Raw genomic sequence first — 57,671 nt, 5'->3', positions numbered from 1 at the left:
TCGTCTCCTATGTCTCGGCCAAGGGTGCGCTGAACGGACTCACCTCGGTACTCGCCTCCAACCTCGGCGTCCACGACATCACCGTCAACGGCGTCGCGGCGGGCTGGGCCGGACACCCGCGGCCCTGGCCAACACGAACGAGGCGTTCTTCGACGAGGCCGTGCGGCTCCAGAACGTCAAGCGTGTGCAGATGCCGACGGACGTCTCGGGCGTGGTGGCGTTCCTCGCCTCCGACGACGCGGCGTTCATCACGGGGCAGATCATCGTCACGGACGGGGGCAGCACGCGCCGCTAGGACCGTGCCGGGACACCGCCGAGACCGGCTCCCACCGATGGCTCGGCCGGCGGGCGCGAGCGCGTACCGAACTCCGGGCAGCCCGGGTTCAGGCCCGGTGGCGGGCGTCGAAGTGAGTGGAGTGGGCGGTCAGTTTGCCCAGCAGTTCGATGAGGGTGCGCTGCTCCTCCGTGCTGAGGGAGCTCGCCCACTCCCGTTCCCGCGCGTTGTGGTCCCGGAAGGCGGTGGTGATCGCCTCCAGACCGGCCCCGGTCACGGTCAGCTGGACAGCGCGCCCGTCGTACGCGGCACGCTCCTTGCTGACCAGGCCGTCCCGCTCCAGGGTGCTCACCAGCGCCGACACGGCCGCCCGGCTCATTCCGGACAGCTCCGCGACCTTCTTCGCCTCGACCGGGCCCGACAGCCAGATCGCGAACAGGACCCGGAAGCCCGGCCACGACCAGCCCCGCGGCCGGTGCACGGTCGATTCCAGGTCGTACACCAGCATGTTGGCCGCCCGGTGCAGGGTGAGCACCAGCCGCATCGCGAGCGGGTCGATGCCGGGCAGTTCCCGGCCGACCCGCTCGACGGCGTGGTCGATGAACGACCAGAAGTGCAAGTGGTCGGCGTCCGGCTGTTCCTGGTTCACATCGGGAGTGTAGGCCGGACGGCCGGACCGGCGACCGGCCTCCGCACGACCGGCGCCGCAGCCACCCACCAAGTTACCTTCGAGTAGCAGATTCCTCGCCCGAGGGGGTTCCCCGAACTCCGCACCCACGGTACCGTCCAATTAATCAAAGCTTTGATTACAAGCCTTGATCAGCATATACACCCTTCTGTCCCGGCCCGTGGCGCCCAGCTCGCGGCCCGGCCGGCTCCCAGGGAGTCCCCATGCCCGAAGCTCTCGCTCCGCCGAGTCCCGGCGCGCTGCGCGCCTGCATGTCTCGGTTCGCGACCGGCGTCACCGTCGTGACGTACGAAGGAGACGACGGCCCCCGCGGGGCCACCATGAACTCCTTCACCTCCGTGTCCGCCGATCCCGCGCTGGTACTCGTCAGCGTCGCCCGACGCGCCCGCTGCCACGACCAGCTGGTCGACAGCCCCTTCTGCGTCAACATCCTCGGCGCCGAACAGGAGCCGCTGGCCCGGCAGTTCGCCGGGGTCCAGGGCGCGGCCGAGCCCCGCTGGGCGGAGGGCGCACGCATCCCCCGCCTCGCGCATCCCCTCGCCTGGATCGAGTGCGACCCCTGGCGCTCGTACGACGGCGGCGACCACACCCTCGTCGTCGGCCGCGTCACCGCCCTCGGTCACCGCGACGGCGACGCCCTCACCTACGCCTGGAGCCGCTTCGGTACCGCGGCCGAGGCCACCGACGGCATCGAACACCTCGTCTGACCAGCCCACTGCCCTTACCGCTGACCCGCACCACGTATCAGGAGCACGAACATGGCCGCACGCACCGGCAAGGAATACCTGGAGCGCCTCGCCGCCTCCCGCCCCACCGTCCACATCCAGGGCGAGACCCTGACCGGCGGGGTCCAGGACCACCCCGCCTTCCGCAACGTGGTGCGGACGTACGCCGAGCTGTACGACCTGCAGCACAGCGACGAGCACAAGGACGTCCTCACCTACACCTCCCCCACCTCCGGTGAGCCGGTCGGTACCTCCTTCCTCACCCCCAAGACCCCGGAGGACCTGGTCAAGCGCCGCAAGGCGGTCAAGGTGTGGGCCGACCACAGCAACGGCATGCTCGGCCGCACCGGCGACTACATGAACAGCTCGCTCATGGCGCTCGCCTCGGCCGCCGACTGGTTCGCCCAGGCGAACCCGGCCTTCGGCGAGAACATCCGCCGCTACTACGAGAAGGTCCGCGAAGAGGACCTGCTGTGCACGCACACGCTGATCCCGCCGCAGGTCAACCGGTCCGTGGCCGGCACCCAGCAGGCCGGCGGCAAGCTCGCGGCCCGCATCGTGAAGGAGGATGACAACGGCGTCGTGATCCACGGCGCGCGCATGCTCGCCACCATCGCCCCGTTCGCCGACGAGATGCTCGTCTTCCCCTCGACGGTGCTGCGCGGCACCCCCGAGGACAAGCCGTACTCCTACGCCTTCGCCATCCCCAACGACACCCCCGGACTGCGCTACATCGCCCGCGAGCCCCTCGACTACGACCGCTCGCGCCACGACCACCCCCTCGGCTCCCGCTTCGAGGAATCCGACTGCGTGGTCGTCTTCGACAACGTGCATGTGCCCTTCGAGCGCTGCTTCGCCCTCGGCGACGCCGAGCTGTGCAACGGCTTCTACTCGCAGACCGCTTCCGTGGTGCACATGACCCATCAGGTCGTCACCCGCACCACCGCCAAGACCGAGTACATCCTCGGCCTGGTGACACTGCTGACCGAGGCCATCGGCATCGAGCAGTTCCAGCACGTCCAGGAGGACGTCGCCGAGATCATCGCCACCCTGGAGATGCTCCGCGCCTTCCTGCGCGCCGCCGAGGCCGACGCCGAGGTAAACGAGTACGGCGTCCTCACCCCCGCCTTCGCCCCGCTCAACGCCGCCCGCAACCTCTACCCCAAGCTCTACCAGCGCTTCCCGCAGATCCTGCGCAAGCTCGGCGCCTCCGGCCTGATGGCCACCCCGACCGAACTCGACATCAACGGCCCGGCCGCCGAGGACATCGAGGCCTACCTCCAGTCGGCCACCCTGACCGGCGCAGAGCGCGTGAAGCTGTTCCGTCTGGTCTGGGACACCTGCATCTCCGCGTTCTCCAGCCGCCAGGCCCTGTACGAGTACTACTTCTTCGGCGACCCGGTCCGCATGGCGGGCGCTTACGTGAAGTCGTACGACCGTGAGCCCTACAAGGCCAAGGTGCAGGCCTTCCTGGAGCGTTCCTGATGACGCACCCGCTCGGGAACCCACCGACGAAGATCATCGCGGTTCACCTCAACTACCCCAGCCGGGCGAAGGAACGGGGCCGGGTCCCCTCCCAGCCGTCGTACTTCCTGAAGCCGCCGTCGTCCCTGGCGGGCACGAAGGAGGCGATCGTCCGTCCCGCCGGGTGCGAACTCCTCGGATTCGAGGGGGAGATCGCCCTCGTCATCGGCTCGCGCGCGCAGCGAGTGACGCCGGAGGACGGCTGGTCGTACGTCCGCTGGGTGACGGCCGCCAACGACGCGGGTGTGTACGACCTGCGGTACGCGGACCGTGGCTCCAACCTCCGTTCCAAGGGCGCCGACGGTTTCACCCCCATCGGCCCGCGCCTGCTGGACGCCCGTGAACTGGACCCGGCCGCACTGCGGTTGCGGACCTGGGTGAACGGCGACCTGGTGCAGGACGACACCACCGACACCCTCCTGTTCCCCTTCGGGCAGCTGGTCGCCGATCTGTCGCGGCTGGTCACGCTGGAGCCGGGCGACGTGATCCTCACCGGTACGCCGGCTGGTGCCTCGGTCGTCCGGCCCGGTGACCTGGTCGAGGTGGAGGTCACCGCGGGCGAGTTGTCCACCGGGCGGCTGCGCAACCCCGTCGCGGAAGGTGACCCGCTCGCCGCCTACGGGGCCATGCCCAGGACCGACCCGGCGGAACGGGAGGCCGCCTACGGGCTCTCCTACGAGCCGGAGCCGCTGCTCGCACCGGAACTGGCGGCCGGGCTGCGCTCGGTGGCGGTGGCCACGCTGAGCGCGCAGCTGCGCTCGCGAGGTCTGCCGCACATGTCGATCGATGGCGTGCGGCCGGTGGGACCGGACGGCGCGGCGATGGTGGGCGTTGCCCACACACTGCGCTATCTGCCGCTGCGCGAGGACCTCTTCAAGCGCTACGGCACGGGGATGAACGCGCAGAAGCGGGCGATCGAGGAAGTACGCCCCGGTCATGTCCTGGTCATGGACGCCCGCCGCGACGCGACCGCGGGCACCCTCGGCGACATCCTCGCGCTCCGCGCGCACCGCCGAGGCGCGGCCGGAGTCGTCACCGACGGCGCGGTCCGCGACAGCGCCGTCGTCGCCGGTCTGGGCCTGCCCGTCTACGCGGCGGGCGCCCACCCGTCCGTCCTCGGCCGTCGGCACGTCCCCTGGGACACCGGAGTGCCCATCGCCTGCGGCGGCGCCCTGGTCCAGCCCGGGGACCTGATCGTCGGCGACGCCGACGGCGTGGTCGTCGTACCGCCCGACCTCGCCGAGGAGTTGATCGCCGCCTGCCGCGAACAGGAACGGCAGGAGCGCTTCATCACCGAGCAGGTCGCCGCCGGCGAGAGCGTCGACGGCCTGTACCCCCTGGGCCCGGCCTGGCGGGACGCCTATGAGAACTGGTGCAAGGGAGAGTCACAGTGAAGTTCCGCAGCGACCCGGCGGTCATCCGCGGGTCCATCGCCCCGGTCATCACACCGTTCACCGCGGACGGCGCCGTGGACCACGACAGTCTGCGGGCGCTGATCCGCTTCCAGCTGGACTCCGGTTCGCACGGCATCTCGCTCGGCGGTTCGACGGGCGAGCCGAGCGCGCAGAGTGTGGCGGAGCGGATCGCCGGGTTGCGTACGGCGGTCGAGGAGATCGGCGACCGCGTGCCGTTCCTGCCCGGCACGGGCTCGCACAAGCTGGACGAGACACTCGAAATCACGGCCGCCGCACAGGAGTTGGGCGCGGACGCCGCCCTCGTCATCACGCCGTACTACGCGCGCCCCACCCAGGAGGCCCTGTACCAGTGGTACGCGACGGTGGCCCGGGAGTTCCCGGACCTGCCGATCGTCGCCTACAACGTGCCCTCGCGCACGGCTGTGGACATCGCGCCGGAGACGGTGAAGCGGCTGTTCACCGACTTCGAGAACTTCGTCGGTGTGAAGGAGACGACGAAGGACTTCGAGCACTTCTCGCGGGTGCTGCACGCGTGTGGCCGTTCGCTGCTGGTGTGGTCCGGTATCGAGCTGCTGTGCCTGCCGCTGATGGCGCTGGGTGGGGCGGGGTTCGTGTCGGCGGTCGCCAACCTCGCGCCCGGCGCGGTGGCCCGCATGTACGAGCTGTGGGAGGCGGGCGAGTTCGACGCCGCCCGTGACCTGCACTACCGCCTGCACCCGCTGGTGGACCTGCTGTTCGTCGAGACCAATCCCGCCCCCGCCAAGTGGGTCCTCGCCCAACAGGGCCGCATCGCCTCGGACCACGTCCGTCCGCCGCTGACCGGGCCGACCGAGGCGGGCCTGACGAAGATCCGCGCGCTGCTCGCCGAGGGCGGCGACCTCACCGCACCGATCGGAGCCGACAAGTGACACCCGAGAACCTTCCCTCGATCATCCGGCACTGGATCGGCGGTGAACTGGTCGACTCCGTCGACGCCCGTACGTTCGACGTCTCCGACCCCGCGTCCAACACCACGTACACCCGGGCCGCCCGCGGTGCGGCCGCGGATGTCGACCGTGCCGTGGCAGCCGCCCGCTCCGCGTTCCCCGAGTGGGCCGGTCTGTCCAACCGGGCCCGCGCGAACGTTCTTTACCGCATCGCTGACGCCGTCGAGGCCCGGCACGACCGGCTGGCCGCTTTCGAGTCGTACGACTCCGGTCTGCCGATCACCCAGGCGAGGGGCCAGGCCCGGCGGGCGGCGGAGAACTTCCGCTACTTCGCCGACGTCATCGTGGCTCTCGGTGAGGAGGCGTTCCGGCAGGGCGAGGAGCAGTTCTCGTACGTCGTGCGGCAGCCGGTCGGGGTCGCCGGGCTGATCACCCCGTGGAACACCCCGTTCATGCTGGAGAGCTGGAAGCTGGCGCCCGCGCTGGCCTCCGGGTGCACGCTGATCCTCAAGCCCGCCGAGTGGACCCCGCTGTCCGCGTCGCTGTGGCCGGAGATCTTCGCCGAGGCCGGGGCCCCGGCCGGTGTGGTGAACATCGTGCACGGCATCGGGGAGGAGGCCGGGCAGGCCCTCGTCGACCACCCGGACGTACCGCTGATCTCCTTCACCGGCTCCACCGACACCGGCCGGCACATCATCCGCTCCTCCGCACAGCACCTGAAGACCACATCGATGGAGCTCGGCGGGAAGTCCCCGGTCGTCGTCTTCGCGGACGCCGACCTCGAAGCCGCCCTGGACTCGGTCGTGTTCGGGGTGTTCTCCCTCAACGGCGAGCGCTGCACCGCCGGTTCACGTGTCCTGGTCGAGCGTCCGCTGTACGAGGAGTTCACCCGCCGGCTGGCCGAGCGTGCCGCGAACGTACGCGTCGGGCTCCCCTCCGACCCGGCCACCGAGGTCGGCGCGCTGGTCCACCCCGAGCACTACGCACGCGTCCTGAACTACGTCGAGATCGGCAAGAAGGAAGCCCGGCTGGTCGCGGGCGGCGAACGGCCGGCGCACCTGACCGACGGCAACTACCTCCAGCCCACCGTCTTCGCCGACGTCGAGCGTGACGCCCGTATCTTCCAGGAGGAGATCTTCGGACCCGTCGTCGCCGTCGCCCCGTTCGACGACGAGACCGAGGCGATCGAGCTGGCCAACGCCACCCAGTTCGGTCTGGCCGCCTACATCTGGACCTCGAACCTCAAGCGCGGCCACCGCATCGCCCACGCCGTCGAGTCCGGAATGCTCTGGATCAACTCCCACAACGTCCGTGACCTGCGCACGCCCTTCGGCGGGGTCAAGGCCTCAGGCGTCGGCCGCGAAGGCGGCGCCCACAGCGTCGACTTCTACACGGAATCGAAGATCGTGCACGTCGCGCTCGGCGATGTCCACACCCCCCGTTTCGGAGCCGCCTCATGAGTACGCGTCCGCATCCCGACGCCCCCGACGTCATCCGCTCCGCCTACGCCCAGCTGGCCGTCACCGATCTCGGTGCCGCCCGCTGGTTCTGGGTCGACATGCTCGGCTTCCACGTCCAGTACGAGGACACAGACGCCCTCTACCTCCGGGGCACCGACGAGCTCACGCACCATTCGCTGGTGCTGCGCAAGGGCCCGATCGCGGCCCTCGACCACCTCGCGTACCGGGTCCGCACCCCCGACGACATCGACAAGGCGGAGAAGTTCTTCCGTCAGCTGGGCCGCCCGGTCAAGCGGCTGAAGAAGGGCGAGGGCACCCACGGCGTCGGCGACGCCGTCCGCGTCATCGACCCGCTCGGCTTCCCCGTCGAGTTCTTCCACGAGATCGACCGCGCCGAGCGCCTCATCCAGCGCTACGACCTCCGCCACGGCGCCGAGATCGCCCGCCTCGACCACTTCAACATCTGCACCCCCGACATCCCCGCCGCCTACGCCCACTACCAGTCCCTCGGCTTCGGCTGCTCGGAGACCATCGAGGGACAGAGCGAGGACGGCGAGCACGAGCTCTACGCCGCCTGGATGTACCGCAAACAGACCGTCCACGACGTCGCCTTCACCGGCGGCGCCGGACCCCGCCTGCACCACCTCGGCGTGGCCACCCACGAATCCCACCAAGTCCTGCGCGCGGCCGACATCTTCGGCGCGCTGCACAAAGAGCACCACATCGAACGAGGCCCTGGCCGCCACGGCGTCTCCAACGCCTTCTACCTGTACCTCCGAGACCCCGACGGCCACCGCGTGGAGATCTACACCTCCGACTACTACACCGGCGACCCCGACCACGAGACATACCGCTGGAACGTCCACGACGACCGCCGCCGCGACTTCTGGGGCAACGCCGTGATCCCCTCCTGGTACAAGGAGGCCACCCCCGTCCTCGACCTCGACGGGAGCCCCCAGTCCGTGTCCGACGCCGTGCTCGACGAGGCGGCCGTACAGGTCGGAGCGGACGGCCTCGGCTGATCCTTCCTCCTGTCCCCCTGCGCCCCGCCCCGGTCGGCCTTGAGCCTCCGGGGCGGGTGCGGTCATGTCGGATGGAGGTCGGTCAGGTGGTGCGGAGTGTCGCCGCGCGGCAGACCGTGCGCTGTGCGCCGAGGCCCGTGATCTCGTCGTCCATGACGTCACCGGGCTGGAGGAAGCGGCCGTAGTGTGAGCCGTTGCCTGCCGGGAAACCGGTGATGATCATGTCGCCGGGCCGGAGGGTGAGAGTGCCTCCTCGACCGTGACGTTCCGGGTCTCACGGCCGATGACCACGCCGAGTTCGAGTTCCCAGTCGTGGTCGTCTCCGCGGCCGGGAGGATCACGTCGTCGTAGGGGCCGCTGATCGCGGAGGGGACCCCGACCCAGACCATTCGAAACGTTCCGTATCGCATCAAAGGTGGCCTGACCTGTCGATCCCTTCCTGCCGCCGCTCCGGGCCCTGATCGCGTGCGGTACTTTGGGGCGCGTGGCGGTGCGAAGTGAAGCGAGTCGTAGAGCGGTCCTGGACGCGACCATGGATCTGCTGATCCGGGACGGCCGACGGGCCGTCACGGTGCAACAGCTGTCCATCGAGGCGATCGCCAAGCGCGCCAAGGTCAGCAAGGCGACGATCTACCGCTGGTGGCCCAGCAAGGCCGCGGTGGTGATCGACGCCTTCATGGACAACCACCTGGCGCAGACCCGGATCCCGGAGAAGATGCCTGTACGGGAGGCACTCCTCACGCATCTCAAGTCGCTGATCGCCCAGTACGCAGGCCCCCAGGGCCGACTGATCTCCCAGATCATCGCCGAGTGCCAGTACGACCCCGCCACGCTGCAGACGTTCCGTTCCCGGTTCTGGGACGAGCGGTACCGGGCGGTGGAGAAGCTCATGCAGCGCGGCATCGACGAAGGGGTCTTCCGCGCCGACCTCGCGCCCGCTGCCGCCACACAGCTGCTCTACTCCCCCGTCTACCTGAATCTGCTCTTCGGACTCGCCCCGCTCGACGACTCCCTCGCGGAGCAACTGGTGGACATGGGCATCCGTGGGCTCGCGCCGCTGCCGGAGACGGATTCGCCGACCGACGGATGAACCCGGGACAGATCAGACCGGCGGTGCGGTGAACAGGCCCGTGTCGGGGTCGTTGAACATCTCCCGGGTGACGAACTCGTTCATCTCGTTCGCCGTTCCCCACTGGTCGGCGGTCTCGACTTTGCCGGTGTCGAAGAGGGAGGGGTGCCAGGTGTCCTCGTCCAGGTCGGCGAACTCGGTGGTGTACTCCATGGTGTTGCCGTTGGGGTCCTTGAAGTAGGTGAAGCAGTTGTCGCCGGCCAGGTGGCGGCCGGGGCCCCAGATCTTGGGGACGTCGTCGCGCAGGAGCCGGCCGCTGCCGCGCAGGTACTCGTCGATGCCGCGCATCTCGAAGGAGGCGTGGTGCAGGGAGGCGTGGGGGCAGCGGGCGATGGCCATGCTGTGGTGCTGCGGGCTGCACCGCATGAACCACATCAGGCCGCCCATCCGGGGGTGGACGAGGGTGTCGGAGAGCCGGAAGTCCAGGTACTTCTCGTAGAAGGCGCGCATGCGTTCGGGCTCGGGTGAGTTGAGGACGACGTGGGACAGGCGAACCGGAATGTCCTCGCGTTCCTCGATCTTGCGGTGGGTGCGGGAGTCGACCTCGGTGGAGACCTCGATGGTGCGGCCCTCCAGATCGAAGAAGCGGAAGCCGTATCCGCCGCCCGGTGTCTGGAGTGTGTCCGGCTCCGCGACCAGTTTCACGTCGTCGCGGCCCAGCTTCTCGGCCAGGGCGTCGACGGTGGCGCGGTCGGGCGAGCCGAAGGCGACGAGGTCGAGGCGCTTGTCCTGCGAGCGGCGGACCCGGATGACGTACTGCTCCGGTGATCCGACGGCGGCGAAGTAGGTGACGTCACCGTCCCGGCCGGTCTCGGTCAGGCCCCACTTCTGCTCGTAGAAGGCGACCTGCTTGTCGTAGTCCGGCACGGCGATGTCGACGTGCCGGAGATGGGTGATGGGTGTGGAAGACACTAGTCACTCCGGCGGTGTGGGTGTGCTGGGGGGTGGTCAGGCTCGGGCAAGGTCCGCGTCGGCGCTCTGCCCCGGCAGGGTGCCGGCCGGGCCCCTGGGGAGAGTCGCGCGAAGGGCTTCGAGGGCCGCCGAGTCCCGGGCCGTCCCGAGGACGTAGCGGTCCGGACGGACCACGACCGCGGGGTGCGCCGACCGCGGCGAGCAGCGCCTCGGTCTCCTCCGGAGGGGTCAGTACGGCGAAGTCGCCGGCGTCACCGATCAGGGCACGCGCCCCGAGGTCCGGCCCCTCCAGCATGTCCGATCGGGCCACGATCGGGAAACGGGTGCCGACCAGCTCGTCGGGTCGCCGGCGCCGAACTTGTCGGTGGTGACGCCCAGCAGTCCGCGCACGGTGGCCTGGGCGCCGCCACAGGCGACGACCGACGTACCGGACGAGCGCCCGAACCCCACAGCGCGGGCCCGGGGCCCAGCGGCGGTCCGAGCAGAGTGGCGTCGACGGCCCCGTCACACAACGCGTCCCACCGCTCGCGCACCCCGCCCACCGGGCCATGGGAGTGCCCCTCTCCACCCGGCCACACCCTAGGCGTTCCGAAACGGAACGTCCAGGAAAAGAACCAGTTGGATTCTCGTTCGCCCTCGACCACTCACCAGTACATTCAGCATGGTGAGACGAGATACTCCGGCACCCTTCCAGGGCCTTATCTATACGAGACGATTCGTTTAATATGGACGGGCACCGATAGGTAGGCAACGATGCCCCAACGGAAGGATCGGCGCGCATGACCCTCCTACTCGACGACGCGGCCGTTCAGTCGGCCTTCGACTGGAACCTCGCGATCGCGGCGCTGCGCGAGGCGTATGCGGCGGCCGACGACGACGCCCGCTTCCCCACCCGGGTCATCGCCCGCGGCGACGGCAACTGGGTCCGGACCCTCAGCGGAGTCTCCGGCGACAGCGGGCTGATGGGCACCAAAGTCATCGCCGGGGCCATGGGACCCCGGCAGTTCTCGTACCTGATCTCGCTGTTCGACCAGTCGTCCGCCGAACTGGTCGCCCTTCTCGACGGCAACTCGATCACGGGCTACCGGACCGCGGCCACCTCGGCGCTCGCGGCCGGGGCGCTCGCCGTGCGTGGCCCCTTGGACGTCTCCGTCATCGGTTCCGGATTCGAGGCGAAGAAGCATGTGCGCGCCCTGGCCGCCGTGCGCGACCTCAAGTCCGTGCACGTCTACAGCCCGCGTGCCGAGAGCCGCGCCCGCTTCGCCGACGAACTCGGCGATCTCGGCACCTCGATCGTTCCCGCCGAGTCCCCGGAAGCGGCGATCGCCGGCACCTCACTGGTGATCTGCGCCGCCCGCTCCTACGACGAGACCCCGATCCTGCGCGGCGCATGGCTGCGGCCGGGCATGACCGTGGTCTCGATCGGTTCGACGGTGCGTGAACAGCGCGAAGTCGACACCGAGGTGATCGGGCGCGCGGACGTCGTCATCGCCGACGTCGTCGAGGAAGTCCTCCACGACACAGGCGACCTGATCGCCGCCCGGGAGGCCGGCATCGACATCAGCGACCGGATCGGCTCTCTCGCCGCCCTCGTCGGCGGCACGGTCCCGGGACGGACCAGCGCCAGCCAGCTCGTTCTGTACAAGTCCGTCGGCTCGGCGATCCAGGACCTCGCGGTCGCCGCGATGTGCGCGCGCCGCGCACAGGACTCCGGGCTCGGCGTCCAACTCCCCATCCGCATCCAGCCGGTTCACAAGTGAGTGACATAGATATGACCACCACCACCGCCGTCCGCGTCCTGGACGACCCAGCACTTCTCCGTACGGCCGCGTATGTCGGCGGGCAATGGATCGAAGAGGGCGACTCCGGTCGCTTCACCGTCGCCAACCCCGCGACCGGTGAGGCCCTCGCCGAACTGCCTTCGCTCAGCCGTCCCCAGGTCGCCGAAGCGATCGACGCGGCCGACCGTGCCCTGCCCGGCTGGCGTGCCCTGTCGGGCAAGCAGCGCGCCCAGCTCCTGCGCCGCTGGTTCGATCTCGTCACCGAACACACCGAGGACCTCGCCCGGCTGATCACCCTCGAAGAGGGCAAGCCGCTCGCCGAGGCACGGGGTGAGATGGCCTACGCCGCCTCCTTCATCGAGTGGTTCGCGGAGGAGGCCAAGCGGGTCCGCGGTGACATCTTCGCCGCCCCGGACCCCTCGCGCCGGGTCCTCGTCCTCAAGGAGCCCATCGGCGTCTGCGCCGCCATCACGCCATGGAACTTCCCCGCGGCGATGATCACGCGCAAGGCGGCACCGGCGCTCGCCGCCGGCTGCACCATGGTCGTCAAGCCCGCCGAACAGACCCCGCTCACCGCCCTGGCACTCGCCGAGCTGGCCGAGCGTGCGGGCATCCCGGCGGGCGTGTTCAACGTCGTCGTCGGCAAGGCCCGTGAGATCGGCCCCGAGCTGACGGGCAACCCCGTCGTACGCAAGGTCACCTTCACCGGATCGACGGAGGTGGGCCGTCTGCTGATCGCCCAGTCCGCCGAGACCGTGAAGAAGGTGTCGATGGAACTCGGCGGGAACGCTCCCGTCCTGGTCTTCGACGACGCCGACCTCGATGTCGCCGTGTCCGGTGTGATCGCAGCCAAGTACCGCAACACCGGTCAGGCCTGTATCAGCGCCAACCGGGTCTACGTCCAGTCCGGCATCTACGAACGCTTCGCCGAGGAACTGGCCAAGCGTGTGGGCGAGATGCCCGTCGGCGACGGTTTCGAACCCGGTGTGCTGCAGGGTCCTCTCATCGACCGGGCCGCCGTCGCCAAGGTCGAAGAACATGTGGCCGACGCGACGGGCCAGGGTGCGCGCGTCCTGTGCGGCGGGGCACGGCACGAGCGGGGCGAACTCTACTTCCAGCCGACGGTGCTGGCCGACGTCGTCCCCGGCATGGTGATCACCCGGGAGGAGACCTTCGGTCCGGTCACGCCGCTGATCCGGTTCACCGACGAGGCCGACGCCGTCCGCATGGCGAACGACACCGAGTTCGGACTCGCCGCCTACCTCTACAGCCGGGACGCGGAGCGCGTCTGGCGCGTGGCGGCGGGGATCGAAGCCGGGATGATCGGCATCAACTCCGGCCTGATCTCCAACGAGGTCGCGCCCTTCGGCGGCGTCAAGCAGTCGGGCATCGGCCGTGAGGGCTCCGTCTACGGCATCGACGAGTACCTGGAGATGAAGTACCTGTCCTGGGAGGGCGCCGGCCCGATGTGAGCCGCACCGTCCGCACCGTAGGCGACCCATGACCTGAGAGGAAAGGCACCATGCCCGCATACAGCCGCGCGGAAGCCCGTGAGTGGGCCCGCGAGAAGCTGGTCGGCGCCGTCAACTGCACCATTCCGTCGTTCACGAACGACCTCCGCGGCATCAACGAGCAAGCGATCCGCCACGACATCCGGCTGGCCAAGGAACACGGGTTCATCGGCACGCTCGGCATCTCGGAGATCAGCATCACGCTGCCCGAGTACCTGGAATTCCTCCGGATCTCCAAGGACGAGGCAGGCGACGACTTCCACCTCGTCCACCACGCGAGCTGGAACGACCTGGAGCAGAACCTGGAGGCGGTCCGCGGCGCCGAGGAGGCCGGCGCCGACCTCGTCCTGCTGGCGTACCCGCCGAACTTCTACCCGGAGTCCGAGGACGAGGTGTACGAGTACACCAAGGCCGTCTGCGACGCCACCGGCCTGGGCGTCATCCTGTTCCCGATGACGATCTGGAACTTCTCCTCCAGGATCCACCCCTCCGACATCCCGACCCGGCTGATCCGCCGTCTCATCGACGACCTTCCCAACGTGGCGGTGATCAAGGCCGAGGGCGGCTATCCGAACATCCAGAGCGCCGTCGAGTGCAACCGGCTCTTCGGGAACGAGGTCGTCATCTCGGTACCGATCGAGGGCGACCTGATCCCCCTGTCGCAGGTCATGCCGATCCAGTTGTCGGCCACCAGCGACCACGAGTACTTCGGCCCGATGATTCCCCGGGTCATGGAGCTCCTGCGCGAGGGCAAGTACGACGACGCCACGCAGATCTACTGGCAGCTGCACCCGGCACGGAAGACCAAGGCCGGCCTCTTCCAGGGCATGCACGGCGGGTCCGTCCTCAACCGGATGGCCTGGAAGTTCCAGGGCTGGCTCCAGGGCTACAACGGCGGCCCTCTGCGCCAGCCCACGATGCGCCTCCAGGACAGCCAGATGGCGGCGCTGCGCAAGGGACTGATCGACTCCGGGCTCGAACCGAGCATGGACCCCTTCCGGGAGTTCTTCATCGGACGCAACCCCGCCTGACATCCGCCGACATGCCCCGGGCCCCGGATACGAGCGTATCCGGGGCCCGGGGCATGTCCTGCGTGGACGAGAGCCGTGCGCGTCCCCCCGGCCCGCAGCCTTGTTCAGTGTGCGAAGGGTGGCCCCGAGCGCCTCTGTCGAAGCCCCTCGGTCAGGTCGTGTCAGACCCGGTCGTTGAGTCGGCGCTGCCGGCCGTAGGCCGTGACGACAACGAGCAGGGCGAGGCCGTAGAGGATGCGGTTGTCCCCCTCGTCGAAGCCCTGACCCGCGAGGATCGTCGTCAACTCGGTCAGCAGCAGCGTGCCGAGCACGGTGCGGGTGTAACTGCCGCGAGCCGTGCCGATCATCGTGCCGCCGACGACGACCGCGGCGATGCCGGAGAAGAGGTACGGGTCACCGGAGTTCGGGGTGGCACCGCTCGCGAATCCGGCGACGAGCATGCCGACGATGCCGGCGACCGCGCCGCCGATGGCGAACACGAGCACCCAGACCCGCCGGACGTCGATCATCATGAGCGTCGCCGCGCGCGGGTTGCCGCCCGCGGCGTACAACTGCCGGCCCGCCCGGGTACGCGCGAGCACGATCCCCAGCACCACCGAGACCACCGCCCACAGCACCACGACCGGAGGCACCCGCAGGCCGAAGGTCGTACCGGCCACGGAGGTCCAGTCCGACAGCACGGCGGGCGGCGCGTCGACGATGTTGCCGTCGGTGACGATGAGGATGGCGCTGATCAGGATGGAGTACATCCCCAGGGTCACGACGAGGGACTGGACACCGAAGCGCTGGCAGACCCAGCCGCTCACCGCGCCGGCCAGACCGGTCACACCGACGACGACCGCCGTGGTCGCGGCCATCGACCAGTGGTGCTTTCCGGCGAGTTGGGCCGCCGCGACGGCGCCGACCGAGATGTACCCGGCCACCGCGAGGTCCAGGCCGCCGACGAGCACGACGAGCGTCTGTCCGACCGAGGCGAGGCCCAGCAGGCTTCCCAGGACGAGCATCGACATCACCGCCGAGTGCTCGGTGAATCCGGGTACCGAGACCGCGCCCCACGCGAACACCGCGAGAACGGCCACGATCTGGAACACCGGAACGCGCTGCTGGACGGCGGCGAACGAGCGCCACAGCTCCCGGGCCCCGCCCGGTGTGTCCGGCACCTCGGGCACGACGGTGTTCGGCACGCTGCCGGTGCTGGTCATGCGGCCACCTCTCTCTTGCCGCGGGCGAGCGTCGCGCCGAGGACGACGCCGAGGACGAGCAGTACCCCGTACGCCAGTTGCACGTAGTTCGACGAGGCGCCGGTCGCGGAGAGCAGTTCCTGCAGCAGGAAGATCCCGCAGGCGCCGAGGAACGACCCCAGCACTCCCCCGGTGCCACCGGCGAGCGAGGTGCCGCCCAGGGAGACCGCGGCGAGCGCGATGAGCGCGTAGGTCGTACCGAGAGACGAGTCGGAGGACTGGATGAGCGCGGTCAGCGCGATGCCGCCCACCGAGGCGAACAGGCCCGCGAGGGCGTAGGCGCCGATACGGACGGCGGTGACGTTGACTCCGGCCGAGTAGGAGGCCGTGGCGTCGCCGCCGACGGCGTACAGATTGCGTACGAAGGCCGTGCGCCGCAGGACGAGCCACACCGCCGCCGGGGCGGCCATCGTCAGCAGCGCCCCCGGGAACCAGCCGCCCATCAGGCCGGCGAGGCCGGTCGTCCAGTTCTGACCGGGGTCTCCCGGCGTCGCGGCGATCTTCAGCGCGACCCCGATCAGCACGAACAGGGAGCCGAGCGTCGCGATGACCGGATCGAGCCGGACGACCGCTACCAGGACACCGTTGATCACACCGACCGTGAGGCCAAGAAGCAGGAGCAGCGGGATCGCCACGAACGCTCCGCCGAGACCGTGCGGTATGAGCACCGAGACGAAGACGCAGTTGACGACCGTCGCGAGCGGCCCGATCGAGAGGTCGACCCCGCCCCCGCCGAGCACCGGCGGGGTCGAGGCGATGCCGAGGATCGCGAACGGCGCGAGCGTGCCGAGCAGCGCGGGCCACTGGCCGGGGGCCAGGAACGTGGGCCGGATCACGGCGTTCGCGATGACGAGCGCGACGACGAGCACCAGTACGAAGGCGTACGGGCGTGCGCGGAGCACGGAGAGATATCTAGACATCGGTGTGGTCCTTGTGGCCGAAGTAGGCGCCGACGAGCGCCGATCTGCTGAGCGAGGAGCGGGGGAGCTCCGCGACCACGGCCGACTCGCGGAAGACGACGACGCGGTCCATGAGTTCGAGCAGCTCGTCGACCTCGCTGGAGAGCATCACGACGGCGACCCCTTCCGCGCACAGGCCCCGCAGTACGGCGTAGAGGTCGCGTTTGGCCTTGAGGTCCACGCCGCGGGTCGGGTCGTTGAGCAGCAGGACCGCCGGCTCGGAGGCGAGCCACCGCGCGATGACCACCTTCTGCTGGTTGCCGCCGCTCAGGGTCGAGATCGAGTCGCCCTGCGCACGGATCACGAGCCGCAGTCGCTCGGCGTGGCCGCGCAGCCGGGCGAGGGTGCGCCCGGGTCGCAGCACACCGGAAACGGTGTCCCGTCGCAGGGTGGGCAGGCCGAAGTTCTCCCGGATGGAGAGGTGGGGCAGCAAGGCCTCGCCGCGTCGCTCGCGCGGCACGTAGACGATGCCGCTCCGGTAGGCGTCCACCGGGCTGGTGACCCGGTGCGTCTCTTCCGACGTGACCCGGCTGACCGTTCCGGAGGAGGGCGGTACGCCGCGCAGGGCGTGCAGGAGCCGGTCCTGCCCCTGGCCTTCGAGGCCGACGAGCCCGACGATCTCGCCCGCTCGTACCGCGAAGTCGAGCGGAGCGGCCGCCGGTGCGAGCCGGACCCCCTCGGCTTCGAGCACCACCGGGCCGGGCTCCCGTACGGCTTCGGCAACGGCGGGGTGCTCGCGTGCCTCGCCCCCGGTCATCCGGTGGACGAGGTCCGGGATCGAGGACTCCGCCGCCGGTATCCGCTCGGCGACCGCCGCACCGGAGCGGAAGACCGTGATGACATCGCTGATGGTGAAGATCTCGTCCATCCGGTGCGAGATGAACAGCACGCTCGTGCCGGCGGCGGTCACCTCACGGACCACCTCGAACAGGCGGTCGCGCGAGTCGAGGTCGAGGGCCGATGTCGACTCGTCGAGGATCAGGACGCGTGGGTCCATGACGAGCGCGCGGGCGATGCAGCACAGTTGACGCTGCGACAGCGACAACGTGCCGGCGGGGACGTCGAGGTCGATCGGGACGACCGCGAGCCGGTCGAGGATCTCCCTCGCGCGCCGGCGCCGCTCGGCTCCGGGCACCGTCCGGCGGACCACTCCGTCGGCGCCGAGCCAGACGTTGTCGAGTACGGAGCGGCTCGCCACGGTGAGCACCTCCTGGAACACCGTGGCGATACCGAGTTCCCGTGCCCGCCGGGGCGAGGCGATCCGGTCGACCGGCGTGCCGTCGACCGCGAGGGTGCCGCCGTCCATGGTGTGCACCCCCGACAGGATCTTGACGAGTGTGCTCTTGCCGCTGCCGTTCTCACCGATCACCGTGTGCACCTCGCCCGGCCGCAGACGCAGCGCGCCGGAGGAGAGCGCCCGGGTGGCGCCGAACGACTTCGTGACGCCGACCGCCTCTATGCGCATGGTCTCGCCCACCGCCGGGGGCGGAGCGACCTCCGCCCCCCGGATGTGCGCCACGTGGGGTTTCCCCGTGGTCGTCATCAGGAGCTCTTCGTGAAGAACTGGGCGATGTACGACTCCGACATGAAGTCGTCGTCCTTGCCCGCCGCGTTGGCGGTGTTCGAGATGTCCCAGCCGTCCTGGTAGATCTCGTCGAGGTTGTCGTTGGTGATGTAGACCGGCTGTGTGATGACCTGGTTCACCTTCGGCCCGTCACCCGCGAGCATCTTCAGCGCGACGTTGGCGATGGAGACACCGATCGCGGCGTCCGGTGTCGAGGTCCCGAACTCCTGGTGGGTCGACGCGTTCTGGTGCGCGTAGGCGACGCTTCCGCGGGACGAGCCGATGTCGGCGAGCGGCGGCACCGGCTTGCCGAGCTGCTTGAAGGCGTTGATCACGCCGACGCCCATCGCTCCGGCCTGGAGGACGCCGTCGACGCCTGCGGGGTGGGTCGAGAGGAACTGCAGCACGGCGGCCTTCGTCGTCGCGCTGACGTATGCGCCCGTCACCTCACCGGCGACCTTGATGTCCGGGCACAGCTTGAGCACGGCCTTGAAGCCGGCCATCGCGTCCGCGTCCTGCTGAATGCCGGGGATGCCGTGCACGAGCAGGACGTCGCCCTTGCCGTCCATGGCCTGGACGACCTTGGACGCTGTCGTCGCCGCCTGGAGGAAGTTGTTCAGCCCGACGCTCACCGCTGACGGGGTCGGCGAGGAGTTCCACGCCGAGACAACCGGGATACCCGCCTTGGCGGCCGCGTCCATGACCTTGGCCGAGGGACCGGGGGCGATCGGCTGCGTGATGATCAGGTCGGGCTTGTCACCGATGAGCTGGTTGATCTGCTGGAGCTGGCCTGGCACGTCGGAGGGGGACGTCGGAGTGAGCTCCTTGGTGATGGTGACGTTCCCGCTCGCCTCAAGGGTCTTCTTGACCGCGTTGTACATCTCGGTGAGGAAGGCGTTGTTCCGCGGCGGCCAGGAGAGCGCGACCTTGTAGGGGCCGTCGTGCGACGGCTTCCAGTCCTTCCAGGCGGAGGCTTCCACCGGGTTGGTGAAGCCGTTGAAGTTCTCCACGACCGGGCTTCCGAGCGAGGCGAGGGCGCCGGAGCTGTCCTTGGGGTCGATCTTCGGAACCGACCCGCACTCGCCGGCGGCGACGTTCTTCCGCGGCTTGGTGCCCACGGCATCCTTTCCCGCGGTGCCGGAGGTACCGGCGCCGGCACAGGCCGCCAGTGAGGTCATCGCCGTGGCGAGTGCGGCGGAGGCGAGCAAGCGGCGCTGAAGGGGTCTACGGAAAGCAGCCATGTGCGTGGTCCATTCTCATTGCTCTGACATGAATCGGTGTGCTCGGTCCGAGCGGCAGACCGAGCCGACCGATGACAAAGGGGTGGGGTGTGGTTGTTGTCGCCGCGAGCCGTCTGGAGACCCTGCGGTGAGGGAGCCCGGTGACTAGGCGAGGCGCTCCAGGACGAGTGCCATGCCCTGGCCGCCGCCGACGCACATGGTCTCGACGCCGAATCGCGCGTCGAGCGTGCGCAGTCCGTTGAGCAGGGTCGTCAGGATGCGGGCGCCGGTCATGCCGAAGGGGTGGCCCAGGGCGATCGCCCCGCCGTGCACGTTGAGCCGTTCGAAGGGGACACCGAGTTCCCGGGCGGAGGCGATGACCTGTACGGCGAACGCCTCGTTCATCTCGAAGAGGTCGATGTCGCCGATGCCGAGACCGGCGCGCGCGAGGGCCTGCCGGGTGGCGTCGACGGGGCCGAGGCCCATGATCTCCGGGGACAGCCCGGACACGCCGGTGGACACGATCCGGGCGAGCGGTGTGACGCCGAGTTCGCGGGCCCTGATGTCGCTCATGATGACGACGGCCGCGGCGCCGTCGTTGAGCGGGCAGGCGTTCCCCGCGGTGACCGTGCCAGCGGGCCGGAACGCCGGCTGCAACCCGGCGAGCGCTTCGTACGTGGTGCCCGGGCGCGGACTGTCGTCCGTCGCCGCGACGGTGCCGTCCGGCAGCGTGACCGGCGTGATCTCGCGGGCGTGGAAGCCGGTGCTCACGGCCTTGGCGGTGAGCTGCTGGCTGCGCAGCGCGAACTCGTCCTGTTCCTGGCGGCTGATCCCACGGAGTGTGGCGACGTTCTCCGCGGTCTGTCCCATGCTCGCGTAGATGTCGGGCAGCAGGCCCTCCGCACGCGGGTCACTCCAGGGACGGTTGGTGCGCGCGTACTCCCCGGTGCGGGCCCGGGCCTGGGCGAAGAGCGGGTTCGTGGTGTCCTCGGCGTCGGAGCCGGCCGAGGGGAACCGGCCGTACCGGGAGACGCATTCGACGCCCGCGCTGACGAAGACATGGCCCTCCCCGGACTTGATGGCGTGGAACGCCATGCGGGTGGTCTGCAAAGAGGAGGCGCAGAACCGGGTGACGGTCGTGCCGGGGACGGTGTCGAGGCCGAGCTGGACGGCGACCCGGCGGGCGATGTTGCCACCGTGCTCGCCCTGTGGCTCCGCACATCCCAGGTGGAGATCGTCGATCCCGGCGGGGTCGAGTTCGGGCACCTGCTCCAAGGCGGCACGGACCGCGGTGGCTGCCAGGTCGTCGGGGCGCATGCCCCGCAGCGAACCCTTGAACGCGCGTCCGATCGGAGTGCGCGCCACGGCGACGACAACGGCCTCAGGCATATGAGTGGGCCTTTCTCGGCGAATGTGAGGTGAGTACCGGCGGCACTGGCTCTCGGACGCCATGTGCCTTCTACCGCCGAGCGCGCGGGGAGTGCTGACGCAGGCGGGCACAAGAACCGCTTTCAAAACGGTCCGTTTCGCGTCGACCATAGCTCCAGGGAGGACACATCGGAAGCCTTCACGCATGGATCGACCAGGTAGCGGATCCGTAACACAAGAGGTGCGCAAGTTGCCTGCACAAGTACTAGACGTTTCGTTTCGAACGCCCTAACGTGAGCGAGCCTCAGGAGGGAGGAGCACTCGACTGACGGCGCGCCTTCGCCGGATGGACCTCACGACGCGGACCAGAGCCCGGAGACGGTCAGGTCGGGCCGGACGGGAAGAGGTGGCCACGAGATTCGATGCCAAAGCATGATTTATGACGCATACTCCTCCCCCTCTCCCCCCACACACATACGGAGCTCATCCCCGTTCATGGAGTTCAGATGTCCAACGACTGTGAAGTCATCGTTGTCGGCGGCGGTCCCGTAGGCGTGCTCGCACTGGCGCTGCTGGGCCATGCCGGCCTCCGGGCCGTCGGAGTCGAGCGCGAGCCCGAGATGTGGTCGCAGGCGCGGGCCGTGCACTTCGACGGGGAGACCATGCGCTCGCTGCAGGCCATCGGCCTCGCCGAGGACGTCGCCGTCCGCTCCAAGCCGATGCGCGAGTTCCGGATGGAGAACGAGGCCGGCGAGACACTCTTCACCCAGCCCACCGGGCAGTGGGGCTCTCAGGCGTGGCACGACGAGGTCCTGTTCCACCAGCCGGAGATCGACACCCTCCTGCGCGCGGAGGTCGACCGGCTGCCCGGTGTCGAACTGCGCTGCGGGGTCACCCTGACAGGTATCGAGGAGGAGGGTGACGGCGTCCGCTGCCATGTCCGCACGCAGGACGGTACGGACGAGGTACTCACCGCTCGATGGGTCATCGCCTGTGACGGCGCCCAGTCGACAGTCCGACGCGCTCTGGGCGTGACCTGCGAGAACCTGGGCACGGACGACCCGTGGCTGGTCGTCGACGGACATCTGGGCGGCGCCGCCGCGATCAAGGGGGACATGGTCTTCCTCGGGCGCCACACCCGCCCCGCCCTGTGGGTGGACCTGCCCGGCGACCTCGTGCGCATGGAGTTCAAGCTGATGCCCGGCGACGACCGGGAGGAGATCGTCACCGACAAGGCCATCGCCCGGCTCAGCCGGGGGGTCCTCACTCCGGAGACGTTCGAGCCCGAGCGCAAGGCCATCTACACGTTCCGCGCCCGCGTGGCCACCACCTGGCGGGTCGGCAACGTGTTCCTGGCCGGTGACGCCGCCCACCAGGCACCACCGCTGTTCGGCCAGGGCCTGTGCGCCGGCCTGCGTGACGTGACCAACCTGGTCTGGAAGCTACGGCTGGTCGCGCTCGGCAAGGCGCCGGCCGACCTGCTGGACACCTACGAGTCCGAACGCAGACCGCACGCCCGATACTGGGTCGAGAAGGCCGCCACGATGGCGCACCTCGTCCAGACCACCGATCCCGAGACCGCGGCTCAGCGGGATTCCTACATCCGCGCCAACCCCGCCGCCTCGCACCCCGACGCGCCTTCGCTCGGGCCGGGGTCACATGCCGGCACCGATCCCTGCGCGGGTCGTCTGTCCGTGCAACCGGTCCTCCCCGATGGACGGCGCCTGGACGACCTGGTCGGCAGACGCTTCCTGCTCGCGGCCGACGCCGAGCTTCTCGCGAGCCTGGCCCCCTCGCTCCTGAGCCGGATCGAGGAGGACGCCGAGATCGTGGCTCTGACCGCCGGCGAGCACATCGATCAGTTGCTCGCCTCGGTCGAGGCGCCGGCCGTGGTGGTGCGCCCGGACCGCTATGTGCAGGGAACGGCACACGACACGGCGAGTCTGGTCTCCCTGCTGGAATCTCTTCCCACCTGGACTCCGGCGACCGCTCGGGCGGCTTCCCTTTCGGCGCCGCCGCAGGGCGACTGAGCGACCGGCGCGGCATGCCGGCGTGCGGGGCCGCGGCTTCGAAGCCCCGGCCCCGCCTCATGCCCGCGTCGACGACGCCTCACCATGCGCGAGAGGCCCGCCGGGACTACGTTGCGCGGCCGGCCCCGAGGGCAACGCTCCCCAGGATCGTCACGCCCCTCTCCGGGCAGGTCGCGATCCCCTGGATCCCCAACTCGACCAACCGTTCCGCCAACTCGTCGTCGAGAGGACCGAGGGCGAACAGCAGATGCAGATACACCGGGGCGTAGAACAGTTGCGCGGCGCGTCCCGGATCGATGTCCGAGCGGAAGACGCCCTCCTCGATGCCACGCTGCATGAGTTTCTCGACGGCCGCGCACCGGTCGTTCCAGAACCGGGAACGGAAGTCGGCCAGGGCCGCGGGATCGTACTGGCATTCGGCGATGATCTGGGAGATCAACTTGCCCTGAGGGCCGGCGTATCGACCGATCAGCGCCTTCAGATGGGCCAGGAGAGCATCGCGGACGGGCAGCTTCTCCGAGATGCGGACGTGCGCCAGGTGGTTCTCCATGAAGGCGTCGATCACCACGGCCAACTTGCTGGGCCACCAGCGGTAGATCGTCGCCTTGCTGACCCCCGCCCGTACGGCGATCGCCTCGACGGTCAGTTTCTGCACCGTGATGGCCCGTCTGCCGTCGCGGACCAAGAGGTCCATGGTCGCGTCGATGATCGCCTTACGACTCGATTCGCTTCGTACTGCCACAGGCAGAATTTACTGCACTCGAACGACATCCTCCTAGCCCAAGAAGGGGTCAGTGGCGTCCACAAATCAGCTATACGATTCGAAACGTCTCGATTCAGGCAGAGTCATGGATCACACCATCACCGGTCCGGCTTGCCATTCGTGGCCTGCCGGACGATCGTGAAAGGTGCTCTTCCGCTGGGCGAGAAGATCAGGAACGCCACCATGGACCGTTGCGGCGAACCGCCCGACCGACCCACACACCCACGGGACGAAGCACGCACCGACGCCTCCGTCACCATCGCCGTGCAGGACGCCGGCGGGCGTGTGGCTTACTGGACCCGCGACGCCCAGAGGCTTCTCGGCCACACCCCCGAGGAGATCGTCGGCAAGCCCCTGACCGATCTCCTCTCCCTCGACGGCCGGACCTTCCGGCACCGCGACGGACGACTGCTGGGCATCCGGGTCCAGGTGTCCCCGCTGCTGGACGCTGAGCGAGGGGCCGCCTCCCTCGTCACCGCCGTGCCGACCTCGGCGGGGCGGACGCCACCGGACGACACGCTGATCCAATGGATGTTCGAGCAGCATCCCCGGGTCCTGGCCGTCTACGACACCGACGCGCGGGCGGTCAGGGCGAACAAGGCGGCTGCGCGGGTGGCCGGTTTCTCGGACGACCACGTCCGAGGGCGACGCATCACCGAATTCCTCCAGGGGCCAGGATTCAACGAGGTCGAGCGACTGATCCTGCGGGTGGGCAGGACCGGCGTGCCCGAATCCGCCGAGCATGTCGTGGCGCTGCCGCGAGAGAACAGGGCACATGCCTGGGCCGTGGACATGTTTCCGTTGCGGGACGGGGACGACCGGGTGCGGGCGGTGGGTCTGACGGCGGAGGACTACTCCGCCGAGTACAACAGCCGCCGGCGGCTCGCCCTGATGAGCAAGGCCAGGACCCGCATCGGCATGACCCTCGATCCGGTCGGCACCGCGCGGGAACTCGCCGACGTCGTGGTTCCCCGCTTCGCGGACTTCATCGGCATCGACGTTCACGACGTCGTTCTTCAGGGTTCGCTGCCTCCCCGAGGGTCGGCCGCCGAGCCCGCGCGGCTGCGTCGGGCAGCGCAGCGTGGCTCCCGCCCGCTCCCGCCCGACGCGCTGCGCGATGCGAACGACGTACACACCCCTCCCCGTTCGTCCCCGATCGCGCGCTGCCTGGCCGGTGGCGGAGCGGAACTCCGGGATCTCACGGATCCGGACATCGTCCGATGGCTGAGGGAGGACCCCCTCCACGCCGCGCACGTCGACGCCTTCGGGGCGCACTCCATGATCGCTGCACCCATCCGTGCCCATGGCGTGGTTCTCGGTGCGGTCCTTCTCTTCCGCTACGCGACCTCACCCGACCCCTTCGGCCCGGAGGACCTGATCATCACCGAGGACCTGGTGGCCAGGGCCGCCGTGTGCCTGGACAATGCCCGCCGCTTCGTCCACGAGCGCGGCACCGCACTGGCGCTGCAGCGCTCGCTGCTCCCCAGCAGGCCCACGGTCCATCCGACCGTGGAGACGGCTTCGCGTTATGTTCCCGCCCACGGCGGTGCGAGCACCGGCGGCGACTGGTTCGACGTGATCCCCCTGCCGGGAGCACGGATCGGACTTGTCGTCGGTGATGTCGTGGGCCACGGCATCAGTGCTTCGGCCACCATGGGCCGGCTCCGTATGGCGGTACGCACGCTCGCCGACATCGACCTGCCGCCCGAGGAACTCCTGACCCACCTCGACGACATCGTGACCCACTCCGAGTCCGCACAGAGCGAGGACGCGGACATCCCGGGTGAGATCGGCGCCACCTGCCTCTACGCCGTCTACAACCCGGTCTCCAGAACCTGCGCGCTGGCCCGCGCAGGCCATCCGGCCCCGATCCTGGTCCATCCGGACGGCACGACGCAGGTGGTCGACCTGCCCGCCGGGCCTCCGCTGGGGCTGGGCAGCCTACCCTTCGAGGCCACCGAGGTGACGCTTCCGGAGGGCAGCCTGCTGGCACTGTTCACCGACGGCCTGTACGCGAGCCGGGACCGCGACATCGACGAAGGCATGCTCGCCCTGCGTCAGGCTCTCGCCAGGCCCGCGCCCTCACTCACCGAACTGTGTGACGGTGTCGTGGACACACTGCGCCCGTCCGCCGACACCGACGACGTCGCCCTGCTGCTGATACGTGCCCGAGGCCTCGGCCGGGACAGGCTGGCCTCCTGGAAGCTCCCCAGCGATCCCGCGATCGTGGCGGAGTCACGCAGACGCATTCGTGACCGTCTCACCGCGTGGGAGCTGGAGGACGCCGCGTTCATCACGGAGCTCGTCGTCAGCGAGTTGGTCACCAACGCCATCCGTCACGCCACCGGTCCGATCCAACTACGCCTGATCAAGGATCAGACCCTCACGTGCGAGGTCTCCGACGGCAGCACCATCAGTCCCCATCTGCGCCGGGCCCGCCTGAGCGACGAAGGGGGACGCGGACTGCTGCTCGTCGCCCAGCTCAGCGAACGGTGGGGCACGCGCTACACCCCTGCGGGAAAGACCATCTGGGCTGAGCAACTCATCAGCCCGGACTCGGCTGCGTAGGCTCAGGGCCGTCCACGTCGGGCTGTCGCCCCAGAGACGGGGACCTCACAGTCTCTCGCCGGAGGCACGGTCCGTGTTCCACACGGTCGACAGGCGCCTGGAGCAACCCGCGCCGAAACCACAGTCATCGGCTGCTCTCTAAAGGGTGTTGCACAAGGCCGTGTTCGGGCAGGTCAGGGCCCGTGATCGCGGACTTCTGGTCATGATGCGAGCGTGAGGTCGTGCATGTGGGCGACGGCCTGGAAACTTTGAGCCTGTCAAGGATCTGATGAGTCCGAGATGTCAACTGAGTCTTGAGACCTCACAGATCACAGTGGCCATGGCCCACCCTGGCCCTGCAAACGGGCTGAGTGGGCCGAACTGCTTCGTGAAGATCCGCCGACCCGGCTGCTCCCCCTCCGGAAGCAGTTGGGTCGGCGGAGCCGGTCGGTCTACGTGTCGGAGATGTCGAGCTTGCTCACCAGGATGGCCGAGGTGTCGTGCTCCCAGACGATGAAGTACTTGCCGGGCGCGTACTCATCGCCCATCGGGTACGTGTCCCAGCCGGCGCCGGTACCGGCCGGCGTCGGGTCGGTGGGGCCGGCGGGGTCGGCGAACAGCTTGCTGCTCGACCAGGCCGCGCCACCGGGGTTCTTGGTCCGGTAGTTCAGGGCCTGCCGGATCGGGTTCGAGTCGGTGTTGTAGATGGTCAGATACCGGCCGGTGCTGTCCTTGGTGAAGTAGCTCTTGGAGTCGTTGTTGGGCACGTTGTAGTCCAGGCCGAGGTTGCTCCAGGACTCGCCACCGTTCGTGCTGGTGGCCGTCAACGCGAACGTCGGTGACGTGCCGTCAGGGGGACTGCTGCGTGCAACCATGAGCAGCTTGGTCGGGTCGTCCTGCGAGATGACCAACTGCGGCTCGCCGGGCAGGTGGTCGGTCGGGTTGGGTGCGGCGGTGCCGGCCGTCCAGTCCTGGAGGTTGTCCGAGTACAGCGCCCCGACCTTCCGGCCCGTCCACCAGGCCGGCATGACATATCTCTTTTTGTCGGCCATCCAGACCGGGCGCCCGGCTAGGGCGAGGTTCCCGTGGTCGGCGAGCGGCAGATTGACGGTGAAGTCGTGCCAGGTGTGCCCCCCGTCGGTGCTCTCCTTGGCGACGATGGCGTCGATCGGCAGGCCTCTGCGGTTCGCGGGCGAGGTTCTGCCCATGTACGCGAGGATGCGGTCACCCGTCTTGTAGAGCTCGACGTAGTGCCAGGAGTGCTCGCTGGTCTCCTGCGCCAGCGTCTGCGGACGACTCCAGGTCGCGCCGCCGTCGGTGGTGTACGAGTACCGGATGTACCCGTGGTCGACGACCGGTCCCGAGGTGTCGGTGATCACCGTGGCAGTGGTGCCTTCCCGCCACACCACGACCGCGTCGTTCGCGCTGGTGCTGATGATGTCGGGGGTGCGGGGCCCGTCTCCCTCGGTCGCCGTGTTCTGGTAGGCGACCTTCGGGACCGAGATGGTCGCGGCGGATGCGCGGTCCGGGGCGATGAGCAGGGTCACGAGCAGCGCGGCGACGAGACCGAGGAGACCTGCCAGGAGGGCCGGCCGGGGCTGTCGCGAGAACCGTTGTTCCGTTACCAGAGCCATTGCTGATCCTTGTTCGTGCCGCAGGTCCACTGAGCGGGCTTGACTCCGTTGGCCGTTTCGGTGCTGAGGACGGCCAGGCAGAACTTGCTGTTGGCATTCGTCAGCCGGTCGATGGAGTCGTGTGCCCAGACCTGCTCGCCGCCGTTACCGCCGCCGCAGGTCGACTGGACGGAGACGGCCCCCTGCACCTTGCTGTTGCTCGCCACGGCGAGACATCTTCCGCTCGCCAGGTTCTTCACCTGGTAGCCGCCCGTCACGGGGATGAGCGCCCAGTACTGGGTCTCGCTCGTGCTGCACGTCCACTGGATCAGCTCGGCGCCTTCGACGTCCGTGTAGGGGCCCGGCACGGCGAGGCACTTTCCGGTGCCCTGGTTGTAGAGCCGGGCGTAGACGGGGTCCGCGGCGGCCTCGGCGGTGACCGCCGCGGCCGTGGTGGTCGTGGTGGCGCTGGTGGTCTGTGCCGCCGTCGCCGTGCCGGTGAGCGAGGAACCGGTCAGGACAGGCGCGGTCAGCAGGGCGACGGCCGCCATGGCGAGGGGAATCCGAAAGGGTCTACCCATGGAGGAGTTCTCTCGAGTCGGGTGAAACGTACGTGCTCATCACGGCACCAGAATGCGCAGTGGGTCCTGAGGCTGTCGTTACCACCGGGTCCACAGAGTATTTGACGCTGCGTCTACTCGCCCTCCACCCGCCGCGCGTCTGCCGTCCGCCGTCCGCCGCGGTCCGGCCCGCCGCGGCGCTCGAAGCGCCAGGCGGACAGCACCGGCTCGATCAACTCCCAGCGGGCATCGGTCAGATCACTCGGGTACGGGCGTCGCGCAGGCATGCTTCCGGCGTACCGCTCCGGACCAAGTGCGCCCAGGCGCACATCAGTGACGGCGGAAGCACGCAGAAGAACCGGGCGTCGCGGGATGAGACAGGAACAAGCCTCATCCCGCACCACCCGTCAGCCCATCCGATTCACAGGCCCCAATCGCACCCGCTGCCTCGCCCGCACCACAAACCCACAATCCCACGCTCCGGGAACCGGCTTGTATAAGAGCCATACGGATGGCAATGACCTCTCAGAACCCGTATTCGAACCCTTCTCACGGGGCTGCTGAAGCTGGATGAGGCTAGTGCCCCGTGGGCGACGGCTCATGTGCCACGTGTGGTGCCCGAGTGGGGGCGGCCTGCTTGACGAGGCGCCATGGAGATCGGCGTGCTCCGGACCGCCCGCTCGCCGGTACCGATCGAGGGCACGCTCGCCACGCGGGCCCGCACGTTGCGAGTTACCTACCTCGTGGGCCTGTTCAGATATGGATCGGCCTGTTCAGATGCAGATAACGATCTTTCCTCGGGTGCGTCCGCGCTCGGCGTGCGCGTGGGCGTCGGCGATCCGCTCCAGGGGGTAGGCCTGATCGATACGGGGTGTGTAGCGGCCTTGCCCGCCCAGTTCCGCCGCCGCGGACAGGAGAGTGGAGTCGTTCACCGCGTTGACCACATGCGTGCCCAGGCGCTGCCCGCCCGCGTGGTCGGCGACCGTCGCAACGCGCTTCGGGTCGCCCGCGATCGCGACGAGGTCGTCCAGGGAGCCGGAGCCCGCGGTGTCGAGCACGATGTCGACGCCGTGCGGAGCGAGGGTGGCGAGGCGCTGTGCGAGGCCGGGGCCGTAGGTGGTGGGAACGGCGCCGAGAGAGGTGAGGAACTCGTGGTTGCGTTCGCTGGCTGTCCCGATCACGGTGGCAGCACCTTGTGCCACGGCGATCTCGACCGCCGCGCTGCCCACGCCTCCGGCGGCGCCCTCGACGAGGAGGGTGCGCCCCGCGAGGGGGCCGAGCGCGTTCAGTCCACCTATCGCGGTCACGGACGCGAGACCGGCGCCCGCGGCCTGCTCGTCGTTCCACGTGGCGGGGGTGTGCGCCCAGGCCGAGAGGACGAGCAGCTCCGCGGTCGCACCGGTGACACCGCCCAGCCCGAAGACCCGGTCGCCGATGCTCACCCCCTGTACCCCGTCGCCGATCTCGTCGACCACACCGGCGCCGTCGCGCCCGGGTATGTCGGGCAGATCCAGGGGGAAGATCTGGTGCAGGGCGCCGGAGCGCAGCTTCCAGTCGATGGGATTGACGCTGGCCGCCGCGACGCGGACACGAATCTCACCGGGTCCGGGGTGGGGGTCGGGGGCCTGCTCGATCACCAGGCTCTCCGCTCCGCCGTATTCGTGGAACCGGGCTGCGCGCATAATGGTCTGCCTCACTTTGACGGGCCGGAATGACGTGTTCTTCCGACGCTCGTCACTCTAGAACCTGACGTTGACGTGAGGTGCAAGTCGCAACTGCCGCCCGGCCGGTGGAGGGCAGGCGCGGATGGGTGAGGTTGCCGGGCGGGCGGGGGTGAGCGTGGGGGCCTGCGCCACTACGAGGGGGCACGCGGCCCGTCACGGTCGACACCCATGTGCCCTCGGGCGGGCTCGGCGATCCCGGCACGATGCGAGGACCGCCGTACGTACGTGAGCCGCGTGAACGCCCTCGGGTCCGCCACCGGGTCATGATCAATACCGGCGCCGGCGACGGTTCGACCGGCCCCCGGGGCTGCCCATGGAGCCGGTATTGCTAGCCTGAACCTGACGTCAACGTGAGGTATAAACGGGAAGGGAGTGGCCTGCGTCATGCGCATCGGACAGCTCGCCAGGCGGTCAGGGGTCAGCGTGCGGGCCCTGCGCTACTACGAGGAACAGCGGCTCCTGGAATCGGTGCGGACGCCCGGTGGGCAGCGTGACTATCCCGACGAAGCCCTGGAGCGGGTCCAGCTCATCCAGGACCTCTTCGCGGCCGGCCTCTCCAGCCGTACCGTCGTCGAACTCCTGCCGTGCGTGAGCACCGGCGTCGCGACCCCCGCCATGCTCGACCAACTCATCATCGAACGCGACCGCATCGCCGCACGCATCCAGGACCTGACCCGGGCCAAGACCAAACTCGGCCGCGTGATCGAGAATGTGACCGCGGCGAACGTGGCACAGGACTGATCAACCCGTCGCGAGGGGTGGGGCCCCGACCTGTCCGGCATCCACCGGGCGACATCGCGCGTGAACAGGTCTCCCCACCCGGTGTCCCGAACCAATAGCTGGTGATCCGCCGCTTGCCCTGCTGCGTCCAGGATGGAAAGGAGTGCGGGGACCCGTGCGTTCGGCGGCCGCGTACCTCCCCGAGGGCGGACGCACAATCTTCCTCGACGAGGGATAGCCGTGCGCGGCTCAGCACGTCTTAAGGAGTGCCGAGAAGGGGGAGGGTTGATGAAAGCGTCGAGTCACGACGAGTTCCGGGAGTTCGTAGCGATGCGCTCCACCGCGCTGTTGCGGCTCGCGGTGCTGCTCACGGGCGGTGACCGGCATGGAGCCGAGGATCTGCTGCAGATCGCGTTGATGAAGGTCTACGGACGCTGGTCGAGCATCGAGCAGCCCGAGGCGTATGTGCGGCAGGTCATGTACCGCCAGCAGCTCAACCGCTGGCGGCTGCGCGGACACCGCGCGGAGACGTCGGTGCCCGTACTGCCCGAATCGGGCACCGACGCCGACGCCGGGGCGGAGTCCGAGCTGCGGATCGCGCTGTGGGCGGCGCTCGCGCGACTGACGAAGCGCCAGCGGGCCGTGGTCGTCCTGCGCTACTTCGAGGACCTGCCGGAGGCCGAGGTCGCGGCGCTGCTGAGGTGCCCGGTCGGCACCGTGCGCAGCACGGCACACAGATCCCTCGCCAAACTCCGGGCCCTCGTACCGGAACTGGGCCCCGCCGGGCCCGCGGACGAACAGTCACAGCAGCTCAGCTTTACGCCGAAGGGGGCTCAGGGATGACGACGGAACTGGTGGAGCAGAAGGTCCGGGAGACGCTGCACGCCGTCGACCTGGACCGCGTACGGGCGCCCGGCGACCTGGTCGAGAAGGTGATGCGGCGGCGCGCCCGGCGCCGCTTCTCGCAGGTGGCGGGGACGGCGGCGGCCGTGGCCGCGATCACCGTGGGGGCGGTGTTCGGTTTCGGGGGCGGCGGGGTGAGCGACCAGGACCGGCCGGCGCGGCCGGCGCAGTCGCCGGAGGGCTGGCAGCCGTGGCGGACCGACGCGCGGGGCGCCGTCGAGCGGGGCTGCCTGGTGGACGGCTCGGCGCTGTACTGCGCCGGGTCCAAGTACGACGCCGCGAAGTTCGACGCGAACACCGGCGAACGGCTGTGGACGGTCAAGGTCAACGGCGACGGCGGCTTCGGGGCCGACCATCCGGTCGCCGTGCGCGACGGCGTGTTCTACGGCTACCGCAACCACACCGCCGAGAAGGGGCAGGACGGGAACTACGCCCCCGGCACCGACCTGATGGCGGTGGACACCGACAGCGGCGAGGTGCTGTGGACGGTGGCGCTGGCGAGCGACAACCGCGACGACCAGGCCGTCCTGCTCATCGACGGCGCGGTCCTGGCCAACACCCCGAAGGACCGGACGCTGTCGGCCGTCGATCCGCGGACCGGCAAGGTGAAGTGGCGCCACAGCTGGGGCAAGGGCATCTGGTGCGACCGGGTGGTGCTGAGCGGCGTCCCCTACCTGCTGTGCTCGCCGGAGACCAAGAAGCCCGGCCCGACCGACGCCCTCCGTCTCGACCCGACCACCGGACGGACCACCAAGGTCACGGCCCTGCCCGGCAGGCAGCAGATCGTCGGGACCTGGGGGGACCGGATCGTCCTGACCAGGATGCCGGAGCGGGCGAGCGTGGTCTTCGAGACGGAGCAGCAGAAAGCGAGGACCGAGAGGCTGACCGTCATCGACAGCTCGGGCAGGCAGACCCCGCTGTCCTACCCGGTCCAGGGGACGCCGGCCGCCAAGGCCCTCGTCGGTGACCGTCTGATCTCCGTGTCCCGTGCGGGCCAGGCGTCCTCCTACTCACTCACGACAGGAAAGACCCTGTGGACCACCCCGGTCGGCATCAAGGTGCCCGACACCGAAGCAAACTGGCCCGACCTGGCGAAACCGGTGGTGTCGCCGCACCGGAACGTCGTGTACTTCTTCGGCCCGGACGGCGATCTGTCCGGCCTCGACGCGAACACGGGCGAACGGATCTGGCGCGGTCACGTCGACGCCGGCAAACACGGGGCCATGCCCGAGGCCCTGCTCTACGGGGACGTACTGATCGCCCGGAGCGGCAGCAGGATGGTCTCCTTCCTGCCCAGCCTGGGCGGCTGACCGCCTGCCCCCGGCCCGGACGGTAACCCCCGTCCGGGCCGGGGGCACCTCACCTCCGGCCCGGAGGCGGGCCCGGCCCGTCCCGTTCGGGGGTGAAACACGGCGCCTATGCACTCGGGACAGCAGCTTCCTCTCCCCCGGTCCGGCCGAAGAGGTCGCCGTCGCGGGTGGGGGTGCGCTGGCTCCCGCCCGTCGTCATCGCCCGCTTGCCGCAGAAGCACGGCTACAACTCCGACGTCGTCGCCCAGTTCAAGGTGCGACGCCCCGGCGAGGCCAAGACGGTGGCCTGGGGCGAGTTCTGCCACGGCCCGGCGTCCGACGACCAGGTCAGACTGTACGAACGCCTCGCCAGCAGGAGCCTTCGTCCTGGCCGTCGGCGCCTGGAAGGTGTGGCCGTGCCAGGGCAGGCCTGAGCCGCAGATGTTCGCTGAGGAGCACTGGCAGGGGCGGTGCTGTTCGGCTCCACCCGGAGCGACTCCAACTGGCCCCGGTTCGGGGACGATTCACAAGGACCAAGCTTCATGAAGTGGCCCCGGAGGGCGGCTTGTTCCGGGCCCAGGGGCTTCCTGGATGGACGCCGGTAAATGTGTCGCGTGTTACTGAGGGTGTCGGGATACTGCCTCGGTGACTCTTGCTGCGCTGCCTCAACTGCTTCGACCTCGTGCCCTGAGGCCCGGAGATCTCGTCGTTGTCGCATCGCTGTCCGGGCCGCTCCACGCCGCTGACGAGCCCGACCTCAAGCAGGCGGTGGTCGTGCTCGAGCGGATGGGATTCCGGGTGCGTCGGGCACCGCTCCTCGATGCAGGGCGGCACCGTTGGTGGAGCGCGGCTCGGCCGGCGGAGATCGCCGAAGAGCTCAACGCTCTTCTGCGAGATCCCGAGGTGCGCGCGATCATCGCGCATGACGGCGGCCAGACGGCGCTCGGATACCTCGATCTGATCGACTTCGAGGCGATCACCGCCGACCCCAAGCCGATCCTCGGTTTCAGCGACATCTCGCTGCTGCATCTGGTGTTCTACGCGCGCACGGGTCTGGTCGGCTTCCATACCGACCTGGCCACCCCTGGACTCGGCGGACACTGGCAGCGCGCGACTGCGGCACGCAGGGCGGAACTCGAGGAGCTCTACTCGACGCTGCTGACCGGTACCGAGCCGATCGGCCCGCTGCCCGCCACCCCGACGTGGGAGTGCTGGCGTGCCGGTCGCACCGAAGGCCGACTGATCGGCGGAGTGATCAACCGCATCGTGCTGAACCAGGCGACGTCCTACGCGCTGCCGCTCGAACGGTTCGACGGCGCGGTGCTGTTCTGGGAGGAGGCGGGAGGCCTGGCAGCGTATGTGTGGAGCTATCTGCAGGTACTGCGGCACGCCGGCATCCTCGACCGGATCTCCGGCATGGTCGTGGGCATCCCGGACGGGATCGACGGACTCGACTCGCCCGACGCGTCCCCGACCCTGCGCGAGATCGTCCTCGATGTCCTCGGCGACCGTGACATCCCGGTCCTGGGCAACGTCGAGTTCGGACACGCCGGCCCGAATCTGCCGATGCCGGTCGGTATCCGCGTCGCCCTCGACGCGCAGCAGCGGACGCTGTCGCTGCTTGAACCGGCAGTACACCCGCTCACGGGGAGCGGAGCGGGCGGCTGAGCGATGCGGATCAGTGAACCGACAGCCTCGGCAGCACGCGCCACGAGGTGAGTCACGGCGCTGACGTAGGTTCATGCCTCGGACCCAACGAGGGCTGGGGCACGCGACAAGGCGGGTCAGACCGACCGAAGTGAATGACGCCTGAGCGCCTCCGAGCGTCTCTGCCTCCACGGCACCCCTCCTCGTTTCCAGCTCGGTATTGCCGGAGGCCGGGGCTGCGAATCGCTATAGGACAGAGCAGATCGGCATGCGTCGTGGCCGTTGTGACATGGAGCAGGTGACAGGCACAGCAGCGAGGCTCCTCAGCAGCCGCACCGTGAAGGCGGCGGACTGCGAAGGAGCGATCTCATGGGCCGATACGATCTCGCCCTCATCGGATTCGGTGGCGTCAATCGCGCGCTTGCCGAACTCATGTCCCAGCGCGGGGACCGCCTGGCGGAGGAGCTGGGCTTCACCCTGCGGGTGGTGGCGATCACCGATCTGCGAGCCGGTTCCCTGGTGGACACCGGCGGCATCGATCTGGCGCCGTTGCTGGCCGCCGATCCCGGGGAGCTGAGCTTCGCGGGCCTGGCCGGCGGCAGCGCCGACCCGCGCAATGAGTGGGTGATCCGCGAAGTCCCGGCCGACATCGTCGTGGAGGCGACGTTCACCAACCCCACCGACGGCGAGCCCGCCCTCTCCCATGTGCGCTGGGCCCTGGAATCGGGCAAGCACGTGTGCACCACCAACAAGGGACCGGTCGCGCTCGCCGGCCGCGCGCTGAAGCGGCTGGCTGCCGCGCGTGGTGTCAGCTTCGAGTTCGAGGGCTCGGTTCTCAGCGGCACCCCCGTCCTGCGCACCGCCGAGCGCATGTTCGGCGGCCTGGCGATCACCGGCGTCCAGGGCATCATGAACGGCACCTCGAACTACATCCTCGGCCGCCTCGAAGAAGGCATCGAGCTGTCGGCGGCCATCACCGAAGCCCAGGAACTCGGGTACGCCGAAGCCGACCCCACGGCGGACATCGAGGGCCACGACGTCCAGCTCAAGGTGATGATCCTGGCCAACGAGGTCCTCGGCGCCGACCTGCGCCGCGAGGACGTCTTCTGCGAGGGCATCTCCTCGCTCACCCCGCACGAGGTGCGGGACGCCGCCTCGAAGGGGCTGCGGTGGAAGCTGGTCGGCTCCGCCACCCGCCACGACGACGGCAGCGTCGACGCCCGTGTCACCCCGCTCGCGCTGCCCGCCCAGCACCCGCTCTCCGGGATCTCCGGCCCGGTCAACGCGGTCGCCTTCGACACCGACCTCCTCGGCACCGTCATGGTGTCCGGGCCGGGCGCCGGTCGTACCGAGACCGCCTACGCCCTGCTGTCGGACATCACCGCCATCCACCAGCGTCACGCGGACGACGACACCGCCCCCACGCGCCCCGTTCTGAAGGAGACCCACCGTGTCTGACACCGCCGTGCCCCCCGGCATCGCACTCGGTACCGACACCACGCTCGTGCGCAACCCCTACACCGGCGAGGTCATCGCCTCGGTGCCCACCGTCGACGCGGGCGCCGTCGGCGGCATCCTGCAGCAGGCCAGGTGTGGGCGCCGTACCGCGGCCGCGCTGTCCCGCGCCTCCAGAGCCGCGGTCCTGGAACGCGCCGCCCGCCTGATCCGGCGGCGCTCCGAGTCCTTCGCCCAGCTGATCGTCAGCGAGGCCGGCAAGACCATCGTCCAGGCCCGCAAGGAAGTCGCCCGCGCGGTCAACACGCTGGCCCTGTCCGGAGCCGAGGTACGGCGCAACGCCGGTGAGGTCATCCCCTTCGACTCCTATGAGGGCTCGGAGAAACGGCAGGGCTGGTTCACCCGCGAACCGCTGGGCATCATCGCCGCCATCACGCCGTTCAACGACCCGCTCAACCTGGTCGCCCACAAGCTCGGCCCGGCCATCGCCGGGGGCAACGCGGTCATCCTCAAACCGTCCGCGCTGACTCCGCTGTCCGCGCTGCGCCTGGTCGACACCCTCATCGAGGCCGGCCTGCCCGAGGAGATCGTCACCGTCGTCAACGGCGATGCCGGCATCGCCGCCGCGATCGTGGACGCCCCCGACGTGCGCATGGTGTCCTTCACCGGCGGATTCGCCACGGGCGAGGCCATCTCCCGCGCGGCGGGCCTCAAGAAGCTCGCCATGGACCTCGGCGGCAACGCCCCGGTCATCGTCATGGACGACGCCGACTTGGACGAGGCCGTGGCCTCCTGTGTCTCCGGCGCGTTCTGGGCCGCGGGCCAGAACTGCATCGGCACCCAGCGGATCCTCATCGCGGCGGAGGTCTACGAGCGCTTCCGCGACGCCTTCGTCGCCCGCACCGAGCTGCTGCGCGTCGGCGACCCGCTCGACGAGCGCACGGATGTCGGTCCCATGATCACTCAGGAGGCCGCGGCCGCCACCCGGGCCAAGGTGGACACGGCGGTGGCCGAGGGCGCGGTGCTGCTGTGCGGCAACGACGCCACCGGTTCCCTGTACGCTCCGGCCGTCCTGGAAGACGTGCCGGCGACCTGCTCCATCTGGCAGGAGGAGGTGTTCGCCCCGGTCGTCGTGCTGCAGCCGTTCACGTCCTTCGAGGACGCCATCGAACAAGCCAACGCCATCGACTACAGCCTCCACGCGGGCATCTTCACCTCGCGCCTGGATCGCGCCCTGACCGCGGCCCGGCTGCTGGAAGCCGGCGGAGTCATGATCAACGACTCGTCCGACTACCGCTTCGACGCCATGCCGTTCGGCGGATTCAAGTACGGCAGCATGGGCCGCGAGGGTGTGCGCTTCGCCTTCGAGGAGATGACCCAGCCCAAGGTCGTCTGCGTCAACCACATCACTGACGTGGTCCAATGACCGCCTTCCGTCCCCCGCACATCGGCTGTGCGGCCGCCGCCTGGATTGCGAGAGGCCCTCTCGACAGGACGAACGCGGTGGACCCCGTGACCCGGGGCGGACCGCTCGGCCGGGAACACACCACCGCGCGGCTCACCCCGCTGCCACCGGCCCCTGCTCTCCTCGCGGACGGTTGACGACGCTGGACAGGGTGAGCGCGGTGACCGTGTCCCGTACGCCGGGCATCTGGGCGATGTCCTCCCAGATGCCCCGTACACGTTCCAGCGAGGCCGCCTCCAGGCGCACCATGATGTCGAAGTCGCCGCTGAGGATCTCGCAGATGACGACCTCCGGAATGCGCTTGAGCGCGGCCAGGACATCACCACCGCGCATGCGGTCCTGGCGGTACACGAGTACGAGCGCCGAGACCACTTCGGCGGTGTCGTCGCCCGCGCGAACGATGGTGTAGCCGGCGATGTGGCCCTGGCGCTCCAGACGTTCGATGCGCTGGCGCACCGCATTGCGGGACAGCAGCACCTTGCCGGCCAGCTCGGAGTGCGAGATGCGGGCGTTGCGGGTCAGCTCGGCGATGATCTTCTCGTCGATGGTGTCCACAGCGGACCGTCTCCTTCGCGAATCGGTCGAGGTTGCGAACCCCCGTAGCAAGCGGGACTGCCGCAGACCATGAGGCGGCGCGGCCACGACAACCGCCCGGACCCCTGCTATTTCCGCGAGAGAAGGGCCTCCGGCGCAACCGGGTGCCTCAGACGAGGCCGTGGCGGCGGGCCTTCAGCAGGCCGCCGCTCCGGTCCAAGCGGACCAGGCTGGTCGCGGAGCTTCTTGCGCTGTGCCTGTCGCAGTGGCCGGCTTGACGCCAGCCACCTTGACGGACGGTGTGGCGACAGCGAGTTGAGCCGCGAGTCCACTCCAACCAGCGTTGTGACGGCCGCTTCGTTCTTCAGCCACCGGTCGATGTCCGTGTCGAAGCCCTTGTCGTAGTGGTTGGGCGCACCGGCGAGTGCGTTGCGCTCGTCCTCCGTGAGTTGGGGTAGGCCACAGGGAAGGAGGGTTCAACGGGAAGGCCCGCTCACTGAGATGGCAACGGTTCAGTGGGCGGGCCTGAGGCCCGTCAGTCGTGGGGGGTGGCGATGGCGGCGAGGTGTGTGCCGGGGCGCACGGTCAGACCGTTCATGTTGTAGATGATCGTTCCGGTGGAGACGGCGGAGACCTTGTGTTCGGCGCCGTCGACCGGGTCGATGACGCGGCCGATGGTCTGCCCCTCGGTCACCTCGTCACCGGTGACCGCGTCCGGGTACCAGAGGCCTGCGGCCGGAGACTCGACCTCGCCCGTCCAGATCCAGTCGCGCGGCTGCACGGTCACCGGTGCGAGGTGCTGCGGCGCCTCGATGACGCCGAGGTGGTGCAGGAGCCGGTACAGGCCGTCGAGCAACCTGCGTACGGCGGCCGGGTCCCGGTCGCCGAGTTGGCCGGTCTCGACGAGGATCGCGGGGATGCCCTGCCGGTTCGCGGCGGCGTGGCTGTTGCCGCCGTCCGGGCTGGTGCCGAAGATGACCAGCTCGTATCCGACCGCGTGGGCCATTCCCTTGTTCTTCGCGTCCAGTTCGGCGTCGCCGGTCAGGCGGTAGCCGACGAAGTCGAGCAGGTGCTGGTCGATGCCGCCGCTGTGCAGGTCCACGTAGGCGTCGGCGCCGTCGATCAGGTTCTCGAACAGCCAGGCCGCCATGCGGTCGGTGGGGCCGCCGTCCTTGTCGCCGGGGAAGACGCGGTTGATGTTGACGCCGTCCAGCGGGGAGATGTTGAGCCTGCCCCCGTAGACGGCCGGCGGATTGGCCACGGGGCAGATCACCACCTGGCCGGCGACCTCGTCCGGTTCCAGCAGCCCGGCCAGGCGGGCGGCGGCATCGACGCCGATGAACTCACCGCCGTGGACACCACCGGTGATCACGACCCTGGGGCCGGGCCGGGCGCCGTTGACGAGGATCAGGGGCACCTCCGCCGTCGTGGAGCCGAGATCGGCGGGCAAGCTCTCGCGGGTCTTCCGGCCGGGCTCAGCCCGCAGTCGGCCGATGGTCAGGGTCATGTGCTTCCTCGTTCGGACTCAGGCCGCGGCGCGGCCGTTCGTGGTGATGAAGTCGATCGGCTGGGAGGTGAGGCCCTGAAGGGCGAGGTCCGCGGCGATGTCGCCCATGGCGGGCGAAATCTTGAAGCCCTGGCCGGAGAAGCCGGCCAGCAGGACGATGTCGTCGCAGCCCGGCAGGGGACCGACCAACGGCAGGGTGCTGTCGGTGTAGCCCTCCATGAACACGGACAGACGCACCGGGTCGGGGTTCAGGCCGGGCAGATGGCGACGCACCACCGTGGTGAAGGTCTCCAGTTCCTCCGGTGTGACGGTCCGGTCCAGCTGGTTGGGGTCGTCCACGGGCTTGTGGTGCGGCTGGGGCAGGCCCAGCTTGACGGCCAGGCCGTCCGGGGACGGGATGCCGTAGAAGGGGATGTCGCCGCAACGGATGAAGGCGGGACGCTCGGCGTCTGCCGGGTGGTCCTGGTGGGGCAGGAACCACGCGCTGATCGCGCGGTAGACGCTCACTTCCCACGGCAGGTCGGGAAGCAGGTCGCCCACCCAGGGGCCGGGAGTGACGACGGCGGCGTCGAAGCGCTCGGTGTCGGTGTCGGTGCGGATCTCCACGCCTCCCCCGGCGACGGGAGTGACGTCCCGCACCGGGGTGTAGCGGCGGATCCGGGCCCCCAGCTCCTCGGCACGCCGGGCCGCGGTCTGGACCGTGAGCTCGGGGCGGACGAACCCCGCGTGGGGGTCGAGGACCACCAGGTCGCCGTCGTCGACACGGAACTGCGGGAAACGCTTCGCCAGCGCCTCGGTGTCGATCACCTCGTGGTCGAGGCCGTACTCGGCGACGCCCTGCATGACGGTACGCATCTCGGGGTCGTCGGCCGGACCCATGACCAGAGCCCCGGTCAGACGGCGCAGTTCCCGCCCGGTCTCGGCCTGCAACTGTTTCCAGAGGGCGTCGGCGTGCCGGACGAGCGGCACATAGCGGCCGTCGTGGGTCTGCACGCTGCGGAAGACCCGGGTCTCGCCGCCTGCGGCACTGCGGTCGTGGCCGGGGGCGAAGCGGTCGTAGGCCACGACTTCCGCGCCCCGTGCCGCCAGCCGCCAGGCGGCCTGGCTGCCCATCGTGCCGGTACCGACGACGGCGACACGTCTCCTCGCAGCTGACACAGGGCTTTCCTTTCGTACCGCCGGGCCGCAAGTTGGGCCCCGAGAGTGGGGATGCTTGGTGGCGAATTGGAGGGGAGCACACCCTTTGGGGCCCTAATACTCGCATTCATGCCGGGGCCGGAATCGACCCTGACCCTCAGACCTTCCAAAGTTGTGCCACATTGTGGAATGTCATGCTAGTATCTGGCACAGAGAATGACAGCGGCCCAGCAGGCAGTCAAGAGGGTGTCCTGCAGAATCTCTGCTTGGCTCTGTCGAGGATCTTGGGTGGTCGGGCTCAGGTGCCGAGGTTCGCCAGAGTCGTTCGATGTTCACGGCGATGGCCGTGAGGACGTGTTGCAGGTGGGTTTTCGGTTGTCCCGGTAGCGGCAGTGGCGCATGCCGTGTCCGTGGGCGAACTCGTTGATGGTGCCCTGGACTCCTGGGCGGACCGCATAGCGAGCCTTCCCGTCGGGGGTCCGTGATGGTGCAGCGGGTGCGGGCCGGGCAGGGGCGGCACTGCGCAGGGCGCATAGCTGCGTAGTACATGCAGCCCGAAAGGCATACAAGTGAGGCCCACGGCCAGGCAGGCCTTGACCGCGGAAAGCAGTCGGGCAACCTGGTTCGGGTTCGACACACAGTCTGGGGCGACTTCGTCAGCAAACTCCGGTGCCGTCCAGCGAAGACCCGCCAGGGGGTTCTGTGTGAAGTATCCGCGTGCAACAGCAACAGCACATACTTCGTTGACCGCAGCCTTCTTTCGTTTCACGCTCTTGCCTCCGCCCAACGAGTGGGGCACACCGTTCCAGGTCCCGTCCTCCATGCGGGACACGATCACGGCCGTGGCCTCATCGCTGCTGGGCCGTTCACGGCTGTCGTCCCCGCAGGCCCCACCCCGCCTGCGAACCTCACGCCCCTCGACGGGACGCTCTACGTCGACCCGTCCGGGCAGCCGTGGAGGGTGTACGCACACGAGTGGCTGCAGACCATCGACGGACCGATGGAAGCGATCCGCCTGGCCCCGGGCCTGTTCCGCACGATCGGAGACCCGGTCTTCCTCCCCGACGCGGCGCTGCACTGCACTGCACTGCACTGCACTGCGGACAGGCCTGACAGATTGGACAGGTGCGACGCGACGCCGATCGTCGACACAATCGATCGTCCGGCCGACCTGCCCTTACGCTCAATACCGTTGCTCTGCAAGGGGATTGACAACGGGCCGTGCTGCGCCACGTGCCGGAGGGGCGGGTACATGACGCGCGACGAGCTGATCCGGCCACTGCCCGAGCTGTTGAAGGCGCACGCCGAGAGGTCACCGTCGCGGGTGGCGTACGCCGACGATGAACGGGAGGTCACCTACGCGGAGTTGGAGCGGCGCACCGGTCGACTGGCCGCGTATCTCGCGGGGGTGGGTGTGCGGCGCGGGGACCGGGTCGCGATCCTGCTGGGCAACCGGGTGGAGATGGTGGAGAGCGTCCTCGCCGGTGTCCGGGCGGGTGCGGTCGGCGTGCCCCTCAACCCCCGGTCCTCGGACGCCGAACTGGCCCATTTCCTGGAGGACAGCGGGGCCTCGGTCGTCGTCACCGACCGCGCGCACCTGGCCCGCCTGAACCGCGCGGGGAGCCTGCACGACCGTACGCGCGTCCTGTTCACCGGCACGGATCCGGTGCCGTCGGACGCCCCCGACGGCACGGTCCTCTTCGAGGAGGCGGCCGAGGCGGAGCCCGCCGTCGCGCCCCGCGACGATCTCGGGCTCGACGAGCCGGCGTGGATGCTCTACACCTCCGGCACCACCCATAGGCCCAAGGGCGTGCTGTCCACGCAGCGTGCGGCCCTGTGGTCGGTGGCGGCCTGTTACGCGCCGATCTTCGGGCTCTCTCCCGAGGACCGGCTGCTCTGGCCGCTCCCGCTGTTCCACAGCTTCGGGCACTCGCTGGCGATCCTGGGGGTCACCGCGGTCGGCGCGAGCGCGCGGATCACCGGCGAACTGCTTTCTCCCGGCGGCCTGTTGAGGGAGCTGCGCACGCCTCGCGCATCCCTGGGCGGCTCCTACACCGTCCTGGCCGGGGTGCCCGCCGTGTACCACCAGCTGGTGGCGGCGGCGGCCGAGAACACCTCGCCCGTACCCGCTCTGCGGACGTGTGTCGTGGCGGGCGCCCCGAGCGCGCCGGCCCTGCGACGTGCGGTGGAGGACCTGCTGGGGGCGCCGCTGCTCGACGCGTACGGCAGTACCGAGACCTGCGGGATGATCGCGGTGAACCGACCGGACCGGCCGAGGGTCGACGGTTCCTGTGGGCCGCCGGTCCCGGGGATGGACGTACGGCTGGTCGATCCGGGCTCCGGCAACGATGTCGCGGACGGCGACGAGGGCGAGATCTGGGCGCGTGGGCCGAGTCTGATGAGCGGCTACCACCATCAGCCCGAGGCGACGGCGGCCGCACTGCGGGACGGCTGGTACCGCACCGGTGACCTGGGGCGACGCGTCGCGCACGGGCATCTCACCCTCACCGGCCGGGTCAGCGAGCTGATCATCCGGGGCGGGGAGAACATCCACCCCACCGAGATCGAGCAGGCCCTGCTGCACTGTCACGGCGTGCGGGACGCGGTGGTGGTGGGCAGGCCGCACGACGTCCTCGGCGAGGTCCCGGTGGCGTACGTCGTTCCGGGACCGGACGGGTTCGACCCTCGGCGGATACTGGCCGCGTGCCGGGAGCGGCTGGCCGCGTACAAGCTGCCCGTCGAGATCCACGAGATCGCAGCCGTCCCGCGTACGGCGTCCGGCAAGATCACCCGCCACGCGGTCCTGCCGGACCGGGCCCGACCGGTACCCGAGGTTCGCCCCGCATCCCCGACGGCGGCCGACGGTGCCCTGCGCCGACGCCTGCTCGCTCTCCCGCCGGAGGGGAGGGAACGCGCCCTGCGCGAGGCGGTACTCGCGCAGACGTCCGCGGTGTGCGGCGACGGATCGTACGAAGGATACGAAGGACTCGACGCCGACGGATCGGACGAGCGGCCCGACGCCGACGGTCCGCATGAACGGCTCGACGCCGACCGCCCGTTCACCGATCTCGGGCTGACGTCCGAGGGAGCCGTCACGCTGATCGAGCGGCTCGGCGAGGCGACCGGGCTGCGGCTCCCGTCGACGCTGGTCTTCGACCATCCCACGCCCGACGCCCTGACCCGGCACGTGCACGACATCCTCTTCACCCCGGCGCCCGCACCTGTGCCGCACCTCGGCTCCGCGACGGAGGCGGACGACCCTGTGGTGATCGTCGCCATGGGCTGCCGTTACCCCGGGGACGTGTACTCCCCCGAGGATCTGTGGGACCTGGTGGCGGAGGGCCGGGACGCGGTCTCGGGCTTCCCCACCGACCGGGGCTGGGACCTGGCCGCCCTGTACGACCCGGACCCGGACCGGGTCGGTACGTCGTACACCCGCAGCGGCGGATTCCTGCACCGGGCCGCCGAGTTCGACGCGGGCCTGTTCGGGATCTCGCCGCGGGAGGCACTGGCCATGGACCCGCAGCAGCGGCTGCTGCTGGAGACCTCGTGGGAGGTGTGGGAGCGGGCGGGCATCTCCCAGGCGGCGCTGCGCGAGAGCGACACGGGTGTGTTCGTCGGCGTGATGCACGGCGACTACTCCACGCGCGTGGACAAGCACGAGCTGGAGGCCCATCTGGCCCTGGGCTCGGCGGGCAGCGTGGCCTCCGGCCGGATCAGTTACGTGTACGGCCTGCGCGGACCGTCGATCACGCTCGACACCGCGTGCTCGTCCTCGCTGGTGGCCCTGCACTGGGCGGCGCGGGCGCTGCGCTCCGGCGAGTGTTCCCTGGCCCTGGCCGGGGGTGTCACCGTGATGGCGACTCCCCAGGCGTTCACGGCTTTCAGCCGGCATCGTGCGCTGTCGCCCGACGGCCGCTGCAAGTCGTTCTCGGCCTCGGCGGACGGCACCTCCTGGGGCGAGGGCGCGGGCCTCGTGCTGCTGGAGCGGTTGTCCGACGCCCGCCGCAACGGCCACCCCGTCCTGGCCGTGCTGCGCGGCTCCGCCGTCAACTCCGACGGCGCGTCCAACGGTCTGACGGCACCGAACGGCCAGGCCCAACAGCGCCTGATCACCAGGGCGTTGACCGACGCCGGGCTCGGCGCCGACGACGTGGACGTGGTGGAGGCGCACGGTACGGGCACCACACTGGGTGACCCCGTCGAGGCGAGCGCCCTGCTGGCCACCTACGGGCAGGGACGGGCCGGGGACCGGCCGCCGCTGTGGCTGGGCTCGGTCAAGTCCAACCTGGGGCACACCCAGGCCGCCGCCGGTGTCGCCGGGGTCATCAAGATGGTGCAGGCCATGCGCCACGAGCGGCTCCCGCGCTCGCTGTACGCGGAGCAACCCAGCCCGCACGTCGACTGGTCGGCAGGCCGGGTGGAACTGCTGGCCGAGTCCCGCCCCTGGCCGGTGACGGGCTCGCGGCCACGCCGGGCCGGGGTGTCCGCGTTCGGCATCAGCGGGACCAACGCCCATGTGATCCTGGAGGAGGCCCCTCAGAAACTGGATGAGGCCCCTCAGCGACCCGACACAGGGCCGAGCCCCACACAGGTCCCGGTGCCCTGGCTGCTGTCCGGCGCCGACGAGGCCGCCCTGCGCTCCCAGGCCCGACGTCTCGCCGCCCACCTGGCGTCCCGGCCCCACCTGTCGCCCACCGACGTCGGTGTCTCCCTGGCCGCGGCGAGGGCCCCGCTCGTCCACCGGGCGATGGTTACGGCCGACGACCGGGCGCGGATGCTGACCGCCCTCGACGCGCTCGCCGACGGGAGGGGAGCGGATCGTGCCGTCGCCGATCCCGGCGTCCGTACGGCCTTCCTGTTCACCGGTCAGGGCTCTCAACGTGCCCGTATGGGTGCGGAGTTGCGTGCCGCATTCCCTGCCTTCGACTCGGCGTTCGAGGGGGTCTGCCGGGCGCTGGACGGCCGCTTGGAGCACCCTCTCGACGTGGTGCTGTCCGCGGAGCCGGGCACGCCGCAGGCCGCCCTGCTCGACCGTACGGACTTCACCCAGGCCGGTCTGTTCGCCTTCGAGGTGGCGCTGTTCCGGCTGTTGGAGTCCTGGGGAGTACGCCCCGACTTCCTGGCCGGGCACTCCGTGGGGGAACTGGCGGCCGCCCATGTCGCCGGAGTGCTGGACCTGACCGACGCGGCGGAACTCGTCGCGGCCCGGGGTCGGTTGATGCACGCCCTGCCGGGCGGCGGGGCGATGGTGGCGCTGCACGCGACGGAGGAGGAGGTCCTCGCCGAACTCCCCGCGCTCGACGGCCGCGTGGCGATCGCCTCGGTCAACGGACCGCGTGCGGTGGTGATTTCGGGAGTGGAGGACACGGTGCTGGCCGTGGCGGCCGGATTCGAGGCGCGAGGTCGCAGAACCGTTCGGCTGCGGGTCGCTCACGCCTTCCACTCCCCACTCGTGGAACCGATGCTCGACGACTTCCGCCGGGTCGCCGAGGGGCTGACGTTCCGGCCGCCGCGGGTCCCGGTCGTCTCGGCCGTGTCGGGCCGCCCGGCCGAGGCCGGGGAACTGTGTTCGCCGGAGTACTGGGTGCGGCACGCCCGTCTGCCGGTGCGGTTCGCCGACGCCGTGCGATGGCTCGGGGACGACGGGGTGTCGGCGTTCCTGGAGATCGGCCCGGGGGCGGCGCTGACCGCCGCCGCCGAGGACTGTCTGACCGGCCCGGACGGCGAGGGCCCCGCCCCCTTGTGCGCCGCCGCCACCCGTGGTGGCGATCCCGAACCGAAGAGCCTGCTGGCCGCCGTGGCCCGCCTCCATGTGCGCGGAACGCCCGTCGACTGGCCCTCCGTGTTCACGGGCAGCGGTGCACGGCACCTGGAGGATCTGCCCACGTACGCCTTCCAACGGCAGCGGTACTGGCTGGCCGCGCCGAGCACTCCCCTCGCCGCCCCGGACCCGCACGAACACCCGCTGCTGGGACCGGCGTTCACCGTGCCGGACACCGGCCGGACGGTGTTCTCCGGCCTGCTCTCCAGCACCGCTCATCGGTGGCTCGCCGACCATGTGATCGGCGGACGGGTCCTGGTCCCCGCGACGGGGTTCGTGGAGCTGGCCGTACGGGCGGGTGACGAGGTCGGCTTCGGCACGCTCGACGAACTCGTGGTCCTGGCCCCGCTGATCCTGCCCTCGGCCACGGGCGTTCACGTACAGGTCGTCGTGGGCCCGGCGGACGACTCCGGCCGGCGCCCGGTCGACATCCACGCCCGGCCCGCCACGGACGACTCCGAGCCCGACTGGACCCGGCACGCCACAGGCCTCCTCCGCGCCACGGAAACCACCCGGCCGGAGGCGGAACCGGCGGTGTGGCCGCCCCAGGACGCGACCGAGGTCGACCTCGCCGACGCGTACGACAGCCTCGCGGAGGTCGGCCTCTCCTACGGCCCCGCGTTCCGGGGCGTGCGGGCGGTCTGGCGGCGCGGCGACGAGATGTTCGCGGACGTCCGCCTGCCCGAGGCGGAGTCGGAACACGCCGACCGGTTCGGGATCCATCCGGCGCTGCTGGACGCGTCCCTGCACGCCCCGATGCTCGCGGGCTCGGCTGCGGGCTCCGGCACGGTCCGGGTGCCGTTCGCGTGGAACGGCGTACGTCTGTACGCGACGGGCGCGTCGGAGGTACGCGTACGGATCGCCCCGAGCGGGACGGACTCGGTCACGGTCACCCTGGCCGACCCATCGGGACGCCCGGTGGCTCACGTGGACTCCCTGACCACGCGTGAACTCCCCGCCGAGCCGGTCGAATCGACGGCCGACGCCATGCGGCGGGCCCTGCTGCGCCTTGAGTGGACCGGCGTCGAGGAGCCGGAGGGCGAGCGGCGACCCGTGACCGGCGGGCGCTGGGCGCTGGTCGGCCCGGACACGCTGGACCTGCGCGGGGCGCTCCCCGACCTCGTGGGAACCGACGCCCTCGAACCGGACACCGTCGTCGTCACGGCCGTCGACGGCGGCCCGTGGGCGGATGCCGATCCGCTCCCCGCCGTGCACCGGCTGACCTGCAGGGTGCTGCGCACCCTCCAGGACTGGCAGGACGACCCCTCGACGGCGGGCTCCCGTCTGGTCGTGCTGACGCGGAACGCGACCGCACCCGAGCCGGATCCGGCCGGGGCCGCCGTGTGGGGGCTCGTGCGTGCCGCACAGACGGAGCTGCCCGGACGTGTCGTCCTCGTCGATGTGGACGGGCGGCCGGAATCACTACGGCTGCTCCCCGCTGCGGTTGTCGGCAATGAGGGCCAACTCTCAGTACGGAACGGATACTTGGCGGTGCCGCGTCTGGTCGCCACCGGTGAACTCTCCGCTCAGGGCGGCAGCTTCGGGCCGGACGGCACGGTCCTGATAACCGGCGGTACCGGCGCGCTCGGCGCGGAGGTCGCCCGCCATCTCGTGACGGCCCATGGCGTACGGCACCTGCTGCTCACCGGTCGGCAGGGGCCCCAGGCGCCGAATGCCGGGGAACTGCGCGTCGTGCTGGAGGAGTTGGGCGCCGAGGTACGGATCGTGGCCTGTGACGCGGCCGACCGTGCCGCGCTGGCCGAGGTGATCAAGGAGTGCTCGCCCGCGCTGACCGCCGTGGTGCATGCGGCAGGGGTGCTGGACGACGGTGTCCTCGCCGCGCTGACCCCCGCGCGGATGGCGGCCGTGCTGCGGCCGAAGGTGGACGCGGCCTGGCATCTGCACGAGCTGACCCGGGACCTGGACCTGTCGGCGTTCGTCCTGTTCTCCTCGGTGTCCGGCCTGCTGGGCCACGTCGGCCAGGGCAACTACGCGGCGGCGAACGCCTTCCTGGACGCCCTGGCCCGGCACCGTTCCCAACTGGGGCTGCCCGCCGTGTCCTTGGCCTGGGGACCGTGGGACCACGGGGCCGGCATGGCCGGTGCGGCCGATGGGGCCGACGGGGGCGCGGGGGTCCCGCGCAGGTCGGCCGGTGAGGTGCTCCGGGCGCTCTCCGTGGAGCAGGGCCTGGCCCTCTTCGACGCGGCGCTGCGCGCGGGCGAACCCGTGCTCGCGCCGGTACTGCTGGACCGGTCCGCACTCAGGTCCGCCCAGAGGCTCCTGCCGCCGCCGCTGCGCGGACTCGTGCCGCCCCGCAGGCCGGCCGCCGGGACCGGGGAGAGCGCCGGTGACGGCTCCTCGCCCGGCGGAGAGCAGCCCTGGGAGCCGGGCGCCTGGCGCAAGATGCTGGCCGGGCTGCCCGCTGACCGACGGGAGGGCGTCCTCGCGGAGTTGATGCGTGCCGACGTGGCCACGGTCCTCGGCTACCCGGACGCCGACGCGCTGCCGGCCGGCAAGTCCTTCGCCGAGCTGGGCTTCGACTCCCTGATGGCGGTCCAGGTCCGCAACCGGCTGAGCACGGCCCTGCGGCTGAGGCTGTCCGCCGCCGTGGTGTTCGAGCACCCGACGGCCCAGGAGCTGGCCCGCCACGCACTCGGTCTGCTGGACGACCTGCCCGACGTCGCACCGGAGCCGGAGCGCGCTCCCGCGCAGGACCGGCCCGCGCAGCCGGAGGAGGACCGGCCCGCGCAGACGCTCTCCTCGCTCTACCGGCGGGTCTGCGAGGCCGGGCAGGTGGTCGCGGCGATGCACATGCTCGTCACGGCTTCCTGGGCGCTGCCGACCTTCGGCCCCGACGCCGACCGGGAGCACGCCCTGGCCCCGCTGCGGCGCGCCGACGGCTCCCAAGCCGGGCCGGTACTCGTCTTCCTCAACGGCTTCCACCCGCCCTTCGCCGCCCCCGGAGGTGAATTCGCCGGATTCCACGCCCACTTCCAGGGCGAACTGGACGTCCTCGAACTCCCGCACCCCGGCATCGGGGCGGGCCGTGCCGTGCCGGCCGACCGGGACACGCTCGCCCGGACACACGCGGAGACGGTGCGACAGCACGTCGGCGACCGGCCCTTCGTGATCGTCGGCGTGAGCACCGGAGGCGCGGTCGCCCATGCGGTGACCCGGCGGCTCGAAGCCGTGGGGAACCCGCCCGTCGGACAGGTGCTGCTCGACACGTACCTCATCAACGACGGCAACAGCGACAAGGACTGGCTGCTGTCCCTGCCCGCCGTGATCGCGTCGCGCCTGGGCGGAAACCAGTTCACGGGGGACGAGGACACCGGGGTGGCCGCGCTGGGCGCGTACACCCGGATGTTCCTGGACTGGGATCCGGAGCCGGTCGCCACCCCCACCCTGCTGGTCCGGGCCACCCGGCCGACGCCCGCGATGGCGGCGGGCGCGGCCCCGGACGAGTGGCGCACCTCCTGGCCGCTGCCGCACACCCGGGTCGACGTCCCCGGCGACCACTTCTCGCTCATGGGGGAACACACCCCCACCACGGCGGCGGCCGTCCGCGCCTGGATCGATTCCCTCAGCCCTGCGGGCGCCGCACCGGCACCGAACACAGGAACAGCAGGAGAGCGGTGAACCCCGACCACGAGACAGGGAAGACGGGGAAGACAGGGAAGTCGGTGGAGACCGAGGAGTTCGACGTGATCGTCGTGGCAACATCTTCTGCGCCGCCTTCGACGAGGGTCGGCTCTGCCCGGAGGTCCGGGGCCTCCTGAACGGGGTGGCGCAGGCCACCGAGGCGCCGTACGGCCAGGTGCGGGTCCGCAAGGACTGGCCGTACTGGGAAGGCCCGCAAGGTCACCCACGTCGACGCGACATCGCGCCGTGCCGAGGACAACGCCTCGGCACGGCGCGATGGTTCACGCGTCAGGTCAGGGGGCGTTGAAGCGGTACGCCCCCGCCCGGGCCCGGTAGACCTTGTAGGCGGCGCCTCCGGACGTCTCGTCGCGGACGAAGGCGACTCCTCGGGGAGCGGTGACGGACTTGCCCTGGGTGGGGACCCAGATCTCGGCCTCGGTGTTGTAAGGAACGGTGACCGCGAGGTCGATCCTTCCGTCCGAGCGACGGCGCCACTCCGAGGACACCTTGCCGCGCACGGTGTCGATCGAGGCGCTGACGTGGTCGAGGGTCGCGGGCGCCAGGTCGGTGTCCGGCGTGTCCTTCGGGACCAGGCTGTTCACCGCTGCCGCAGGGATGTACGGGCGGATACGCAGCGACTCGTAGGCCGTTGAGGTCGGCCTGATGCCGGCCAGGCTCTGGTAGAACCAGGTGGCCACGTTGGAGCGGTAGTGGTGGTTGACCGAGAGTCGGTCGGTCCACTGTTCCCACAGCGACGTGGCGCCCTTGGCGATCTGGTGGACGTAGCCGGGCTGGCCGGTCTGGGTGACGGCCTTGAGGGCGATGTCCGTGTAGCCGTACTCACTGAGGATGTTGAACTCGTAGCGCGAGCCGTACATGTCGTTCTGGATGTGGTGGTCGGCGGCCACGATGCGGTCGGCGAGCAGCTTGGCGAGGGCCTTCTTGTTCTCCGCGAGGGTCTTGGAACCCGCCAGGTGGCGCGGGTCGGCCGGACTCAGGTCCGAGCCGGGGACCAGGTCGAAGGCGATGGCCAGGGTGTTCTCGCTGGAGATGCTGCCCTGGGTGAAGTGGCCCTGTGCCGCGTCCCAGTAGTTGGCGATGAACGCCTTGCGCAGGATGCTCGCCAACTGCGCGTAGTGGGCGGCGCGTTCGGTGCGGCCGATCCTGCGGCCCACCTCGTCCATGTAGTCGCAGAAGTGGATGTAGAAGGCGAGGCTGATGACGGCGTTGCTGCCAGGACTCTCGGCGCCCGAGTAGGCGCCGAGGGAGGCTTCGAACTTGTAGTCGTTCTCGGCGGTGATCAACGTCTCGTAGTACTTCAGGAGCGTGTCCTGGTGGTCGTAGAGCTCGGCGAACAGGCTGCTGTTGCCGTAGTACGTGTACAACTCCCTGGGCATCACGAAGTACGCCGAGTCCCAGGCGGGTACCGCCTTCCACGTGGCGTTCCAGCCGGGGGTGCGGTCGTAGCCGAATCCGCCCTTGCCGAGGGGGACGACCATGGGCAGCTGGCCGGTGGAGATCTGGGCGTCGGGGAAGTGGCGCAGCCAGTTGGTGAAGAGGGCATTGACGTCCCAGGTGAGGGACTCCGACTCGGAGCTGGCCATGGCGTCGCCGGTCCAGCCGTTCTTCTCCCGGGACGGGGTGTCGGTGGGCTTCTGGACGAGGTTGTTCTGCTCGGCCCACTCCAGGTTGCGCTGAAGGCGGTTGAGCAGGGCGTTGTCGGTGGTGAAGGTGCCGGTACGGGCGAAGCCGGTGCGGGCGATGCCGACGGTCAGTACGTCCGCGTCCCGCCTCAGGTCCGGGGCTCGTCCGAGGACCGCCTCCAGGTTGTTGACCTCCAGGTAGCGGAAGCCGAAGTGGCTGAACTGCTGCTCCCAGGTCTGCGCCGAGCGCCTGCCGACTGTGTAGTAGTGCGTCTGGAGATTGGCGTCGTGCTGGAAGTTCTCCTCCTCCACGGAGAACGGGGAGGCGGCCGTGCCGTCACCGCCGCTGATGCGGTTGCCACCCCGGATACGGAGGGTCAGGCCCTCCTTGTCGGAGCGGACGCCAGTGAGGGACAGCCGGACGAGGCCGGTCATGATCTGGCCGTAGTCCAGGACCCAGACGCCCGAGTTGGGTGCCGTCTCGGTGAGCGATATCGGGCGCAGGATCTGGCTGACCAGCATCGGTTCCGCCTCGTGGGCGCGTACATTCGCCGGCCGGAAGCCGTCGGGGATGGTCGTCGCGGGAAGCGCGCCGTGGTACTCGGGGGACGGTCCGGAGCAACTGCCGGGCGGGATCAGCACGGTGGCCGGGCGCCAGTCGCGGCCGGGGCGGTGGCCGGCCGAGCGCCACTCCCCCAACTCGTCGGCGCGGCGGGCGTCGTACTTCTCCCCCGAGTAGACCGAGTCGAAGGTCGTGGGTCCGTCAGCGGTGAGCCAGTCCTTGTCGGTGACGAGGGTGGTGGCCGAGCCGTCGGTGTAAGTCACGACGAGCTTCGCGCGCAGACGAGGTGCGCCGCTGTAGGGGGCGAGTTGCCAGTACCACTCCTGGGGCGTGGTCACGCCGTACCAGCCGCGGCCGAGTTCGGCGGCGACGACGTTCTCCCGGCCCGCGTCGAGCAGCCCGGTGACGTCGAAGGTGTTGTACAGGACCGTGCGGTCGTAGGTGCTCTGGTCGGTGAGCAGCCGGGGCACGTTGGTCCGGCCCGCGTTCGCCCGCCTGCCGTCGACGGTGAGCGGGGCGCCGTTGACGGAGAAGGTGACGTTGCCCGCGGCGCTCAGGTGCAGCCGGGCCCGGGCCACGCGGCGGCCTCGGGGCAGAGTGAACGCGCGGCGCAGTACCGGTGCCGGGTTGGCGATCGGCAGCATGCTGTTCTTGGACGGGATATAAGGGTTCTTGGGCGGGAAGGTCAGACCGGCCAGGGTGGCAATGCCGTTCTCGAACGGGTTGGCGCCCGTGGTCAGATCGGCGGAGAAGTCGCGGGCACCGGTGCCGGTCACCTTGACGCTGCGCACGGTGGCGGAGGTGCCACCGGCGAAGCCGAAGCTGCCGTGGCGACGGATCTGGTCGCCGGCGAGCGTGCGGCTGTCGACCTCGACGCCGTTGACAGTGGTCGTCACGGTGAGTCCCTGGACGGCGACCTGCACGGTGTGGTCGCGGGCGGCCCAGGTGTCCTTGGTCAGCCCGGTGGATGCGGGGAGGGTGATCGTGCCTACCGGAACATTGCGCGTGCCGGCGGTGGTGGGGTTGGTGTCGCTCTGCGGGTCGTAGTAGTTGACGCCCCAGTCGGGCTCGGAGGTGCCGTCGTCCACCCAGGTGTTGCCGGCGTAGTGGCTGGTCCGCATGACCAACCGCATGTCCTCACCGCTTTGCCGAACGGTCCAGTTGAGGCCCTCGCCCCAGGTCTTGCCGATGGGTTCGGCGCGCAGCAGCAGGGCGAGCCCGCCGGCGGCGTCGGGGCCGCCGCGGAAGACGACGGTCGCGGTCAGATCCTTCCAGTCGTGGTCCTGCGCGACTCGGCCGCCGATCCACCGCGCGCCCGACCAGTCCTTCTCGCCCTTCAGCAGGCCGGTCTCCCATCTCGCCGGCTCGCTCCAGGGGCCAGGGGCGCTCGTCTCGCCCCAGGTCCGCACCCGCCAGGAGTACGCCCGCTCCGAGTGCAGCGGACCGCCCCCGTAGGCCACCTCGGTGCTGTTCGAGCTCGCCACCTTGCCGCTGTCCCAGACATCGGCCTTGCCCGGTCTGGTACCCACCTGGATCTCGTACGCCGTCTGTCTGGCCACCGGAGGCACCCAGCTGAACGCCGGTGTGGTCTCTGTGCCCAGGGGCGCGAACCGCGAGTTGACCTGCAGGCCCGCCGGTGCGGAACCGCGCCCGCCCGCTGTCGCGGCGCTCGCCGCCACGGCGTTCGGCGTGGCGGCGAGCGGGAGCGAGGCCCCGGCCGCCACGGCCGTCATGATGCCGAACATGTGTCGGCGGCTCAACGCACTTCTGTTCTCCTCGGCCACGGCTCAGATTCCCTTCGTAAGCGCACTGCGCTGGAGCAGGGGTGTCCCTCCCCCCGCAAGGTATTGAATCGTTTCAATACCTTCCATGTGGAAAGCTTACGAACAGACTCGGCCGAAACACAATGGCCTGAAGCGATGACTCACGGCGCGGTGCCGCCGTCGACGGATCGTCGAGGACCACAACCCCGCGAGTCGGCGTAGCCGGTCAGGGCGTCGGTTTCGCCGGTCCGCCGGGTGGAGTGGGCCTCGGCGTGGCCAAGGGTGTCGTTGCTCGACTGCGGCCAGGGTGAGGTCGGTTCACCCCGTTCGAGCGGCGGACGCGGTCCCACTGCCGGGCGATGCCCCCTCCACGGGGGACGCCTTGGGCCGGCCGCAGTACACCGCAAAGCGCAGGACGAACTCCAGCATGGCTTCGAGGCCGATGCCGCCGCTCGCGAGTGCCGCGTGGACGTGGTCCTTGATGGGCCGGGGAGAGTCGGCGGCGGCCGCGCGCGAGGGTGGCCCAGCGGCGGTCGCGGCGGCCCGGACCGGGGCGTGACCCGGCTGACTACGCGCGGATGAAGACGTTCTCGGTCTGGAGGAACTCGCACAGGCCCTCTTTGCCGCCTTCACGCCCGCAGCCGCTCTACTCTCCGGTCGGACGCCGGACCCGCGCGACAGACGCAGGAGGAGGGCGATCAACCTTCGCGACCAGAGCGTTACCTTTCAGCTGTCCGCAATGGGCGCAGAGCGGGACGTGAATCCCGACCATATGGGAAGCTTTAATAGCTCAACTGCGGCGTAGGACCGTCCCGGACCGGCTTGATCAAGGAGAGTGAGCGCACAGTGGGTCAGGCCAAAGCGCGTGGACCGTACGCCAAGACGCCGGCCCGCAAGACGGAGATCGTGCGAGCGGCACGCGACAGTTTCGCCGAGAACGGCTACACCAAAGCCTCCCTGCGTGACATCGCGGAGCGAGCCGGGATCACCCACGCCGGCCTCCTGCACCACTTCCGGAACAAGGACGAACTCCTCGCCGAGGTGCTCGCCGAACGCGACGCGGAGGAATGGCAGCAGGGCCTGGAAGCGGTGGACAGCCTGGACCACCTCGCCCCCTACCTCGGCGAGCTCATCCGCCACCACCAGAAGGCGCCCGAACTGATGCGCCTGTGGATCGAACTCGCCGCCGCGGCCTCGCGGCCTGATCATCCCGCCCACGCCTACTTCGTCGAACGCTACGAACGCGGGCGCGCGCAGTTCGCCGAGGGACTCGACAACGAGGCCGCACGCGGCAGGCTGCGCGAGGGGGTCAGCCCAGAGAGCGCGGCGATCCTCTTCCATGCCGTGCTCAACGGGCTCCAGTTGCAGTGGGTGCTGGACCAGGACGTCGACATCGCCGGGCCCGTCACCGACTTCGTACGCCTGCTCTTCGACCACGACCGCGCCGCGGAGTGAACGTATCTCCGCGCCACTCGATGCCGCGGCACCCGTGGGACACCGGCCACGGTCGGAGCCGGTCGCCGAGCAGCGCGCGCCGCACGCTCTGGAGGTGATCACGCCGACCTCGCGGACAGTCGAGGATCTCGCCCACGGACAGCGGCGACGATCGACCTGCCCGTCACGGAAGCGGCGGTGACACTCCCGAGCGAACCTGCACCGCCGCGGTCCGCCCCACTCAGGTTGCCGGCGAAGCCGTGATGCAGCGCGCCGCCACAGCGCTCGAACTCCTCCGCAGCAGCGGCCCGCGCCCCTCCCCGCAGGCAGCGCTCCGCCGCCCCAGATCCTCCGGCGCGGAGCGCGCCGGCGCGGCCGACGCCGATGGCCGCCGCGAGGTCACGCTCCATCGGCATGCGACTCCCCGGGCTCGGGTTACGGGCTGCCCGTGCCGGCCTTGCTCCCCGTGCGCACGCGTTCCCGGTGATCGACCCGCCCTATCATAACGTTTTGATCACGAAGCCGAGCGACATCCTTCCCGCTCTTGCGATCCCGGTCTAACGTCCCAACGAAAACTAACCACACGGTAAGAGTTGGTTGTCGCACGCCTCGTACTCACGCACCGGCGAACCGACGAACTGGCACAGGTCGCAGCCCACCCGGCTCCCGCCACGAAGGAATCCACCCATGAGGATCGGCCGCCCGCACCCCCGGCTCGTCACGCCCTGCGGACACCCGTCACCCAGCCCGTCAGCTCCTGCGTGAGCGTCCGCTCCCACCGCCACGTCCGCGCGACCGACCCGGCAGGAGAGCTCGCTTCACCCTCGACGCCCCCCGCACTGAGGCCGCCGCCCACCGCGCCCGAACGGCCGGGTGACGGCGCAAGTGCCACGAGGCCCGCACCACCGACACTCAGGAAAGCAGTCGACGATGACCGAATTCCCGCCCAGGTTCCTCTGGGGAGCCTCCACCGCACCGCACCAGATCGAGGGCAACAACCTCAACAGCGACTTCTGGGCCAACGAGGGGCGCATCCCGGGCATGGAGCGCAGCGGCGACGCCTGCGACAGCTACCACCGGTACCACGAGGACATGCGGCTGCTCGCTGACGCCGGACTCAACGCCTACCGCTTCGGCATCGAATGGGCCCGCATCGAGCCCGTACCCGGCATGGTGTCGCGCGCCGAACTCGCCCACTACCGGCGCATGATCGAAACGGCCTTCGAGCTCGGCCTGACCCCGGTCGTGACCCTGCACCACTTCACCAGCCCGCTCTGGTTCACCCAGGAGGGCGGCTGGCTCGGGGAGCGCGCGGTGGACCGGTTCCGGACCTACGTCGAGACGGTCGCGCCGATCCTCGACGGCGTCGAGTGGGTCGTCACCATGAACGAGCCGAACATGCTGGCCATCATGGTCGGCATGGCGCGGGCGATGCAGAGCGCGCAGGCAGGCGGGGAGTGGCAGAGCCCGACCCTCGACACCGAGGGCCCGCGTCCTCCGCTGCCGGCCCCCGACACCGCCATCGGCGGACGGCTCGTCGAGGTGCACCACGCCGCGCGGGAGGTGCTGCGCGAGCGCACCAACGCCAAGGTCGGCTGGACGGTCGCCAACCGCGCCTTCGTGGCCCGTCCCGGTGCCGAGGAGAAGAAGCGGGAGTTGGAGCATGTCTGGGAGAACCTCTACCTGGAGGGGTCGCGCGGCGACGACTTCGTGGGTGTGCAGTCGTACTCCAGCCAGTGGGTCGGCCCGGACGGCATCGAGCCCTACCCGCCGCACCCGGACAACACGCTCGTGGGGACCGCCTACCGGCCCGACGCCCTGGGCATCGCGGTACGGCACACCGCCGAGTTCACCGGCGGCCTGCCGATCCTGATCACCGAGAACGGCATCGCCACCGGCGACGACACCCGCCGCATCGCCTACACGGGCGAAGCCCTGGAGCACCTCGGCAAGGCGATCGCCGACGGAGTGGACGTACGCGGCTATCTGCACTGGAGCCTGCTCGACAACTACGAGTGGGGCCACTGGGCGCCGACGTTCGGCCTGATCGAGGTCGACCGCGAGACGTTCGAGCGCCGCCCCAAGCCCTCTCTCGCATGGCTGGGCGAGACAGCCCGCCGCGGCCGGATCTGACCGCACCCTCACACGGAGGACACACC

At 70.1% G+C, this 57,671-nt stretch carries 38 protein-coding genes and 3 pseudogenes (1 of these 41 only partly in view); 24 read left to right on the top strand and 17 right to left on the bottom strand.

The genetic code is table 11. The features are described 5' to 3' along the window. Positions 1 to 295: pseudogene (locus ABT147_RS28180) on the top strand (SDR family NAD(P)-dependent oxidoreductase); its annotated part reaches 389 nt to the left of the window's first position; the annotation flags it as partial. An 88-nt stretch (positions 296 to 383) separates the two neighbouring features. Here ABT147_RS28180 and ABT147_RS28175 read toward each other — a convergent pair. Then, positions 384 to 923, bottom strand: coding sequence for a MarR family winged helix-turn-helix transcriptional regulator (locus tag ABT147_RS28175; RefSeq protein WP_351411088.1), 540 nt, complete (start codon positions 921 to 923; stop codon positions 384 to 386). 242 nt (positions 924 to 1,165) lie between these two features. Between ABT147_RS28175 and ABT147_RS28170 the strand changes: the two genes are divergently transcribed. From ABT147_RS28170 to hpaD, 6 genes are read left to right on the top strand one after another with little or no spacing between them, the layout of a single operon-like run. Then, positions 1,166 to 1,669 (top strand): flavin reductase family protein, encoded by a 504-nt coding sequence (locus ABT147_RS28170; RefSeq protein WP_351411086.1) that lies wholly within the window; start codon positions 1,166 to 1,168, stop codon positions 1,667 to 1,669. A 51-nt stretch (positions 1,670 to 1,720) separates the two neighbouring features. Beyond that, entirely contained in the window at positions 1,721 to 3,172 is a 1,452-nt protein-coding gene (gene hpaB / locus ABT147_RS28165; RefSeq protein WP_351411084.1) for a 4-hydroxyphenylacetate 3-monooxygenase, oxygenase component, read from the top strand. Next, positions 3,172 to 4,605 (top strand): fumarylacetoacetate hydrolase family protein, encoded by a 1,434-nt coding sequence (locus tag ABT147_RS28160; RefSeq protein WP_351411082.1) that lies wholly within the window; start codon positions 3,172 to 3,174, stop codon positions 4,603 to 4,605. The genes hpaB and ABT147_RS28160 overlap by 1 nt, the downstream gene beginning before the upstream one ends. Beyond that, the gene (gene dapA / locus ABT147_RS28155) at positions 4,602 to 5,534 is read left to right on the top strand and encodes a 4-hydroxy-tetrahydrodipicolinate synthase (RefSeq protein WP_351411080.1); all 933 of its coding nucleotides are present in this window, start codon (positions 4,602 to 4,604) and stop codon (positions 5,532 to 5,534) included. The genes ABT147_RS28160 and dapA overlap by 4 nt, the downstream gene beginning before the upstream one ends. Next, on the top strand, positions 5,531 to 7,012 hold the full coding sequence (gene hpaE, locus ABT147_RS28150) for a 5-carboxymethyl-2-hydroxymuconate semialdehyde dehydrogenase (protein WP_351411078.1): 1,482 nt from the start codon (positions 5,531 to 5,533) through the stop codon (positions 7,010 to 7,012). Before dapA ends, hpaE begins: the two co-directional genes overlap by 4 nt. Beyond that, the gene (hpaD, locus tag ABT147_RS28145) at positions 7,009 to 8,034 is read left to right on the top strand and encodes a 3,4-dihydroxyphenylacetate 2,3-dioxygenase (protein WP_351411076.1); all 1,026 of its coding nucleotides are present in this window, start codon (positions 7,009 to 7,011) and stop codon (positions 8,032 to 8,034) included. Before hpaE ends, hpaD begins: the two co-directional genes overlap by 4 nt. 82 nt (positions 8,035 to 8,116) lie before the next feature. Here hpaD and ABT147_RS47420 read toward each other — a convergent pair whose 3' ends face one another. Beyond that, the gene (locus ABT147_RS47420) at positions 8,117 to 8,257 is read right to left on the bottom strand and encodes a hypothetical protein (protein WP_502983176.1); all 141 of its coding nucleotides are present in this window, start codon (positions 8,255 to 8,257) and stop codon (positions 8,117 to 8,119) included. Between the two features lie 261 nt (positions 8,258 to 8,518). Between ABT147_RS47420 and ABT147_RS28135 the strand changes: the two genes are divergently transcribed. After that, complete coding sequence (locus ABT147_RS28135) at positions 8,519 to 9,124, top strand: TetR/AcrR family transcriptional regulator (protein WP_351411074.1); 606 nt, start codon at positions 8,519 to 8,521, stop codon at positions 9,122 to 9,124. Between the two features lie 12 nt (positions 9,125 to 9,136). Here ABT147_RS28135 and ABT147_RS28130 read toward each other — a convergent pair whose 3' ends face one another. Further along, entirely contained in the window at positions 9,137 to 10,075 is a 939-nt protein-coding gene (locus ABT147_RS28130) for a VOC family protein (RefSeq protein WP_351411072.1), read from the bottom strand. Positions 10,076 to 10,854: 779 nt separating this feature from the next. On the opposite strand from ABT147_RS28130, the gene ABT147_RS28125 reads away from it, so the two are divergent. Genes ABT147_RS28125 through ABT147_RS28115 form a run of 3 tightly spaced genes read left to right on the top strand, consistent with a single transcriptional unit; the run spans position 10,855 to position 14,398 of the window. Then, positions 10,855 to 11,835 carry an ornithine cyclodeaminase family protein gene (locus ABT147_RS28125; protein WP_351411069.1) on the top strand — a complete coding sequence of 327 codons (981 nt, stop codon included), beginning with the start codon at positions 10,855 to 10,857 and terminating at the stop codon, positions 11,833 to 11,835. A gap of 11 nt (positions 11,836 to 11,846) precedes the next feature. Further along, positions 11,847 to 13,328 (top strand): NAD-dependent succinate-semialdehyde dehydrogenase, encoded by a 1,482-nt coding sequence (locus ABT147_RS28120; protein WP_351411067.1) that lies wholly within the window; start codon positions 11,847 to 11,849, stop codon positions 13,326 to 13,328. A gap of 50 nt (positions 13,329 to 13,378) precedes the next feature. After that, on the top strand, positions 13,379 to 14,398 hold the full coding sequence (locus ABT147_RS28115; RefSeq protein ID WP_351411065.1) for a dihydrodipicolinate synthase family protein: 1,020 nt from the start codon (positions 13,379 to 13,381) through the stop codon (positions 14,396 to 14,398). Between the two features lie 161 nt (positions 14,399 to 14,559). Here the strand turns inward: ABT147_RS28115 and ABT147_RS28110 are convergent, their stop codons facing one another. From ABT147_RS28110 to ABT147_RS28090, 5 genes are all read right to left on the bottom strand, one after another. Then, entirely contained in the window at positions 14,560 to 15,600 is a 1,041-nt protein-coding gene (locus ABT147_RS28110) for an ABC transporter permease (RefSeq protein ID WP_351411063.1), read from the bottom strand. Continuing rightward, the gene (locus tag ABT147_RS28105; RefSeq protein WP_351411061.1) at positions 15,597 to 16,559 is read right to left on the bottom strand and encodes an ABC transporter permease; all 963 of its coding nucleotides are present in this window, start codon (positions 16,557 to 16,559) and stop codon (positions 15,597 to 15,599) included. The genes ABT147_RS28110 and ABT147_RS28105 overlap by 4 nt, the downstream gene beginning before the upstream one ends. Then, complete coding sequence (locus ABT147_RS28100) at positions 16,552 to 18,141, bottom strand: sugar ABC transporter ATP-binding protein (RefSeq protein WP_351411058.1); 1,590 nt, start codon at positions 18,139 to 18,141, stop codon at positions 16,552 to 16,554. Before ABT147_RS28100 ends, ABT147_RS28105 begins: the two co-directional genes overlap by 8 nt. Then, positions 18,141 to 19,403, bottom strand: a complete 1,263-nt coding sequence (locus ABT147_RS28095) for a substrate-binding domain-containing protein (protein ID WP_351411056.1) — start codon at positions 19,401 to 19,403, stop codon at positions 18,141 to 18,143. The genes ABT147_RS28100 and ABT147_RS28095 overlap by 1 nt, the downstream gene beginning before the upstream one ends. Positions 19,404 to 19,547: 144 nt before the next feature. Beyond that, positions 19,548 to 20,771: an acetyl-CoA C-acetyltransferase gene (locus tag ABT147_RS28090; protein ID WP_351411053.1), complete on the bottom strand. Its 1,224-nt coding sequence runs from the start codon at positions 20,769 to 20,771 to the stop codon at positions 19,548 to 19,550. A gap of 485 nt (positions 20,772 to 21,256) precedes the next feature. On the opposite strand from ABT147_RS28090, the gene ABT147_RS28085 reads away from it, so the two are divergent. Continuing rightward, positions 21,257 to 22,780, top strand: coding sequence for a bifunctional 3-(3-hydroxy-phenyl)propionate/3-hydroxycinnamic acid hydroxylase (locus ABT147_RS28085; RefSeq protein WP_351411051.1), 1,524 nt, complete (start codon positions 21,257 to 21,259; stop codon positions 22,778 to 22,780). A 106-nt stretch (positions 22,781 to 22,886) separates the two neighbouring features. Here ABT147_RS28085 and ABT147_RS28080 read toward each other — a convergent pair whose 3' ends face one another. After that, positions 22,887 to 23,522, bottom strand: a complete 636-nt coding sequence (locus tag ABT147_RS28080; protein WP_351411049.1) for a TetR/AcrR family transcriptional regulator — start codon at positions 23,520 to 23,522, stop codon at positions 22,887 to 22,889. Positions 23,523 to 23,681: 159 nt separating this feature from the next. Between ABT147_RS28080 and ABT147_RS28075 the strand changes: the two genes are divergently transcribed. Continuing rightward, positions 23,682 to 26,111: an ATP-binding SpoIIE family protein phosphatase gene (locus tag ABT147_RS28075; RefSeq protein ID WP_351411046.1), complete on the top strand. Its 2,430-nt coding sequence runs from the start codon at positions 23,682 to 23,684 to the stop codon at positions 26,109 to 26,111. Between the two features lie 431 nt (positions 26,112 to 26,542). Here the strand turns inward: ABT147_RS28075 and ABT147_RS28070 are convergent, their stop codons facing one another. The 4 genes and pseudogenes from ABT147_RS28070 to ABT147_RS28055 all read right to left on the bottom strand — a co-directional run bounded on the left by ABT147_RS28070 (position 26,543) and on the right by ABT147_RS28055 (position 29,945). Further along, positions 26,543 to 27,724, bottom strand: a complete 1,182-nt coding sequence (locus ABT147_RS28070) for a sialidase family protein (protein WP_351411044.1) — start codon at positions 27,722 to 27,724, stop codon at positions 26,543 to 26,545. Then, the gene (locus tag ABT147_RS28065; protein ID WP_351411041.1) at positions 27,712 to 28,284 is read right to left on the bottom strand and encodes an RICIN domain-containing protein; all 573 of its coding nucleotides are present in this window, start codon (positions 28,282 to 28,284) and stop codon (positions 27,712 to 27,714) included. The genes ABT147_RS28070 and ABT147_RS28065 overlap by 13 nt, the downstream gene beginning before the upstream one ends. Positions 28,285 to 28,460: 176 nt before the next feature. After that, a pseudogene (locus tag ABT147_RS47415) lies at positions 28,461 to 28,550 on the bottom strand (IS5 family transposase); the annotation flags it as partial. A 486-nt stretch (positions 28,551 to 29,036) separates the two neighbouring features. Beyond that, positions 29,037 to 29,945 carry an NADP-dependent oxidoreductase gene (locus ABT147_RS28055; protein WP_351411039.1) on the bottom strand — a complete coding sequence of 303 codons (909 nt, stop codon included), beginning with the start codon at positions 29,943 to 29,945 and terminating at the stop codon, positions 29,037 to 29,039. 426 nt (positions 29,946 to 30,371) lie between these two features. On the opposite strand from ABT147_RS28055, the gene ABT147_RS28050 reads away from it, so the two are divergent. The 7 genes from ABT147_RS28050 to ABT147_RS28020 all read left to right on the top strand — a co-directional run bounded on the left by ABT147_RS28050 (position 30,372) and on the right by ABT147_RS28020 (position 37,427). Next, on the top strand, positions 30,372 to 30,728 hold the full coding sequence (locus ABT147_RS28050) for a MerR family transcriptional regulator (RefSeq protein WP_351411037.1): 357 nt from the start codon (positions 30,372 to 30,374) through the stop codon (positions 30,726 to 30,728). A 267-nt stretch (positions 30,729 to 30,995) separates the two neighbouring features. Beyond that, positions 30,996 to 31,550 (top strand): SigE family RNA polymerase sigma factor, encoded by a 555-nt coding sequence (locus tag ABT147_RS28045; protein WP_351411036.1) that lies wholly within the window; start codon positions 30,996 to 30,998, stop codon positions 31,548 to 31,550. Beyond that, positions 31,547 to 32,920, top strand: a complete 1,374-nt coding sequence (locus ABT147_RS28040) for an outer membrane protein assembly factor BamB family protein (RefSeq protein ID WP_351411034.1) — start codon at positions 31,547 to 31,549, stop codon at positions 32,918 to 32,920. The genes ABT147_RS28045 and ABT147_RS28040 overlap by 4 nt, the downstream gene beginning before the upstream one ends. 206 nt (positions 32,921 to 33,126) lie before the next feature. Next, on the top strand, positions 33,127 to 33,333 hold the full coding sequence (locus ABT147_RS28035) for a hypothetical protein (protein WP_351411031.1): 207 nt from the start codon (positions 33,127 to 33,129) through the stop codon (positions 33,331 to 33,333). Positions 33,334 to 33,544: 211 nt separating this feature from the next. After that, a complete protein-coding gene (locus ABT147_RS28030) occupies positions 33,545 to 34,567 on the top strand; it encodes a S66 peptidase family protein (protein ID WP_351411029.1) in 1,023 nt (340 codons plus the stop codon). A 348-nt stretch (positions 34,568 to 34,915) separates the two neighbouring features. Next, on the top strand, positions 34,916 to 36,004 hold the full coding sequence (locus tag ABT147_RS28025) for a homoserine dehydrogenase (protein WP_351411026.1): 1,089 nt from the start codon (positions 34,916 to 34,918) through the stop codon (positions 36,002 to 36,004). Next, positions 35,997 to 37,427 carry an aldehyde dehydrogenase family protein gene (locus tag ABT147_RS28020; RefSeq protein ID WP_351411024.1) on the top strand — a complete coding sequence of 477 codons (1,431 nt, stop codon included), beginning with the start codon at positions 35,997 to 35,999 and terminating at the stop codon, positions 37,425 to 37,427. The genes ABT147_RS28025 and ABT147_RS28020 overlap by 8 nt, the downstream gene beginning before the upstream one ends. A 132-nt stretch (positions 37,428 to 37,559) precedes the next feature. Here the strand turns inward: ABT147_RS28020 and ABT147_RS28015 are convergent, their stop codons facing one another. The 3 genes from ABT147_RS28015 to solA all read right to left on the bottom strand — a co-directional run bounded on the left by ABT147_RS28015 (position 37,560) and on the right by solA (position 40,665). Next, positions 37,560 to 38,021, bottom strand: coding sequence for an Lrp/AsnC family transcriptional regulator (locus ABT147_RS28015; RefSeq protein ID WP_351411021.1), 462 nt, complete (start codon positions 38,019 to 38,021; stop codon positions 37,560 to 37,562). Positions 38,022 to 38,535: 514 nt separating this feature from the next. Beyond that, positions 38,536 to 39,507 carry a succinylglutamate desuccinylase/aspartoacylase family protein gene (locus ABT147_RS28010; RefSeq protein ID WP_351411019.1) on the bottom strand — a complete coding sequence of 324 codons (972 nt, stop codon included), beginning with the start codon at positions 39,505 to 39,507 and terminating at the stop codon, positions 38,536 to 38,538. Between the two features lie 18 nt (positions 39,508 to 39,525). Next, on the bottom strand, positions 39,526 to 40,665 hold the full coding sequence (solA, locus tag ABT147_RS28005) for an N-methyl-L-tryptophan oxidase (RefSeq protein WP_351411017.1): 1,140 nt from the start codon (positions 40,663 to 40,665) through the stop codon (positions 39,526 to 39,528). A gap of 752 nt (positions 40,666 to 41,417) precedes the next feature. Between solA and ABT147_RS47410 the strand changes: the two are divergent. Then, positions 41,418 to 41,704 (top strand): annotated as a pseudogene (locus ABT147_RS47410) (glycoside hydrolase); the annotation flags it as partial. 192 nt (positions 41,705 to 41,896) lie between these two features. Beyond that, complete coding sequence (locus ABT147_RS28000) at positions 41,897 to 50,107, top strand: SDR family NAD(P)-dependent oxidoreductase (protein ID WP_351411015.1); 8,211 nt, start codon at positions 41,897 to 41,899, stop codon at positions 50,105 to 50,107. Positions 50,108 to 50,403: 296 nt separating this feature from the next. Here ABT147_RS28000 and ABT147_RS27995 read toward each other — a convergent pair whose 3' ends face one another. Then, positions 50,404 to 54,075 (bottom strand): family 78 glycoside hydrolase catalytic domain, encoded by a 3,672-nt coding sequence (locus tag ABT147_RS27995; RefSeq protein ID WP_351411012.1) that lies wholly within the window; start codon positions 54,073 to 54,075, stop codon positions 50,404 to 50,406. 849 nt (positions 54,076 to 54,924) lie between these two features. On the opposite strand from ABT147_RS27995, the gene ABT147_RS27990 reads away from it, so the two are divergent. Together ABT147_RS27990 and ABT147_RS27985 are read left to right on the top strand one after the other, a co-directional pair. Then, on the top strand, positions 54,925 to 55,533 hold the full coding sequence (locus tag ABT147_RS27990) for a TetR/AcrR family transcriptional regulator (RefSeq protein ID WP_351411010.1): 609 nt from the start codon (positions 54,925 to 54,927) through the stop codon (positions 55,531 to 55,533). 909 nt (positions 55,534 to 56,442) lie between these two features. Then, positions 56,443 to 57,645, top strand: coding sequence for a glycoside hydrolase family 1 protein (locus ABT147_RS27985; protein ID WP_351411008.1), 1,203 nt, complete (start codon positions 56,443 to 56,445; stop codon positions 57,643 to 57,645). The last annotated feature ends 26 nt before the right edge of the window (positions 57,646 to 57,671 follow it).

Source organism: Streptomyces sp. NPDC001868, from assembly GCF_040297125.1.
In the GTDB taxonomy this organism is placed as follows: domain Bacteria; phylum Actinomycetota; class Actinomycetes; order Streptomycetales; family Streptomycetaceae; genus Streptomyces.
This window is presented reverse-complemented; position numbering and strand designations above follow the sequence as displayed.

What these genes read in the sequence shown, in the direction of transcription:
- ABT147_RS28115 (WP_351411065.1), top strand. Translation starts at nt 13,379, where the DNA reads ATGCCCGCATACAGCCGCGCGGAAGCCCGTGAGTGGGCCCGCGAGAAG.
- ABT147_RS28065 (WP_351411041.1), bottom strand. Translation starts at nt 28,284, where the DNA reads ATGGGTAGACCCTTTCGGATTCCCCTCGCCATGGCGGCCGTCGCCCTG.
- ABT147_RS28045 (WP_351411036.1), top strand. Translation starts at nt 30,996, where the DNA reads ATGAAAGCGTCGAGTCACGACGAGTTCCGGGAGTTCGTAGCGATGCGC.
- ABT147_RS28100 (WP_351411058.1), bottom strand. Translation starts at nt 18,141, where the DNA reads ATGACGACCACGGGGAAACCCCACGTGGCGCACATCCGGGGGGCGGAG.
- ABT147_RS28105 (WP_351411061.1), bottom strand. Translation starts at nt 16,559, where the DNA reads ATGTCTAGATATCTCTCCGTGCTCCGCGCACGCCCGTACGCCTTCGTA.
- ABT147_RS28125 (WP_351411069.1), top strand. Translation starts at nt 10,855, where the DNA reads ATGACCCTCCTACTCGACGACGCGGCCGTTCAGTCGGCCTTCGACTGG.
- ABT147_RS28095 (WP_351411056.1), bottom strand. Translation starts at nt 19,403, where the DNA reads ATGGCTGCTTTCCGTAGACCCCTTCAGCGCCGCTTGCTCGCCTCCGCC.
- hpaB (WP_351411084.1), top strand. Translation starts at nt 1,721, where the DNA reads ATGGCCGCACGCACCGGCAAGGAATACCTGGAGCGCCTCGCCGCCTCC.
- ABT147_RS28120 (WP_351411067.1), top strand. Translation starts at nt 11,847, where the DNA reads ATGACCACCACCACCGCCGTCCGCGTCCTGGACGACCCAGCACTTCTC.
- ABT147_RS28170 (WP_351411086.1), top strand. Translation starts at nt 1,166, where the DNA reads ATGCCCGAAGCTCTCGCTCCGCCGAGTCCCGGCGCGCTGCGCGCCTGC.
- hpaD (WP_351411076.1), top strand. Translation starts at nt 7,009, where the DNA reads ATGAGTACGCGTCCGCATCCCGACGCCCCCGACGTCATCCGCTCCGCC.
- ABT147_RS47420 (WP_502983176.1), bottom strand. Translation starts at nt 8,257, where the DNA reads ATGATCATCACCGGTTTCCCGGCAGGCAACGGCTCACACTACGGCCGC.
- ABT147_RS28110 (WP_351411063.1), bottom strand. Translation starts at nt 15,600, where the DNA reads ATGACCAGCACCGGCAGCGTGCCGAACACCGTCGTGCCCGAGGTGCCG.
- ABT147_RS28040 (WP_351411034.1), top strand. Translation starts at nt 31,547, where the DNA reads ATGACGACGGAACTGGTGGAGCAGAAGGTCCGGGAGACGCTGCACGCC.
- ABT147_RS28160 (WP_351411082.1), top strand. Translation starts at nt 3,172, where the DNA reads ATGACGCACCCGCTCGGGAACCCACCGACGAAGATCATCGCGGTTCAC.
- ABT147_RS28025 (WP_351411026.1), top strand. Translation starts at nt 34,916, where the DNA reads ATGGGCCGATACGATCTCGCCCTCATCGGATTCGGTGGCGTCAATCGC.
- ABT147_RS27985 (WP_351411008.1), top strand. Translation starts at nt 56,443, where the DNA reads ATGACCGAATTCCCGCCCAGGTTCCTCTGGGGAGCCTCCACCGCACCG.
- ABT147_RS28090 (WP_351411053.1), bottom strand. Translation starts at nt 20,771, where the DNA reads ATGCCTGAGGCCGTTGTCGTCGCCGTGGCGCGCACTCCGATCGGACGC.
- ABT147_RS28085 (WP_351411051.1), top strand. Translation starts at nt 21,257, where the DNA reads ATGTCCAACGACTGTGAAGTCATCGTTGTCGGCGGCGGTCCCGTAGGC.
- ABT147_RS28010 (WP_351411019.1), bottom strand. Translation starts at nt 39,507, where the DNA reads ATGACCCTGACCATCGGCCGACTGCGGGCTGAGCCCGGCCGGAAGACC.
- ABT147_RS28055 (WP_351411039.1), bottom strand. Translation starts at nt 29,945, where the DNA reads ATGCGCGCAGCCCGGTTCCACGAATACGGCGGAGCGGAGAGCCTGGTG.
- ABT147_RS28000 (WP_351411015.1), top strand. Translation starts at nt 41,897, where the DNA reads ATGACGCGCGACGAGCTGATCCGGCCACTGCCCGAGCTGTTGAAGGCG.
- ABT147_RS28050 (WP_351411037.1), top strand. Translation starts at nt 30,372, where the DNA reads ATGCGCATCGGACAGCTCGCCAGGCGGTCAGGGGTCAGCGTGCGGGCC.
- ABT147_RS28070 (WP_351411044.1), bottom strand. Translation starts at nt 27,724, where the DNA reads ATGGCTCTGGTAACGGAACAACGGTTCTCGCGACAGCCCCGGCCGGCC.